At 61.7% G+C, this 57671-nt stretch carries 45 protein-coding genes, 3 tRNA genes and 1 pseudogene (2 of these 49 running past the window's edge); 22 read left to right on the plus strand and 27 right to left on the minus strand.

All coding sequences use genetic code 11. The features are described 5' to 3' along the window. On the minus strand, nucleotides 1-990 hold the 5' portion of the coding sequence (locus HMPREF2734_RS00300) for an ATP-binding protein (RefSeq protein ID WP_070421966.1). It extends 255 nt beyond the left edge of the window; the window shows 990 of its 1245 coding nt (coding positions 1-990); its start codon is at nucleotides 988-990; the stop codon falls past the left edge of the window. A gap of 48 nt (nucleotides 991-1038) precedes the next feature. Next, the gene (locus HMPREF2734_RS00305; protein WP_070568465.1) at nucleotides 1039-2700 is read right to left on the minus strand and encodes a glutaminase; all 1662 of its coding nucleotides are present in this window, start codon (nucleotides 2698-2700) and stop codon (nucleotides 1039-1041) included. 89 nt (nucleotides 2701-2789) lie between these two features. Between HMPREF2734_RS00305 and HMPREF2734_RS00310 the strand changes: the two genes are divergently transcribed. After that, nucleotides 2790-4040 carry a hypothetical protein gene (locus HMPREF2734_RS00310; RefSeq protein WP_070421965.1) on the plus strand — a complete coding sequence of 417 codons (1251 nt, stop codon included), beginning with the start codon at nucleotides 2790-2792 and terminating at the stop codon, nucleotides 4038-4040. Between the two features lie 48 nt (nucleotides 4041-4088). Continuing rightward, nucleotides 4089-5261: a globin domain-containing protein gene (locus HMPREF2734_RS00315; RefSeq protein WP_070568148.1), complete on the plus strand. Its 1173-nt coding sequence runs from the start codon at nucleotides 4089-4091 to the stop codon at nucleotides 5259-5261. Here HMPREF2734_RS00315 and HMPREF2734_RS00320 read toward each other — a convergent pair. After that, nucleotides 5258-5944, minus strand: a complete 687-nt coding sequence (locus HMPREF2734_RS00320) for a helix-turn-helix transcriptional regulator (protein ID WP_070421963.1) — start codon at nucleotides 5942-5944, stop codon at nucleotides 5258-5260. The two genes, HMPREF2734_RS00315 and HMPREF2734_RS00320, sit on opposite strands and share 4 nt — an antisense overlap. A gap of 126 nt (nucleotides 5945-6070) precedes the next feature. Here HMPREF2734_RS00320 and HMPREF2734_RS00325 point away from each other — a divergent pair, with 126 nt between their 5' ends. Further along, nucleotides 6071-6457: a cupredoxin domain-containing protein gene (locus HMPREF2734_RS00325; protein WP_070568151.1), complete on the plus strand. Its 387-nt coding sequence runs from the start codon at nucleotides 6071-6073 to the stop codon at nucleotides 6455-6457. Here the strand turns inward: HMPREF2734_RS00325 and HMPREF2734_RS00330 are convergent. The 6 genes and pseudogenes from HMPREF2734_RS00330 to HMPREF2734_RS00340 all read right to left on the minus strand — a co-directional run bounded on the left by HMPREF2734_RS00330 (nucleotide 6435) and on the right by HMPREF2734_RS00340 (nucleotide 11031). Beyond that, nucleotides 6435-7631 (minus strand): copper oxidase, encoded by a 1197-nt coding sequence (locus tag HMPREF2734_RS00330; RefSeq protein ID WP_141750377.1) that lies wholly within the window; start codon nucleotides 7629-7631, stop codon nucleotides 6435-6437. The two genes, HMPREF2734_RS00325 and HMPREF2734_RS00330, sit on opposite strands and share 23 nt — an antisense overlap. Then, the gene (locus HMPREF2734_RS00335) at nucleotides 7624-9015 is read right to left on the minus strand and encodes an MFS transporter (protein ID WP_070568157.1); all 1392 of its coding nucleotides are present in this window, start codon (nucleotides 9013-9015) and stop codon (nucleotides 7624-7626) included. Before HMPREF2734_RS00335 ends, HMPREF2734_RS00330 begins: the two co-directional genes overlap by 8 nt. Before the next feature lie 45 nt (nucleotides 9016-9060). Beyond that, nucleotides 9061-9363, minus strand: coding sequence for a hypothetical protein (locus HMPREF2734_RS11680; RefSeq protein WP_141750378.1), 303 nt, complete (start codon nucleotides 9361-9363; stop codon nucleotides 9061-9063). A gap of 3 nt (nucleotides 9364-9366) precedes the next feature. Continuing rightward, nucleotides 9367-10206, minus strand: a complete 840-nt coding sequence (locus HMPREF2734_RS11685; RefSeq protein WP_141750379.1) for a hypothetical protein — start codon at nucleotides 10204-10206, stop codon at nucleotides 9367-9369. 201 nt (nucleotides 10207-10407) lie between these two features. After that, nucleotides 10408-10596 (minus strand): annotated as a pseudogene (locus HMPREF2734_RS11690) (IS256 family transposase); the annotation flags it as partial. 123 nt (nucleotides 10597-10719) lie between these two features. Then, a complete protein-coding gene (locus HMPREF2734_RS00340; RefSeq protein WP_007000757.1) occupies nucleotides 10720-11031 on the minus strand; it encodes a transposase family protein in 312 nt (103 codons plus the stop codon). Nucleotides 11032-11158: 127 nt separating this feature from the next. Between HMPREF2734_RS00340 and HMPREF2734_RS00345 the strand changes: the two genes are divergently transcribed. After that, the gene (locus tag HMPREF2734_RS00345; RefSeq protein WP_246816748.1) at nucleotides 11159-11662 is read left to right on the plus strand and encodes an SHOCT domain-containing protein; all 504 of its coding nucleotides are present in this window, start codon (nucleotides 11159-11161) and stop codon (nucleotides 11660-11662) included. A 177-nt stretch (nucleotides 11663-11839) separates the two neighbouring features. Here HMPREF2734_RS00345 and HMPREF2734_RS00350 read toward each other — a convergent pair whose 3' ends face one another. Both HMPREF2734_RS00350 and HMPREF2734_RS00355 read right to left on the minus strand, forming a co-directional pair. Next, nucleotides 11840-13030 (minus strand): IS256-like element ISAmas1 family transposase, encoded by a 1191-nt coding sequence (locus HMPREF2734_RS00350; RefSeq protein ID WP_141750380.1) that lies wholly within the window; start codon nucleotides 13028-13030, stop codon nucleotides 11840-11842. A gap of 243 nt (nucleotides 13031-13273) precedes the next feature. Beyond that, a tRNA-Leu gene (locus HMPREF2734_RS00355) sits at nucleotides 13274-13357 on the minus strand. 166 nt (nucleotides 13358-13523) lie between these two features. On the opposite strand from HMPREF2734_RS00355, the gene HMPREF2734_RS00360 reads away from it, so the two are divergent. The 9 genes from HMPREF2734_RS00360 to HMPREF2734_RS00400 all read left to right on the plus strand — a co-directional run bounded on the left by HMPREF2734_RS00360 (nucleotide 13524) and on the right by HMPREF2734_RS00400 (nucleotide 24505). Next, nucleotides 13524-14417 (plus strand): DUF3662 and FHA domain-containing protein, encoded by an 894-nt coding sequence (locus tag HMPREF2734_RS00360; RefSeq protein ID WP_070421957.1) that lies wholly within the window; start codon nucleotides 13524-13526, stop codon nucleotides 14415-14417. Between the two features lie 18 nt (nucleotides 14418-14435). Next, nucleotides 14436-14885: an FHA domain-containing protein FhaB/FipA gene (locus tag HMPREF2734_RS00365; protein WP_070421956.1), complete on the plus strand. Its 450-nt coding sequence runs from the start codon at nucleotides 14436-14438 to the stop codon at nucleotides 14883-14885. Next, complete coding sequence (locus tag HMPREF2734_RS00370; RefSeq protein ID WP_070568162.1) at nucleotides 14882-16252, plus strand: PP2C family protein-serine/threonine phosphatase; 1371 nt, start codon at nucleotides 14882-14884, stop codon at nucleotides 16250-16252. Before HMPREF2734_RS00365 ends, HMPREF2734_RS00370 begins: the two co-directional genes overlap by 4 nt. Further along, nucleotides 16249-17592 carry an FtsW/RodA/SpoVE family cell cycle protein gene (locus HMPREF2734_RS00375; protein ID WP_070421954.1) on the plus strand — a complete coding sequence of 448 codons (1344 nt, stop codon included), beginning with the start codon at nucleotides 16249-16251 and terminating at the stop codon, nucleotides 17590-17592. The genes HMPREF2734_RS00370 and HMPREF2734_RS00375 overlap by 4 nt, the downstream gene beginning before the upstream one ends. After that, nucleotides 17589-19043, plus strand: a complete 1455-nt coding sequence (locus tag HMPREF2734_RS00380; RefSeq protein ID WP_070421953.1) for a penicillin-binding transpeptidase domain-containing protein — start codon at nucleotides 17589-17591, stop codon at nucleotides 19041-19043. The genes HMPREF2734_RS00375 and HMPREF2734_RS00380 overlap by 4 nt, the downstream gene beginning before the upstream one ends. Beyond that, a complete protein-coding gene (locus tag HMPREF2734_RS00385; RefSeq protein WP_070568165.1) occupies nucleotides 19044-20540 on the plus strand; it encodes a serine/threonine-protein kinase in 1497 nt (498 codons plus the stop codon). After that, complete coding sequence (gene pknB / locus HMPREF2734_RS00390; RefSeq protein WP_070568168.1) at nucleotides 20541-22619, plus strand: Stk1 family PASTA domain-containing Ser/Thr kinase; 2079 nt, start codon at nucleotides 20541-20543, stop codon at nucleotides 22617-22619. Between the two features lie 24 nt (nucleotides 22620-22643). Further along, nucleotides 22644-22919 (plus strand): cell division protein CrgA, encoded by a 276-nt coding sequence (crgA, locus tag HMPREF2734_RS00395; RefSeq protein ID WP_070449902.1) that lies wholly within the window; start codon nucleotides 22644-22646, stop codon nucleotides 22917-22919. A gap of 194 nt (nucleotides 22920-23113) precedes the next feature. After that, a complete protein-coding gene (locus tag HMPREF2734_RS00400; protein WP_070421949.1) occupies nucleotides 23114-24505 on the plus strand; it encodes a hypothetical protein in 1392 nt (463 codons plus the stop codon). Between the two features lie 67 nt (nucleotides 24506-24572). Here HMPREF2734_RS00400 and HMPREF2734_RS00405 read toward each other — a convergent pair whose 3' ends face one another. From HMPREF2734_RS00405 to HMPREF2734_RS00425, 5 genes are all read right to left on the minus strand, one after another. Then, nucleotides 24573-26138, minus strand: coding sequence for a catalase (locus HMPREF2734_RS00405; protein WP_070568171.1), 1566 nt, complete (start codon nucleotides 26136-26138; stop codon nucleotides 24573-24575). Between the two features lie 101 nt (nucleotides 26139-26239). Beyond that, a complete protein-coding gene (locus HMPREF2734_RS00410) occupies nucleotides 26240-26956 on the minus strand; it encodes a hypothetical protein (protein ID WP_070568173.1) in 717 nt (238 codons plus the stop codon). A 2-nt stretch (nucleotides 26957-26958) separates the two neighbouring features. After that, entirely contained in the window at nucleotides 26959-27165 is a 207-nt protein-coding gene (locus tag HMPREF2734_RS00415) for a hypothetical protein (RefSeq protein WP_070449894.1), read from the minus strand. Nucleotides 27166-27417: 252 nt separating this feature from the next. Beyond that, nucleotides 27418-28092, minus strand: a complete 675-nt coding sequence (locus HMPREF2734_RS00420; protein ID WP_141750381.1) for a rhomboid family intramembrane serine protease — start codon at nucleotides 28090-28092, stop codon at nucleotides 27418-27420. Between the two features lie 69 nt (nucleotides 28093-28161). Continuing rightward, nucleotides 28162-28683 (minus strand): peptidylprolyl isomerase, encoded by a 522-nt coding sequence (locus tag HMPREF2734_RS00425; RefSeq protein WP_070421945.1) that lies wholly within the window; start codon nucleotides 28681-28683, stop codon nucleotides 28162-28164. A 286-nt stretch (nucleotides 28684-28969) separates the two neighbouring features. On the opposite strand from HMPREF2734_RS00425, the gene HMPREF2734_RS00430 reads away from it, so the two are divergent. After that, complete coding sequence (locus tag HMPREF2734_RS00430) at nucleotides 28970-29917, plus strand: endonuclease domain-containing protein (protein WP_168163584.1); 948 nt, start codon at nucleotides 28970-28972, stop codon at nucleotides 29915-29917. Between the two features lie 179 nt (nucleotides 29918-30096). On the opposite strand, the gene metE is transcribed toward HMPREF2734_RS00430, so the two are convergent. Both metE and HMPREF2734_RS00440 read right to left on the minus strand, forming a co-directional pair. Then, a complete protein-coding gene (metE, locus tag HMPREF2734_RS00435) occupies nucleotides 30097-32346 on the minus strand; it encodes a 5-methyltetrahydropteroyltriglutamate--homocysteine S-methyltransferase (protein ID WP_070568179.1) in 2250 nt (749 codons plus the stop codon). Between the two features lie 14 nt (nucleotides 32347-32360). Then, on the minus strand, nucleotides 32361-33299 hold the full coding sequence (locus HMPREF2734_RS00440; protein WP_070568182.1) for a methylenetetrahydrofolate reductase: 939 nt from the start codon (nucleotides 33297-33299) through the stop codon (nucleotides 32361-32363). A 283-nt stretch (nucleotides 33300-33582) separates the two neighbouring features. Between HMPREF2734_RS00440 and HMPREF2734_RS00445 the strand changes: the two genes are divergently transcribed. Next, a complete protein-coding gene (locus HMPREF2734_RS00445) occupies nucleotides 33583-34215 on the plus strand; it encodes a hypothetical protein (RefSeq protein WP_070568186.1) in 633 nt (210 codons plus the stop codon). A 39-nt stretch (nucleotides 34216-34254) separates the two neighbouring features. Here the strand turns inward: HMPREF2734_RS00445 and HMPREF2734_RS00450 are convergent, their stop codons facing one another. Next, nucleotides 34255-34818 carry a TetR/AcrR family transcriptional regulator gene (locus HMPREF2734_RS00450; protein WP_070568188.1) on the minus strand — a complete coding sequence of 188 codons (564 nt, stop codon included), beginning with the start codon at nucleotides 34816-34818 and terminating at the stop codon, nucleotides 34255-34257. A 91-nt stretch (nucleotides 34819-34909) separates the two neighbouring features. Between HMPREF2734_RS00450 and HMPREF2734_RS00455 the strand changes: the two genes are divergently transcribed. The 3 genes from HMPREF2734_RS00455 to HMPREF2734_RS00465 are packed head-to-tail and all read left to right on the plus strand — an operon-like array spanning nucleotide 34910 to nucleotide 39125. Continuing rightward, complete coding sequence (locus HMPREF2734_RS00455; protein WP_070568191.1) at nucleotides 34910-35524, plus strand: hypothetical protein; 615 nt, start codon at nucleotides 34910-34912, stop codon at nucleotides 35522-35524. Then, complete coding sequence (locus tag HMPREF2734_RS00460; RefSeq protein WP_070421938.1) at nucleotides 35521-37614, plus strand: YhgE/Pip domain-containing protein; 2094 nt, start codon at nucleotides 35521-35523, stop codon at nucleotides 37612-37614. Before HMPREF2734_RS00455 ends, HMPREF2734_RS00460 begins: the two co-directional genes overlap by 4 nt. Further along, nucleotides 37611-39125, plus strand: a complete 1515-nt coding sequence (locus HMPREF2734_RS00465; protein WP_070568194.1) for a cutinase family protein — start codon at nucleotides 37611-37613, stop codon at nucleotides 39123-39125. The genes HMPREF2734_RS00460 and HMPREF2734_RS00465 overlap by 4 nt, the downstream gene beginning before the upstream one ends. Nucleotides 39126-39180: 55 nt before the next feature. Here HMPREF2734_RS00465 and HMPREF2734_RS00470 read toward each other — a convergent pair whose 3' ends face one another. The 6 genes from HMPREF2734_RS00470 to HMPREF2734_RS00495 form a co-directional block, all read right to left on the minus strand. Beyond that, the gene (locus tag HMPREF2734_RS00470; protein ID WP_070568197.1) at nucleotides 39181-43782 is read right to left on the minus strand and encodes a hypothetical protein; all 4602 of its coding nucleotides are present in this window, start codon (nucleotides 43780-43782) and stop codon (nucleotides 39181-39183) included. 313 nt (nucleotides 43783-44095) lie between these two features. Further along, the gene (locus tag HMPREF2734_RS00475; protein ID WP_070568200.1) at nucleotides 44096-48496 is read right to left on the minus strand and encodes a hypothetical protein; all 4401 of its coding nucleotides are present in this window, start codon (nucleotides 48494-48496) and stop codon (nucleotides 44096-44098) included. Nucleotides 48497-48753: 257 nt separating this feature from the next. Continuing rightward, nucleotides 48754-50286, minus strand: coding sequence for a phytoene desaturase family protein (gene crtI / locus HMPREF2734_RS00480; protein ID WP_070568203.1), 1533 nt, complete (start codon nucleotides 50284-50286; stop codon nucleotides 48754-48756). Then, nucleotides 50283-51089 (minus strand): phytoene/squalene synthase family protein, encoded by an 807-nt coding sequence (locus HMPREF2734_RS00485; protein ID WP_070568475.1) that lies wholly within the window; start codon nucleotides 51087-51089, stop codon nucleotides 50283-50285. The genes crtI and HMPREF2734_RS00485 overlap by 4 nt, the downstream gene beginning before the upstream one ends. Before the next feature lie 153 nt (nucleotides 51090-51242). Further along, nucleotides 51243-51315: transfer RNA gene (locus HMPREF2734_RS00490), tRNA-Ala, on the minus strand. A gap of 16 nt (nucleotides 51316-51331) precedes the next feature. Next, a tRNA-Ile gene (locus HMPREF2734_RS00495) sits at nucleotides 51332-51405 on the minus strand. A 725-nt stretch (nucleotides 51406-52130) separates the two neighbouring features. On the opposite strand from HMPREF2734_RS00495, the gene HMPREF2734_RS12130 reads away from it, so the two are divergent. After that, the gene (locus tag HMPREF2734_RS12130) at nucleotides 52131-53375 is read left to right on the plus strand and encodes a hypothetical protein (RefSeq protein ID WP_070568206.1); all 1245 of its coding nucleotides are present in this window, start codon (nucleotides 52131-52133) and stop codon (nucleotides 53373-53375) included. 106 nt (nucleotides 53376-53481) lie between these two features. Here the strand turns inward: HMPREF2734_RS12130 and HMPREF2734_RS00505 are convergent, their stop codons facing one another. Both HMPREF2734_RS00505 and gyrA read right to left on the minus strand, forming a co-directional pair. After that, complete coding sequence (locus HMPREF2734_RS00505) at nucleotides 53482-53826, minus strand: DUF3566 domain-containing protein (protein WP_070421925.1); 345 nt, start codon at nucleotides 53824-53826, stop codon at nucleotides 53482-53484. Between the two features lie 3 nt (nucleotides 53827-53829). Further along, nucleotides 53830-56346 carry a DNA gyrase subunit A gene (gene gyrA, locus HMPREF2734_RS00510; RefSeq protein WP_070568209.1) on the minus strand — a complete coding sequence of 839 codons (2517 nt, stop codon included), beginning with the start codon at nucleotides 56344-56346 and terminating at the stop codon, nucleotides 53830-53832. Between the two features lie 61 nt (nucleotides 56347-56407). Between gyrA and HMPREF2734_RS00515 the strand changes: the two genes are divergently transcribed. From HMPREF2734_RS00515 to HMPREF2734_RS00525, 3 genes are all read left to right on the plus strand, one after another. Beyond that, a complete protein-coding gene (locus tag HMPREF2734_RS00515) occupies nucleotides 56408-56620 on the plus strand; it encodes a CopG family transcriptional regulator (RefSeq protein WP_070568478.1) in 213 nt (70 codons plus the stop codon). Further along, the gene (locus tag HMPREF2734_RS00520; protein WP_070568212.1) at nucleotides 56617-56880 is read left to right on the plus strand and encodes a TetR family transcriptional regulator; all 264 of its coding nucleotides are present in this window, start codon (nucleotides 56617-56619) and stop codon (nucleotides 56878-56880) included. Before HMPREF2734_RS00515 ends, HMPREF2734_RS00520 begins: the two co-directional genes overlap by 4 nt. Before the next feature lie 207 nt (nucleotides 56881-57087). Further along, nucleotides 57088-57671, plus strand: the 5' end (the start) of a protein-coding gene (locus HMPREF2734_RS00525) for a YPDG domain-containing protein (protein ID WP_070568215.1). The gene runs 1297 nt beyond the window's last position; 584 of the gene's 1881 nt are visible here — the first part of the coding sequence; it begins with the start codon at nucleotides 57088-57090; the stop codon falls past the right edge of the window.

The following is a 57671-nucleotide window of genomic DNA, read 5'->3' on the forward strand; positions in this document are numbered from 1 at the left end:
ACCGAAGGATGCTTGCGCCGCTACCCGCACGGTGAGGGTGGCGAGCGACTCGAACAGTGGTCCGAGCAGATAGTTAAACCGCCCCGTGAGTTTCGCAGCTGGAATCTCCAGCAGACGCAGGACAAACGCTGGGTCCGCAAGCTGGTGTTTCGGTGCTTTCGCGAGGCCAGCGAACGGGGAGCGTCGCATATCCCAAGCTGGCACGGGGTCCAGCATCCACAACTCGGCGAGTTTTTCTCTGTACACCATCGTCGTGGATTTAGCGGGTTTGTTGGTTTGTCCGGGCGTGGCTGCGTCGAGAATCTCCTGGTAGCTCGTCGTCGTGGAGCTGGCTGCTGCGTACGCCGCTAGCCAGTTCATCAACGCTGTTGGGTTGCGCGCGGTGTAGCCCTGCTCAGGGAGGTCGCGATCCACCACACGGGTGAGATAGGAGTCCAGCTGCTGGTTGCGGAGTACCGGTGGCGCTTCATAGAACCCCGGGAAGCCGCCGGACGCTATCGCGTCAATGTAGTCTTTCAGGGTTTTGTCGGTCTCGCCTGCGATGGTTGCGTCGCCTTGAAAAAGTTCGCGCATGCTTATCGACGACTCCCAGCCACGCCGTTCAAACAACGCCAACGGTCTCATCCGCATTGACAAGATGCGCCCTGCTCCGCTGTGAGTATCAGTCCCGGCTACGGGAGTGGCTGAGCCGGTCAGGAGAAAACGCCCGGCGGGAGCACCATTATCCACCGCCCGCCTGACGTAATCCCAGGACTCGGGGTGGCGCTGCCATTCATCGATCAAGATCGTGCCATCAGGGCTTGCGGTGAACGCCGGATCCGAGGCGAGAACTCCGGCACCCTCATCCGTGTCGAGCTTGAGCACCGTCGACGCTCGCCGGCGCGCAGTTTCGGTTTTGCCGACACCTTTCGGCCCCTCAACCGCAATAGCAGACGCATACGGAAGGAGCTGGTCAAGTTGGGTGTCTACGGCCCGTTGCAGGTATCCCATAGACACGAACCATACCAATTTTCCGTCGTGAATCGGTCGTTTTTTCCGTCATGAATCGGTCGAATTTTCCTCCCCGCGCCCGATGAGCGGCTGCAGGCCCTTGGCGATGCGCTCGCGCCACTCCTTGGCAATTTCTTCGTAGCCGCTGTCGTGGGGGCGCATGCCGCGGTGGGTGAAGTTGACCTTGGTTTTGCCGGATTCGTCCTCTTCGATGTCAAAGATGAGGGAGGTGTCGTCCCACTCGTGGTCCTCTTTGGGGTTGTCGGTGGGTTCGACATCCCAGACGATGCGCTTGCCGTCGTCGGCTTCCTTGACGGAGAAGCCAACGTAGCGGTCGTCGTCAGAGTAGTGGAACTCGGAGCCTTGTTCGGCGGCGTCGCCTTCGACGCGTTCGTCCCACCAGGTTTTGGGTTTGGTGATCGCCTCGTAGACCTCTTCGCGGGTGGCCGGGACGGAGAAGGAGGCGGTGAAGTCGCGGATGGCTTGGGCGGTGGTGCCGTCGGCGAACTCGTAGTCCGACAGCGTGTGGTCCGGGTCGTAGATGGAGATGTTGTAGCCCTCGTCCCGGTACTGCATCAGACCGTCTTTGATCAGGTCGCGGCCAGCCTTGTTAAACGCGGTCACGCCGGAGACGTCAAGGATGAGGTTTGTGCTGGTCAGACGGCGCTCGGAAAGACCACGCAGGATCCTTTCGGCGGAGGTGAACGTGATCATGCCTTGCAGTTCGACGATTTCGGCGTCGTCGCGGCGTTCAATGCGACGGATGCCCGGCGCGAAGTAGAAGTTCGACGACAGCAGGTTCAGCCCCATGGAGCTGGACAGTTCTCGGAAGATTTTCACGCCGCGCACGGAGTTGCCCTGTTTATCCAGGCGCGGGCTTAGCGACGCAATACCTAACTGGCCTGGCAACGTCCCGATCAAACCGCCGGCCACGCCTGACTTCGCAGGGATGCCGACGTTGACCATCCAGCGCCCGGAGGCGTCGTACATGCCTGCGGAGACCATGACTGCCTGGGCGAGGCGAGCTGCTTCCGCCGAGACGATGCGCTCACCGGTGACCGGCTGGATGCCAGCGTTGGCAAGGGTGGCAGCCATGACGGCGAGGTCTTTCACGGTGGCCAGAATGGCGCATTGGGCGATATAAGAGGCGACGGCCTCGTGGGCATCGTCGCTAATCGTGCCCGCTTCGCGCAGCATGTGGGCGAACGCCTTGTTGCGGTCGGCGGTTGCCTTCTCGGATTCGAATACCCGCTGATCAATGCTCAGTTCGCGGCCGGCAAGGCGGGAGAAGTAGGCGCGGAGTTTCTCGCTGCGCTGCTCCACGGGGATGTCGGGGCCGCCGATAAGTTGGTTGACGGTGATGGCGCCGGCGTTGATAAGTGGGTTGGCGGGGCGGCCTTCGTCGTCAAGCGAAAGTGCGTTGAAGGCCTCGCCGGAGGGCTCGACGCCGACGTGGGTGTGGACCTCGTCGGGCCCGTACATGTCCAGCGCGAGCGCGTAGACGAACGGTTTGGAGATGGACTGGATGGAAAACTCGTAGTCGCAGTCCCCGACCGCGTAAAGCTGTCCGTCTGCGGTGCACAACGCAAGCCCGAGCTTGTCGGGGTCGGCGTGTTTGAGCACGTCGATGTAGTCGGCGCGGTGGCCGGAGTCGTGGTCACGCACCGATTCGACGATGTCGTGCAGGTATTCAGTCACTGGCGAAGGCATGGTGGCAAGTGTAGGCCCGAGCACGACACATTCGAACATGTTCGAACACCTGTTCGCCTCGTGTCGTGCGCGGTGGTTAGATTCACCTCATGAGCGATTACAGTGGCACCGCCCGCCCACACGGCCTTGAAGTTACGTGGAAGATCTGGGGCGATCTGAACGACCGCGATCTGCACAACGTGCAGGCTTTTATGGACGACTTCTTCGCGGTCTGGAAACCACGCCCGACCCGTGGTTTTAAAACTCCCATGGACTACGCGACGCTCGCGTATGCGCGGCAGTGCTTTGACCTGGCGGGAGACGCAGCCGACATGCACGTCTCCGATCAGTTTTTCTACCTCGACGCGCTGCGGCAGGCGATGGAGCAGTTGGAACGGGTCGAACCCCGGTTTGTCTACGCCCACTCTCTCGCCCGGTACGCAACGCAGCTTGCGGGTGAGTTCGATATCGAAGACGCGATGGACGGCGCCTGGGACGAGCTCCGCGCGGTGATGCCTCAGCCGTTGACGCGGCCGATCCCAGGAGTGACCGAGTACGCGATTGTCGACGACACCCAGTCCCCCGCCGACTTCGACATCATGCGCCTGCCCGACCCCGACACGTTTAGCGTGCGTATCGGCTCACTCACCGCAGACGAATTCGTCCGCGAAGGACGCCAGGTGTTTTCACTGGACATGGTCCCGGAGGAGACCGTCCCACTGGTCTTTATCGACCGCGCATTTCCCCTCGGAAGAGTATCTCTGCGGGTGGACGTGGACGACGACGGCACGGAGCTGCCACACGAGATCCTGCGCGATGTGCGCGTCGGCATCGACGACTACCTGGACAGCCTGGTGGGCTGCGGCACGAGCGCGGTCGAGTACTACTTGTCGTGCGCCCGCGCCCAGGAGTGTACGGGCCTACTGGTCGAATCCCCCGCTGCGGGCCCGCTCGTTGCTGCGGTCGGCGAATCGCTACATCACGTTGTGGCCCGTAACCCTTCCGCGGCACCCGCGCGTTTGCTTTACGACGAACTCACGTCCACCACCGATCCCGACCTGATTTTCGAGTACGCAAATGCCATCTACCACTGGATCCCGCGTGACTTTCGTGTCTGTTTCCCCACCAGCAACACACCGGAGGCGGACGCGTTGAAAGACGCGCTATTCGAGTCGTTTAGGGAGCAAGACATCGGATTTGCCCGGGTGGTGCTACGCGGGCGGCAACAACAGAACCAGGCTCCGCTGTTGAACCACTTCGCTGTGGACTTTTTAGACACGTTCGGGGAGGCGGAGGACCTGCCGTATTCAAACTGTTTCCTCATCCAAGACATCGACTCCGCAACACGCGACCTGTTTTAAAACGGCTATAATCGTGTTTATTCGATCCGCGACTTCAAGGAGGCCCTGATGTACGTTGACACGTTCCCCGACTCGAAACGCAAGTATCTCTCGGATGCGCACGCTGAGACTGTGAAGGCCACGCTCGCACCGGTCGCCGACAACATGCAGACCATCGCGACCACCTTCTACTCCAAGATGTTCGCGGCGCACCCGGAGCTCATCTCCGACCTGTTCAACCGCGGCAACCAGAAGCAGAACGCACAGCAGAAGGCGCTGGCCGCGTCGGTGGTGAAGTTCGCGGCGCATCTTGTCGACGACTCCCAGCCCGACCCCGTGATGATGCTCGACCGCCTCGCGCACAAGCACGTCTCCCTCGGCATCACGGAGGACCAGTACCAGATCGTGCACGACAACTTGATGGCCGCGATCGCCGAAACGCTCGGTGAGGCCGTCACACCCGAGGTGGCCGAGGCCTGGGACGCGGTCTACTGGCTGATGGCGGACGTACTGATCAAGCACGAAAAGGAGCTCTACGCCTCTGACGGTGTGGCGGATGGCGATGTGTTCCGCCGCGGCACGGTGACCGCCAAGGAGGCCCTGAGCGAAACGGTCACTGCGTTCACCGTTGAGGGGGATTTCTCCGTGCCGAAGCCTGGGCAGTACACGTCGATCGGCGTGAAGCTCGACGACGGCGCCCGCCAGCTGCGTCAGTACTCGATCATCGATGGCGACGCATCGCACTACCGCATCGCGGTGCAGAAAGACGGCGAAGTGTCGTCGTACCTGCAGGAGCGCGTCGCAGTCGGCGACACCGTCGATGCCACTCTCGCCGCCGGCGATCTCGTGCTGCGCCCGGGCGAGAACCCGATTGTGCTCATCTCCTCCGGCATTGGTTCGACGCCGCTGACTGGTATCCTCACGCACCTGGTCAAGCACGACGATCCGCGTCGGGTGACCTACGTGCACTCAGACTCGTCGGAAGCCACTTGGGCGCAAGCGCAGGAAAGCCGCGACCTGGTGGCCGCGCTCAACGACGGCTCGATCCACCCGTTCTTCCGCGACAGCGGTGAGCGCATCGACATCCACAACATCGATGTCGCAGGCGCCGACGTCTACCTCTGTGGCGGGACCGGCTTCTTGCAGTCGCTACGCGACGACCTTGCCGCCCTCCCGGAAGACAAGGCGCCAGCGAACGTCTTCTACGAGCTGTTCAGTCCGAATGACTGGCTCGTGTCCTAAGCACGCTTGGTCAGCCGGGCACCGCACTCCCCCGGCCTGTCGTGGGGGCGCAGTTGCACCTTGACGCCGCCAAGCCTCCCGTCCAGAAACCCCTCGTGCAGCGCACAAATTACCGGAGCCGGACGTTTGTTGCTCTCGGTGACAAACGGGCAGGCATTGAGGCTAAGTTCGCGCACTTTCCGGGTGGTCGCATCTGGACGCTGCAGCGGGTCAAAGCCCAGCTCGCGCAGCAGTTCCGCGATTTGTCGTTCAGCCGTGGCCAGGTCCACCTCATCTGCGCCGTTGTCGCGACCTTCGTTCACACGGTCTGCCCACTCGCGGCCAAGTGCCTTGGCGGCATCGGTGTCGTCGGCAGACAGTTGGCTGGCCAGCACCTCCACGAGCGACACAATCGCACCCGATGCCCGGCTCGTAGGCGCAACGCGTGCGGTGTAAATATGCGACGGGCGCCCCCTGCCAGAACCAGTGGCAACCCTGCGACTGATCACCCCGGCGGCCATGAGCTCGTCGAGGTGCCCGCGCACAGTGTTGGGATGCATGCCCAGTGCTTCGCCAATTTCAGCAACCTGGATGCCTTCGGCGTGGGACTGCACCTCTTGGAAAACCTCGACTTGTTTCGCGCTCAGGCGGTGGACGGCGGTTATCAGCTCACCAGCTGGCCGCGGAGCATACCTACGTTCCATGCGCGTTCTCCTGAGGGGTGTATCAAGTCCGCCAAAATTATATGTGTTGCTGAGTTGTAGTCCAACTTGGTTTTTCTCGGATTATACAATCTCAACGTCATCAACGAACACCAAAGGAGCCGATCCGTGGCACGCACAACGCACTTCGCCGCCTGGTCCGCAGTGACTGCGCTCGTCGCTGGTACCGCAACGGCAGCGACATTGCTCGCACCTGCGCAAGGTGAGATCCCCACCGGCGACGACGTCATCACCGTTGACGTTGATATTGAGCGGATGCGGTTCATCCCCGACCGGGTGGAGGTGCCCCGCGGCACGAAACTCGTGGTCAACCTGACCAACTCCGGCGAGAAAGAGCACGACCTGAAGGTCGGCGAGGGCTACTCAGGCCGGCTCAGCCCTGGCGAGAGCGCTACCTCCTATTACGGCGAGTTCAACGTTGACACGCTCGGGTGGTGCACCATCGCCGGGCACAAAACAATGGGGATGCTCTTTAGGGTCGACGTGACGCCTTAATCAACGCCACCTGCGCCTTCACGGCCCGTGCGAGCAGCGGAATGAACGCCACGAGCACGCCAAATACGACGAAGGACAGCACAATCCGCGCGTAGGAATTGTTCACCGCCAGCCATGCCAACAGCGCCACATTGAACAGGCCGACGCGCACGTAGGCAGCCCGGTTGAGTTCACGGAGCCCGGCCTTCACCGCTGCCGGCCCACCGCCCATCATGGTTGGCATGAGGTAGCTCATCGCGCCGATGAGCAGTTGTGCTGCAAACCCGAGCAGCAGCGGCAACGTCGGAATGTCAGCGGACCCACCGAACAGGCGCACCGCGTACCAGGTCAGCCCGCCGATGAGCCACGCAACTGCACACAAGGCAGAGAGGGCTGGGTAGGTGATGCGGCCGCGAGGGTCGGCAAACACCGTCAGTGCGTTGACCACAAACCCCTGGTAGAGCCACACCCAGCCTGCCACGATCACCACAGCACCAATGCCAGTGACCACGGACATTCGCAGCAGCGCACCCGCGACTGCGAGCACAACACCCGCCCCGGCGAGCACCAGTGCGACACCGACCCGGTCGACAGCGCGCGTGCGCCACATCGCCGGGAACAGGATGCTCAGCGCGCTCATCGCCGCAAAACCGACGAAGCCGCCAACGTTGATAAACATGTGGGCCTGACGCACCGCAGCATGCCACTGCCCCGGCAGCCCCGCCGCCAGCGCCGCGCCGAACAGCGCACCGACCGGCAGACAGCACGCCGAGGCCACGAAGCCGTACACACTCGCATTGCTTCGTTGCGACGCCCTCACCTGCCCCGCCAACACCACCGCATGCCACGCCACCACAATGCCGACGACCAGCGCGCCGACCCAGGTCAGCCAGTACCACAGCAGCATCTGACCAACGAGCGTGGCAACGACGCCGGCGTTGAGCAGATAGGTGCGGGTGAGCTGGGCGGGGCGGGTGGTGTCGTCAAGCTTGTGCCCGAGGAAACGCTCAGTGAGCGTCTGCGACCACAACAGGATCGAGTTTGTCAGAATGCCCAGCGTAAAAATGTGGATGAGCAGCCACGATCCCTCAGGGATGAACGGGTGGACAAGCCCCACGATGATGAACACGCCCATCCAAATGCTCACCGGCTTGGAGGCTTTGCGGTGCCACGCCCGCGGATTCATATCAGGCATTGACCGACCCCGACTTCGGGTTGTCGCGGAAGCACCACCACGTGGCCGCCGCGAACACAACCGCAGATACGGCCAGCACGAACAGCACATTCTCGTACGACTCGGTGTACGTCGCGCCACCATCCAGACCCCGCTGGAGCAGCGAACCGGTCAGCGCGACGGTGGTCAGGGTGCCGAACTCGTAGGACACCTCCTCCACACCCGCCGCCATGCCGGAACGGTTCATCGGAGCCGCGCCAATGATCGCAATCGACGACACACTCATCACCGAGCCCACCGCAAAGCCCAACACCGCAAGCGACACAACCTCGAACAGCACGCTATGCGACGACGCGCCCACCACCAGCAGACCAGCCCCCACCACCGATAACGCGAAACCACCAGCGATCAACGGCATGAAGCCAACCTTGTGCAAAAACGCACCACCGAGCGTCGACGCGGGAATGGCGGCCACGGCCATGGCGACGACGGTGGTGCCGGCCTTCAGGGGCGTAAATTCGTCGACAAGCTGCAGCTTCTGCGTCGTCATCAATTCCGCGCCCGCCATGACGAACATGCCACCCGCCGCGGCAACAACGCCGCCGGTGAACATGCGGGACCGGAAGATGTCGAAGGTGAGCAGCGGGTCATCGAGGCGCGCCTGACGCCGCACAAACAGCCACGAGCCCAACACGCACGCCACGATCGAGCCGACCAGCAGCGCGACGCTTTGGGTGTTCGCAGCCTGCTTGATCGCCATCGTCAGGCCCGACAGCGCAACCAGCGAATACAGCGAAGATATGACGTCCCACGCCTTGTTCGGATTCGGCAGATTCGGCGGCGCCAGCCACACCGTAAGCACGAGCGCAAGCAACACAATCGGCACGTTGATGAGGAACACCGAACCGACCCAGAAGAACTCCAGAAGCAGACCACCAACCACCGGTCCGAGCGCGCCGCCAACCACGGCAACCGCGCCCCAAATACCGATGGCAAGGTTGCGCTCGCGCTCGTCGGAAAACGTCAGACGGATCAACGCCAACGTCGCCGGCATCATCACAGCCGCACCAACACCCAACATGGCGCGCGCCGCGATCATCTCAGCCGTGCCCGGCGCGAACGCCGCACCCAGCGACGCCACACCGAAAATCCCGAGACCGATCAGGAACATCTTGCGGTGGCCCACCCGGTCCCCCAGCGTGCCTGTGCCAAGCAAAAGGCCCGCAAGTGCAAGCGGGTAGGCGTTAATGATCCACAGGCCCTCGCTGGGACCTGCGCCGAGACTACGTTCAAGCGCGGGCAACGCCGTGTACAAAATTGAATTATCCAGCCCGATCATGAGCAGGCCGAGAGATACAACAGCAAAGAAGCCCCAGCGCTGCGCGGGTGTGCTGGTGGATTCCATGCGGGGAATACTACCGCGCGGTTCTTTTTCACCTTGTCGCAGGATCTACGCCAGGTAGGCCGCACCTTGCTGCATAAGTCGCTCTAAGTACAAATAGCGCTGCTTAGTCACCCAACCACTGCCTTTACCGGACGCAGTATTTTCAATTTCACTTGGCAAAGTCCGATGCGTTCCAAGTGGTTGCGTTTCGTCCTTTGAGGTCAACACAAACGCTTGATACCGACCTTCAACCCCACTGCCATCACACCATCCATTTTGAGATAGCTCTTCAATGGCTTGCGCGATTTTCCGCAGTTCAGGCCTGTTGCGGTCTTTTGCCTCTTTCCTTAAGAGCCGCGCCTCGTTCAAATTTCAGGTGATATTGTCCTGCCGATACTTGACCGCAGGAATCTCAGTTTGAATCTTTCTGTCAACATAAAACGCAAGATGACGCACAGGACGAAACGTTCGTCCTGATTTACAGACATACACAGACGTCTTTTTATAAAGCTCCCATTCCTTCTTTCCAGGAACTAACAAAGTATCTGCTGGTTCGGTCGGGCGCCGGTTGTACAGGGACTCAACGCGGTCTACTGCCTTAAGAAAATGCTCGAACGCAGGATCAACATAGTTCGCCACCGCAAATATTCGATCGCATTCAAACGGGACATCGGTATCAAGAATCGAATCGTGGTGAGCCACGCGATTACGAAAGTTCCTAATCCCTTCCACTGCGGCGCCAACTTCGCTACGACTTCGGGCATAAGGGAACGCGCGTTGCAAACAGAGGCGCCAGAGCTCGTCGTTGCCTTTTCCGAGCATTCGAGTCCAAAATCCGAAATGCAAGTTCGCGGTTATCTGCTCCCGCGAATCTCGGTGGTGGGGACTTAATCCCTCCCTTGTGTCTTCAACCCTTTCCCGGACTCCTTCTCCAATTAAAGGATTTCGAGAGAATATCCACGGCACGGAGCCAGCATCGTGTTCGAAATGCTCCCTGAGAGCCTTATCGATGACGTTTCTCAGCCCAACTTCAAAATGGGCAAGTAACTCCAGACCTGCAGAGGCAACCTCCCCAGCCCAAAGATAAAGCTCTCTGGCTTTCTGCACATCGTTGTTTGCTTCCTGCAGATACGGCGCAAAGCGCGAGTCACTGACGAGCTTTGAGAAGAAAAACTCGGAAGCAGGACCTTCAACCCCATCTAAGGACCCCAAAGTGTCAACCCCCTTGACCTTTTATGAATGTGCGCACAAATCCAGCACCTATGCTTGGACGTAGCGCCCTTTAAGTGTAATCTCTTTCTCGTACGCCCCGGTGTCGCCTCTGCTCAAGCAAGCGCCCGGGGCTTAAAATTTCCGGGTTAAGTAGCAAAATGTGTGTCCGGTCGGCGTGTCGTCGGTCGGACACTTTTTGTGCTATTCCATGGGGCCTTTTCTGATTCGTATCGAGTGGTTGTATTCGGTTGGGATAGCGTTGTCGTAGAAGGCTGGTCGTCCTGTTTCTTGGTCGGCTTTGTTGTGGTCTTCTTCGGCAAGATCGTTGACTTTGGCGAGTTGGTCTTGTCCGAAATTGCACCGCCTGGCGATCGTGAGTGGATCGTCAGGTCCGTCTAAGAGTCTCACGCGGGTGCAACGGTGAGGGGTGTAGAGAACGCACGGTGGGCGGTTGCGAATAAGTGACCACGCTGGCAGCCGAGAGGTACGAGCGATGAAAGATCAGCTCGAGCATTAGCGAACGTACTGACGTCGCTTTATTAGGTGTACTGACCGGGTACGTTGCGGGCACGCCGGTTCGGCGCACCGCCACAGCCGCTTGCGCCACACCAGCAGCACCGGCCGCCCCGCCGAGGGGATGTCACGCACCAGATGCTCACGCCGGCCGCGGGCCACCGCGACCACCCCGCACCGCGGGCACCCGGTCACCGACTCGGAGGTCTCCACCAACAGCTCCAGCTCACCGCCGTACTCACCGGCGGCAAGCACCACCAACCCCGAGATGCCGAGCATCGCAGCGGGCAGGACGGTAGCCTCAACACTCACCTGGGACTCCTCTCGATCCGTTGCTTGGTCGCTACGAATCGTGGAGTCCCAGGTCCGTCTTCACCAGCCCAACCCGGTCAGCGCGTCGCAACCCGGCTACCACGCTTGGTGAGGAAGATCTGCTAACGTGGTTCGGCGACGGCCCGGGCACGTCCTTGTTCCTAACCGTCGTGCGCTGGGGTCCGCGTGGACCGCTCGGCCAGCGTCCATCCAGTCAGGAGGCAGTCAGCAGATGTTCGACGACAACGGCTCATTCCTACTCGCCATGTTCGAGTTCTTCATCTTCTTCGCATGGTTCATGTCCCTGTGGTGGATCTTCGGAGATCTCTTCCGCAGCAAGGACCTCGGCGGCTTCGCGAAGGCGCTGTGGGTGGTGTTCATCGTCGCGCTGCCGTTCATCGGAATGCTCGCGTACCTGCTTGTTCGAGGTCGGGGGATGACCGACCGCGCGGCCGAGGCGCACCAGGAGCTCCAGCAGCGGCAGGAGGAGTACATCAAGTCCGTCGCCGGCGGCTCCGCCGGATCGAGCCCGACCGATGAGATCGCCTCGGCGAAGGCCCTTCTCGACTCGGGAGCGATTACCCAGCAGGAGTTCGACCAGATCAAGGCAAGGGCGCTCTCCTCGGTCTGACCCTGGTCCGCTCACTCGCCAGCCGCAGCGTCGCGGTCCGAGGGCGAAGAAGTACCGTTCTAATGACAACACCCCGCAGGGAAACCTGCGGGGTTATTTTTGGGTTAAGGGTCAAAAAGGGGTTAAGTAGCAAAAAGTGTGTCCGGTCGGCGTGTCGTCGGTCGGACACTTTTTGTGCTATTCCATGGGGCCTTTTCTGATTCGTATCGAGTGGTTGTATTCGGTTGGGATAGCGTTGTCGTAGAAGGCTGGTCGTCCTGTTTCTTGGTCGGCTTTGTTGTGGTCTTCTTCGGCAAGATCGTTGACTTTGGCGAGTTGGTCTTGTCCGAAATTGCACCGCCTGGCGATCGTGAGTGGATCGTCAGGCAGTTGCGTTTTTGCATACAGGCACCACTCGAGCATTTTTCGTTGGCGTTCTCCTGACCTGCCGCGGTGTGCATCGGCGATGCGTTTGAGCTGGGCGTTGATGCCGCCTTCGAGGCTGTTGGTTGTTGAGACCCACCGGTTTGGCTCGAGTGCGTTTTTGGGCGGCTGCAGGTAGGTAAACAGCCATCCTTTCCGTGAGAGGTGCAGCAGGGAGTTGTATGCCTTGCGAACTCGCAGGTGGGTCCATTCCCACTGGTGATTCAGCGTGCGCCGTTCTTTTGGCACGGGGGTCTTTTCGTCGAGGAATGCTTTATAGACCTGTCCGAAGTCGTGGAGACGCAGTGTCCATTCGCGTGCCTGGTCAAGTGTGGTGATGCGGGTCAGTTTCAACGCCAGTGCGTAGATCGCCTTGCCCGCGTCGGTGCGTGGTTGGGTCGACGTGTAGCGACGGATCGCGCGTTGGGCATGGACTAGGCAGCGCTGAATGAGCGTGTTTGGCCAGCACGCTTTAATGGCGGTGAGTGCTCCTTGTCCGCCGTCGAGGACCACACATAGTGGCTCGGCGATCTTTTTGAGCAATTGGGTGTAGGCGTGGGCGGTTTCGCTTTTCGCCCAGTGCCATGCGATGACGTGGTCATAGCTGGCCGCGACGAGGAGGCAGCCAGCGGCGGTGTAGGTACCGTCGATGAAGATCTGGTCATAGACGCGGTGAGGTTCACCATCGTTGGGCACATCGATGAGCCAAAACGGCGCGAATCGGCGATCTAGGGTCCACCGGCTGATGTTTCGCAGGCGAGCGACCTCGGCCAATGAGGCGGTGCAAGTCGCATAAGAGATGAACGCTTGAAAGTCGCGAGTTTGGGTGTGATCGGTGCGGCGGCGTGTCGTCGAGCTGCCGCAATCTGGGTTTTTGCACCGCCACCTGGTTGTGCCTTTGGAAGTGGTGCCATTTTTCTTCATTTCCCCAGCGCATACTGGGCAACGTGGTCTGTTTCTACTCACCCAGAAAGCACACCAATCCCCGACTAGCACATGAGGATGCCATTCCGGTGGATTGAACGAGAATCGAGCATATATAAGGTGCGAAACCTTATATACGGCCGATTTATGCCGTCTGAGCAGTGAGGACTGCGAAAATCAGACACACATTTTGCTACTTAACCCAAATTTCCTACCACCTTCAGGGGTCAAAACAGCAAAAGCCCCGACCCACACTCCGGAGAGTATGTGTCGGGACTTAGTTTGTGCCCGGGGGGGGACTTGAACCCCCACGTTCTTGCGAACACTGGCACCTGAAGCCAGCGCGTCTGCCAATTCCGCCACCCGGGCGGGCGACTTGATAAATATAGAACGACCCGCGTGAAAAGTACAAACCGCCAGTCCACACCAGGTTTTAGACACGCGCGCCGCGTTTTCGGATAGGTCGTGTCGGGGTGGGCACCTATACTGTCCGAGTTACTTAAATTCGCATGTGAAGAAAGGAGGTGCGTGGGAAGTGGCGGTAATGGACAAGCTGGCAAAGCTCGATAGTTCTCTGCAGCGTGGCTTGGATAACTCTATGGCTGCGCTGTTTGGCGGCAAGGTTGTGCCGGAGGAGATTGAGGTGCTGGTCAAGCAGGAGGCACAGGATTCGCTGGTGGTCACGGATCGGGACGAGTATGTCGCTCCGAATGTGTACGCAGTGGGTGTGTCTTCGAAGGACTTGGAAAACTTGTCTAGGAATCGTGATCTTCCTGCGGACCTCGCCGATCAGCTCATGCGGTACGTGCGTAATAAGCAGTGGTTCTTGGATGGGCCGGTTGTTGTGCGTATCGCTGAGGAGTCGGGTTTGAGGACGGGTCAGCTCCGTGTGTCGTCGTATATCGACACGATGCCGGATGTGGTGAGTGGATTCGACGCCATTGTGGCGGAGCCGAAAAAGCGTGCTCGTGCCTTGAGCTCGGAGAGTAAGGAGGATGCAATGTCCGAACCGAATGCCGCCAATCCTGCAAACGGTGGCGAGTCGAATGGGCAGAATGCCACGGTGAGCCTGCTGCTGCAGGATGGCTCTTCGCGTACGTACTTGGTGCACGAGGGGTCCAACATTTTGGGCCGTTCGAATGATTCTGATTTCCGTCTGCCGGATACGGGTGTGTCGCGTCAGCACGCTGAGATCACCTGGGATGGCCAGGTTGCGGTGTTGGTGGATTTGCAGTCCACGAACGGCACGACGGTCAATGATGAGCCGGTGGATAACTGGATGCTGGCGGATGGCGACGTGATTACGCTGGGCCATTCCAACATCGAGGTTCGTATTGTTGGCGGCCAGGATGAGGTGCCGATGAATGCGAATGAGCCGGACTTCACGGATTCGGTGTCGCACCCGAGTACTGAATATTTCCAGCCGTAAAGCACCGGAAGGTTTGAGATGGATTCCACAATTATCCTCAGCGCGCGTTTTGGTTTGTTGGCGCTGTTGTGGGTCTTCATCCTGCTGGTGATGTGGACGCAGCGTAAGGATGTTGTCTCGGCGGGTGGGGCGGTTCGTCGCCAAGCGGTGGCTTCTTCGCCTGCGCCGAGGGAAAAGGCGCGCACTCTTGCGGTTGTTGCGGGCCCGTTGCAAGGCTCCCACATGGAGATTGCCAGCTTGGAGGAGTTCACTGTTGGTAGGGCTGGAGACAATGACTTCCAGCTGGGTGACGATTATGCGTCGTCACGCCATGCGCGCCTGTTCCGGCGTGGCAGTGACTGGTTTGTGGAGGACTTGGATTCGCGCAACGGCACCTTTGTCAATGGGGTGCGAATTGATCAGCCTGAGCGGGTGACCGTGGGCATGGATATGAAGATGGGACGCACGATTGTGAGGCTAATGCCGTGAAGCTCGCGCTAGATTTCGTCGCCGCGTCCGATCGCGGCTTGGTCAGGACCAATAACGAGGATTCGGCGTATGCGGGTCCGCACTTGTTGGTGCTTGCGGATGGCATGGGCGGCCACGCTGCTGGTGAGGTTGCTTCCCAGTTGATGGTGGAGCACATGGAGCACCTCGACCGCGACCCGAAGGATGCCGACATGTTGGCGTTGCTGGGTGCGGCTGCGGAGGATGCGAATGCGTCCATCGCGGAGTCTGTGGATGCGCATCCTGAGCAGGCTGGCATGGGTACAACGCTGACGGCGCTGATGTTCAATGGCCAGCAGTTCGGTCTGATTCACGTGGGTGATTCGCGCGGCTATTTGCTGCGCGACGGAAAACTTACGCAGCTCACGGTGGACGACACATTCGTGCAGTCGCTTGTCGACGAAGGCAAGCTCGCCGCCGAGGACGTGTCCAGCCACCCGCAGAAATCCCTGATTCTCAAGGCGTACACGGGCCGCGAGGTCGAGCCCCACCTGGAGCTCGTCAAGGTCAAGCCGGGCGATCGTGTGTTGTTGTGCTCCGACGGGTTGTCGGATCCGGTGACGCGCGAGACGATCGAGATCGCGCTCGGCGACGGCACGCCTGAGATGGCAGCGCAGCGCCTGATTGAGTTGGCGTTGCGTTCCGGTGGCCCGGACAACGTCACCGTAGTGGTGGCCGAGGTCGTCGAGGTTGACGACGACGCGGACGTCCCCGAAACACCCGCCGCAGTGAAGGCCGGCGCGTTGGTGCCGGCTGTGGAACAGACACACCCGGACTCCTCCGCGAGCCGGGCCGCGGCGCTGCTGCGCAAGTCGGAGACGATCGCCCCGGACCACAACCGGGCGAAGACGCAGGAGTCGGATTCCGCCGACTCCGACGAGGAGTCCCACTCAGCAACCGCGAAGGCTAAGCAGCCGAGCTCGGTGTGGCCGTGGGTCGTCGCCACGCTTGTGCTGCTGTTGACGCTGGTTGTTGGCGGTGCGGTGTGGTCGAAGTCCCGCATTGTGGACGAGTACGCGCTGACAGTAAACGACGACAGGCAGTTCGTCGTGGAACATACCTCGCGCAGCAACCCATTCGCCGCAGAGAAGGTCGAGCGCATCCAGCACGCCTGCCTGAGCAAGGACGGCGATCTGCGTGTGATTTCGGCGAACTCTACGCCGGAGGACTGCCACCTGTTTAGCGTCGATGACCTGCCGCAGGAAGAGCGCGAAGCAATTGTCGACGAGGGCTTTACCGGCACGTACGACGAAGTGCTTGGCCGGTTGAAGGACTTGGCGGATGATGCCTTGCCGGGTTGTGTGGATAAGCAAAAGCCCGAGGACAACAAGTGCCGGGAGGTTCAATGAGCAGGCTGACTGCACGTAGCCGCGAACTGCTGCTGCTCCTGTTCGCCACCGGCCTGCTGCTGCTCATGCTGTTCGGGCTGGAGACCAGCCAGGGGCGCACCCTGTCCACCGAAATGCTGTACCTCGTGGGCGGGTTCATCGGCGTGTACGCGATCGCGCACCTGTCGCTGGCGTTTCTTGCGCCACACGCGGATCAGGTATTGCTGCCGATGGTGGCGCTGCTCAATGCGATCGGACTGGTGGTGATTTACCGGCTTGACCTCGCCGAACGCCCTGGATACGGGCCTTTGGCAGAGCGGCAGATGATGTGGTCGCTCGTCGGCGTGGGGCTGATGGTGCTCACCCTGCTCGTCGTGCGCGAGCACCAAGCGCTGTCGCGGTACTCGTACCTGCTAGGCCTGGTTGGCCTGATTTTCCTGGCGCTGCCACTGGTGTGGCCGCAGCCGGAAGGCCACGCGGATGCCCGCATCTGGCTATGGCTTGGTCCGTTTTCTATCCAGCCGGGTGAGTTTTCCAAGATCCTGCTGCTGATCTTCTTTGCCCAACTGTTGGCGCAGAAACGCGCCCTGTTTACGGTGGCGGGTCGCAGGTTCCTGGGGTTGACGTTGCCGCGTGTGCGCGACCTTGCGCCGATTCTGATGGTGTGGGCGATTGCCATTTTGATCATGGCGGCATCCAACGACTTCGGCCCGGCGCTGCTCTTGTTCGCCACCGTGCTGGGCATGGTGTACTTCGCCACCGACCGCATCTCCTGGCTGGCCATCGGCTTGGCCCTCGTGGCCGTCGGTGGCTACGCGGTGTACCAGGTGAGCGGGAAGATTCAGGAGCGCGTGGCCAACTTCATCGACCCGTTCGCAGACTTTGAGGGCATTGGCAACCAGCCCGCCAACGCCCTGATCGGCCTGAGCTGGGGCGGTATGACCGGCACCGGTTTGGGCTATGGCCACCCGGAACTCGTGCCGGTGGCGCACTCCGACTACATCCTCGCCGCGATCGGCGAAGAGCTCGGCTTGGTCGGTATCGCTGCCGTGCTGTGTCTGTTCGCCATCTTCATCACCCGCGGATTCCGCACGGCGATGCAGGTGCGCGACTCCTACGGCAAACTGCTGGCTGCGGGCCTTGCGCTGACGACTGCGATCCAGATCTTCGTCGTCGCCGGTGGCGTGTCTTCCATGATGCCGATGACAGGCCTGACCACGCCGTTTATGTCTGCCGGTGGTTCGTCGGTGATGGCGAACTACATCCTGCTCGGCCTGCTGCTGCGCATCTCTAGCAGCGCGAACCGCCCGGCGGAGTACGACGAAAGCACACAGCGACGCCAGGTGGTGGGTGCCCGATGAACAAGTCGATCCGTTACGGCGCCGTCGTCTCCCTGCTGCTGATTACCGCGCTGCTTGTGAACTTCACCATCATCCAAACCATGCGTGAAGACGAATATGCCCAGGACCCGCGCAATTCCCGCACGGTGATGGAGCTCAAGCAGATCAACCGCGGCAACATCAAGGCCGGAGATCTGACGCTTGCAGAGTCGTTCAAGAACGAACAGACCGGCTACTTCCAGCGCACCTACCCGAACATGCCGTGGTCCTTCGCCCCGGTGGTCGGCTACGTGTCCGACCAGTACGGCACCGCCCAGCTTGAGGCGGGGCTCAATGGGGAGCTCACGGGTGAGGGTGGGTCGTCGTCACGCTTCCTGCGCACCGGGCTCGAGGATTCGAAGAAGGGCGACGATGTCGAGTTAACCATCGACCCGAACCTGCAGGCGCTCGCATTCGACCAGCTTGCGCAGCCTGGTTACAATGGTGCTGTGGTGGCGCTGCGGCCGTCGACGGGCGAGGTGCTCGCTATGGCTTCGACACCGAGCTACGACCCGAACGAGATCGCCAACCCTGCTACTGCCGGCGACACGTGGGCGCGCGTGAACAACGACCCGGGCCGCCCGCTGCTCAACCACGCAACGCAGGAGCAGCTGCCTCCGGGATCGATCTTCAAGATCATCACGACTGCCGCTGGCCTGCGCAACGGTTACACGCCAGAGTCGCCGCTGACCGGCGACACGCAAATCATCCTGCCGGGCACGGACAACATCCCGCTGACCAACGACGGCGGCCAGCCCTGCGCCGGCGGCGGGCAGGTGCCGCTGCGCACCGCGTTCGCCCTGTCCTGCAACACCGCGTTCGTGCAGATGGGCCTCGCCATGGGCCCGGATGCGCTGCGCGACGCCGCCGCCCGCTTCGGCGTGGGCGAGCGCTACAACCTGGGCCTGCCGAATGCCGCCGGCTCGCTGGGCGATCTGCCCGGCGGCGCCGAGCTGGCGCAGTCCACCATCGGTCAGCGCGACGTGACCATGACCGCGCTGCAGGCGGCGATGATGTCTGCGACCATCGCAAATAAGGGCAAGCGCATGGAACCGCACGTGGTGCGGCAAGTGCGCAACGCCGACGGCAAGGTCCTGCACGAAACCGAGCCGGTGGAACTCAACGAGGCCGTAACGGAAGAGGAAGCCGCGACGATCACGGACTTGATGTTCGCGTCCGAGCGGTGGACCTTCGGCTACGACGGCAACGGATTCGCCTCCAAGACCGGCACGGCCGAGCACGCCGAAGGCGCCGCCCCGCACGTGTGGTACGTCGCCTTCGACCCGGCCAAGGACGTCGCCGTTGCCGTGGTGGTGAAAAACGGTGGCAACATGGGCGAGGCAGCCTACGGCGGCCAAGTCGCCGGGCCGATCGGACGCGCCGTGCTGCGCGCAGCACCCGCCGCCCCCGCACCCGTGGAAGGAGCACAGTAGATGAACACCGAAAACCGCGAGGACCTGCAACAGCTCGTCGGCGACGGCTACCAGCTGCAGTGGATCATCGGCCACGGCGGCATGTCCACCGTGTGGCTGGCAGACGACCTGGCCAACGAGCGCGAGGTGGCCATCAAGGTGCTGCGCCCCGAGTTCAGCTCCAACGCGGAGTTCCTCGCCCGCTTCCGCAACGAGGCGTTGAGCGCCCAGGGCATCAACTCCGACAACGTGGTGGCCACCTACGACTACCGCGAGGCAGACACCGACGCGGGCTTCACCGTCTGCTTCATCATCATGGAGTACATCCGCGGCGAGTCGCTGGCGGACCTCATCGCCCGCGAGGGCCAGTTGGATGAGGCGGTCGCGCTGGATGTGCTTGAGCAGGCCGCGCACGGTTTGGCGGTGATTCACCGCATGGGTCTGGTGCACCGCGACATTAAGCCGGGCAACCTGATGATCACCCAGAACGGGCAGATCAAGATCACGGACTTCGGCATTGCCAAGGCGGCAGCCGCGGTGCCGCTGACGCGTACCGGCATGGTGGTGGGTACTGCCCAGTACGTCTCCCCGGAGCAGGCTCAGGGCATGAAGGTGACGTCTGCCTCCGACGTGTATTCGCTGGGTGTGGTGGGCTACGAGATGCTCTCCGGCAAGCGCCCGTTCACCGGCGATTCTTCGGTGTCGGTGGCGCTCGCCCACGTCTCCGCCGAGCCGCCTGCGCTGCCGATTTCGGTGTCTGCCCCGGCGCGTGAACTCATCGAGATCGCCCTGCGCAAGACCCCCGGTCAGCGCTTCCGTGACGGCAACGAGTTCCAGCTCGCCATCGCCCAGGTCCGCCAAGGCCTGCGTCCCGCCCAGCCTGGTGGGAACACGCAGGTGGTGGCCATGGAGCCGTCCGCCACCGCGTCGACTCAGATGTTGGCCAACGTTGCCAGCGAACGCACTGCCCGTCCCGCCGGCGCGTACCCGCCGTCCGCAGCGCGAGCCGTTGCTTCTCGACGACCCGCCGACCCGGCACCACAACCCACCCCGGCTGCGCCGGCGCCGCAGAAGAAATCGGCGGCTGGTCCGGTCGTCGCTACGCTGCTCGGGCTCGCGCTTGTCGGTGTGATCGCAGCTTGGGCGTACACCGCAGGCGTGTTCGACCGTTTCACCGGCGGCTCCACCCCGACCACGACTCCGACCGTGGCCACCCAAACCGCAGTGGAGGAAGAGGAGCCCGAGACGGAAACCGTGGCTACCACCACGCACCACGAGCGCACCACGGTCACCGAGACGCACGCGCCCGGCACCGTGAGCTTCGTCGAGCCACCTGAGCAACACGAACCGACGCGGGACGACGAGGCACCCGAAACAACCGCGCCGACCTCGGCAGAGCAAGCCCCCACGTCGGCACCGGCAACCAGCGTGGCACCAGCCCCGACGCAGGAGACGAATGCGCCGGCGCCTGGGATAGAATTGCCAGACCTTGAAAACTTGTTCGGAGGTGGCAGGTAAATGCTGATCGCGGACCGATATGAACTCGGCAACATCATCGGCACCGGCGGCATGTCAGACGTATATGCCGCCACTGACGTCGCGCTTGGGCGTGACGTCGCCGTGAAGATGCTGAAGATCGACATGGCGCGCGACGAGAACTTCCGCGAGCGCTTCCGCCGCGAAGCCCAAAACTCGGCGCGGCTGAACCACGAGAACATCGTGGCGGTCTACGACACCGGGTCGGTGGAAACCTCCGGTGTGGACGTGCCCTACATCGTCATGGAGCGCGTCAACGGCATGAACCTGCGCGACATCGTGCGCAACGAAGGTCCGCTTACGCCCGAGCGTGCGGCGAAGCTGCTGCTGCCGGTCACCCGCGCGCTGCAGGCCAGCCACGACGCTGGCATCATCCACCGCGACATCAAACCCGCCAACATCATGGTCACCAACACCGGTTCGGTGAAGGTGATGGATTTCGGCATCGCGCGCGCGTTGGACGATTCCACCTCCGCCATGACGCAAACCTCCGCGGTGATCGGCACCGCTCAGTACCTCTCCCCCGAGCAAGCCCGCGGCAAACCTGCCGACGCACGCAGTGACATCTACGCGCTCAGCTGCGTCATGTACGAAACCGTCACCGGTGTGCCGCCCTTTGAGGGCGAATCTCCCTTCGCCGTCGCCTACCAGCACGTGCAGGAAGACCCGGTGCCGCCGTCCGAGCGGATCCCGAACCCGCTGACGGACAACGAGGCCGTCAACGTGGATTCCGTTATCCTCACCGCGATGGCGAAGCACCCGGCGGACCGGTACCAGACCGCCACCGAAATGGGCGAAGACCTGCAGCTCCTTGAGCACGGCAACGTCACCACCGCTGCGCGTAACCACCTGTCCGCCGCCGAGCACGACGCGGGCGCGCACGCTGTGGACAACACGGTTGTGGTTGGGGATGCGGTGAGTGGGCCGGCTCCGCGTCGCAGAGAAGCAATGGCTCCAGAGGCCGCACAGCACACCCGCTACGCCGACCACCGCGCCGCCAACGAGAAGACCTCCTCGAACACACTGAAGTGGATCGCCGCGCTGCTGAGCCTGGTGCTCGTCGGCGCAGTGTCCTGGTTTGCCTACGACTACTTCTCCGAAGGCAACAAACCCGCCATCACGCAGGAAAAGATGGTGCAGATCCCCGATCTGACCGGCAAGCCGCGCAACGAAGCCGTCCAGGAACTCGAACGCCTCGGCTTCCAGGTCTCCGTCATGGACGAGCCGAGCCCGGACATCAAACGTGGCGACGTCATCGCAACCAACCCGGCCGCCGGCTCCGAACTGAAGCAGGGCACGGTGGTGAAACTGACCGTCTCCTCCGGCAAGGAGATGACGGACGTGCCGGACGTGACCAACCTGACCACGGACGAAGCGATCGAGGAGCTGGAGAAGGCGGGCCTCGAGCTCAACCCGAACGTGCGCCGCGAATCCAGCGACAACATCGAAGAAGGCATCATCCTGGGCCAGCAACCCGCTGGCGGTACCCAGATTGCCAAGGGCTCGCGCATCGCGATCACCGTCTCCTCCGGCCCCGACATGGTCCAGGTGCCGTCGCTGGTGGGGCTGAACGTGGAGCAAGCCACCGCGACCCTGTCGTCGCTGCAACTGCGCGCCACTGTGACCAAGGTGGACTCCGAGCGTCCCGAGGGTGAAGTGCTCGCCGTCGCCGGTGAAAACACCGACGTGCCCACCGGCACCACCATTGAGCTGCGCATTTCCAACGGCATGCTGATGAAGATGCCGAAGATCACGCACCTCGAGCCGTCGGACGCTGAGCGCGTGCTGCGCGACGCCGGCTGGAGCGGCCGCATGGTCGCCGGGCCCACCGTGCCCACCGGCGCGCTTGTCGACGCCGGGCAGATCGGCCACCAAGAAATCCCCGCCGGCGACCTGATCCGCAAAGACCAGGCCATCAACTACAACCTGTGGAAGTTCGACGCCGGCGCCTTGCTGCCGCAAAATAACGCAGCTGCAGGTGAGGCTGATACAGTTTCACCCCAGAACGCTGTAAACGCGGCAAACGCGGTACGCAACATGGAACGCAGGCTCGGCCTGTAACCCCAGAAAGCAACGGAGACAACGATGCCTAAAGCGAAAGTAACCAAGGACCCGGTCCGCCCGGTCAGCAGCACCTCCACCGGCGTGTCCCGTACCCCTGTCAAGGTCAACACCGGTGGCACCCCAGTGTGGTACAAGGTCATCATGTTCGGCCTCATGATTCTCGGTCTGGCGTGGCTGATCCTGTACTACCTCGCCGGTGACCAAATTCAGTTCCTCGCCGAACTCGGCCCGTGGAACTACGCCATCGGCTTTACCGGCATGATCCTCGGTCTGCTGATGACCATGGGTTGGCGCTAAACCGGTTTTCCCTGCTTAAACGGGGCGTCGCGGAGTGTTTCCGCGGCGCCCCGTTTGTTTCGTTTACCCCCGGATTCGGTGAATTCTACAACAGTTTTCTGCACAAACCTGTGCACTCGATTATCACTTTATCAGTGAGAGTTAAATCTCACCTCAACGTTTTCAAAGGAAAAGTCACCGAGAAAGGACCGCCCGTGCGCGCAATCCGTTCCGCCGTTGCAGCACTCGCAGCCGTCGCCATCGCCGGCTCCGCAGTCACCGCAACCGCTCAAACCCTTGAAGAGTCCTATCCGGAGACTCCGGCAACCAACGATGCTCTGCCGATCATCCACACCTACCGTGGTTCTGACCACCTGAAGGCCAACGTCCTCAACCCACGTCCGGTCTGCAACTCCACCGAGGACTACCGCACCGTCGTGTACAAGGTGAAGGACAACTTCCTGCCGGTGGGCACCATCTCCACCACCAACCTGTCCGACAAGGCCATCCCGCTGTCCCAGGACCTGTCCCGTACCCAGTCCATCTCCGCGTCCGTCAACGGTTCTAAGACCGAGACGATCACGCTCGGTGGCTCTGGCTCCAAGGACGGCCTGCAGGGCAACATCGGCTACTCCCTGGCCAAGTCCCTCGGCTGGGACGTCTCCGGCTCCCTGAGCTGGTCCGTCGGCCAGCAGATCGGCCCGTACGAGGTGCCGGCAGGCAACACCGGCGAGGCCACCTACGGCTTCCGCACCGTCACCATGACCGGTACCCAGCAGCGCTGCCGCCCGAACGGCACCTGGGCCACCCCGACCGCCTGGATCGCCAATATGCCGGTCAAGAACGAGGTGCGTGTCAAGAACTACGCCACCCCGGCCGGCTCCTGGGCACCGAACAAGGGCGCACAGGTGACCACCCCGGTGGACAACCCGAACCCGGCGTACAACGAGGACGTCAAGAAGATCGAGACCGGCGCGAACCTCGATGACGTTGACAAGGTTGAGGACGACAAGGCAGCAGACGTCACCAACAACGACATCACCGACGAGGGCACCAACATCATCGACGAGGTCGAAGAGACCAACACCGGTGAGGTTGAAGAGGTCATCGAAGCAGAAGAGAACGCTGTGCGCGAGCTCGACCTGCAGCCGCACTTCACCACCTCCACCTGGAAGGCTTCCGGCTTCGCAGGCTCCGTCGCGCTGCGCGTGAAGAACGTTGGCGACAAGCGCTACTGGGGCGAGTTCCCGGCCGTCACCTTCCGCGTTGAGGTCGGCACCTTCGCCGGCCCGGAGGGCGTCGACCGTCTCATCACCACCACCCGCTACAACGGCTCCCACGTCCGTGACCTTGGCTACGACTTCGACCGCAACGTCCGCGTCTTCGAGGTCACCCTGTCCAACCCGGTCAACGCTGGCGACGACATGCTGCTCGCCGGCTTCTCCTTCGGCGACGGCAACACCAAGGAAGGCCGTCTCCACAACACCCTGACCGTCACCCAGACCGGCCGCCTCGCAGGCGACACCTCCCTGTACAACGACCAGAAGGTGTCCTCCCTCGACGCAACCACCTCTGACTTCGGTCGCCAGGTCCGCGGTACCTTCTAAACCCTTCTAAAACCGCGAAGCTGAAAAAGACCGTTGAGTCTGCTGACTCAACGGTCTTTATCTTGCGCTAGTTGTTCTGTGCCGCGCGCTTCTTCGCCAGCGACTCACGAACCCTGGTCTCAAGGTCCGCGTCGACCTTGCCCCAGTACTCGTAAACGCGCTCCTCGACGTCCTTGTTCTTAATCGCCATCATCTTGTTGGTGATGTTGTGAACGAAGCGCTCCTTCTCCCCGTCGTCGAACACGTCGCGGTAGAGCGTGCCAGCCTGGCCGAAGTCGTCGTCCTCCGCGTGCTTGACGTACGCAGCACGCACAAGGTCAGTACCCTCCGGATCCGGGTTGACGTAGAGGTTCTCCGCCTGGCCGTAATCGGTGAAGTTGGAGGAGGAATCCTCGCCGTTGTCCAAGTAGCCGGCGCCCTTGTCGGTGCGGTTCGGCGAGTAGTTCGGCTCGTTCTCCTCGTTGAAGAAGTACGCCATGGAACCACGCTCAGCGTAGGTGTTCACCTCGTTGATCGGGCGGTTGACCGGCAGGTCCTTGTAGTTCGTACCGATGCGGTAACGCTGCTGATCCGAGTAGGCAAACACACGCGCCTGCAGCATACGGTCCGGCGACAGACCCACACCCGGCACCAAGTTCGCCGGATCAAGCGCAAGCTGCTCGATCTGCGCGTGGTAGTTCTTCGGGTTGCGGTTCAGCACAAAGTAGCCAACCGGGATCAGCGGGTAATCCTTCTGCGACCAGGTCTTAGTCAGGTCGAAGGGGTTGAAGCGGTAATCCTTCGCCTCCTCGAACGGCATGATCTGCACCTTGACGTCCCAGATCGGGTAGTCGCCCTCTGCAATCGCGTTGAACAGGTCCGCACGCTGGAAATCCGGATCGGTACCGGCCTTCTCCGTGGCCTCCTCGTCGGTGAAGCACTCCCAACCCTGACGAGTCTTGAAGTGGTACTTCACCCACACCGGCGTGCCTTCCTCGTTGATCCACTGGAAGGTGTGGGAGCCGAAACCATCCTGGTGGCGCGACGTCTTCGGGGTGCCGCGGTCGCCCAGGAGGTAGGTCACCTGGTGTGCGGACTCCGGGGTGCGGGTCCAGAAGTCCCACTGCATCTCGTCGTCACGCAAGCCCGAGTTCGGCTGACGCTTCTGCGAGTGAATAAAATCCGGGAACTTCATGCCGTCGCGCAGGAAGAACGTCGGGGTGTTGTTGCCCACGATGTCGTAGTTGCCGTCCTCCGTGTAAAAACGCAGCGCGAAACCGTGCACGTCACGCCAGGTATCCGGCGAGCCAGCCTCACCCGCGACCGTGGAAAAACGCGCCGCCATCGGCGTAACGGTGCCAGGCTGGAACAGCTTCGCCTTCGTGTACTGCGACACATCCTCCGTGATGTGCAGCTCGCCAAACGCGCCGTGGCCCTTCGCGTGCGGGATACGCTCCGGAACGTTTTCCCTGTTGAAGTGGGCTAACTTCTCGATCAGGTGGACGTCGTTAAGCACATTCGCCCCCTGACGACCCTGCGTCACCGAAATGTTCTCCGACGCAACCGGCTGACCACTCAACTCAGTGGTACGGCCCTTGCCCGCAGGACGCTCGCCCTTAGCGACGATCTCCTCCGCCTTACTCTTCTCAGCCATGCTCACTCCTCAGTTCGCTGTTGTTGTCGTGTACCCCGCCCAGCGTAGGTACTTCCGTACGAACGGGTTGGCGAAACATTCGTATGCAGCGTCGACGGTGGCTACCAAGTACGTTTTCTACGCTTCTCCACGTCGCCACCAGAAGGCGGCTCCACGTTGTAGCCGAGGTCTCGAAGCGCCTCCGCTGCCTCCGCAGGATGATCCCGAACCGCAGCGCGGAGCTGCTTGTCCAGCCACCCCTCTCGCGACTGCAGCAATTTGCTCTCCCACCCAGGTTTTCCTCGGAAGCCACATTCGCGGACAACGAAATATAAGAAGTCCTCCAGTGAAGGACGGAACCGTCGCCCTCCTACGGGAAAATGCAGGGCTTGTAGGTCGCCTTTGCGCCTGTCCTTGGCCTTTGTTCCCTCGAAGTTCGCCATAAGGGCAACACTTAACAACCCGGAGATCCCCGAAGAGTGAATATGCGCCGTAGGGGCAGAGGTATATCCGCGTTCATACTCGAACCTGATACCAGGTGAAGTGCGGACGCGGATCTCGAACTTGCTTCGATCGACGGCCAAATACTGTTCGCCTGAACCGATCGCGAGCTCATATTCGATAAAAACCTGATAGATCGCACTGTAATCAGATTTCGAAACCCCCTGGTCAGACTGTCCAGATCCGTAAACAAGTGGCAGTTGAAAACTACCGACAACGCGATCTTCATCCGTATTGGATTCGGCGTTGCACCGAACGTCGCGAATGGACGCGACTGGCAATACATCAAGCGCCAAGTCGAGTGCCTGCTGCAGGAACTCTACAGCCTCTTTCTCCACGCTTAACGCTCCCCGAGAAGTGACTCCACCCTGCGCAACTCGTCGTAGATGTCTCGCTGCTCGTAGGTGAACCCGCCTGACCAGGCAAGCTCCTTCAGCACGTCATCAGATGGCAACGCAACCCCCAAGGATTCAGTCAACTTCGCACGCAAATCGCGTTGGCGTGCTCGCAGCTCTGCATTGGTAAAGCGGCGCACTTTCAGCTTCATGAGAATCACCTTCTTTCTTTTGGCTCTGATCCTAGCCAACAGCAGCGACACTGCTCTCCAGCTATTCGAACACAACTATCCACACCTGTGGATAACTCTGTGCACAACTCCACAGGCACCGTGGATGTGCTGGGGATTATTCGAAAACACCAGGTAATTTCGGCGTGTCGTTTTCGCTGTTCGACGTGTCGTTCGAGAAAACACACGCGTGTAGTTCTCCACATTGTGGATAACGCTTGTGGATAACTCCGGTTAGTACACAGGGATCGTCGACGGCACCGTGAGCAGCCACACCACCGGCACCGCAGCCACCAACGCCGAACACGCCGCCACCCACCGCGTGCGCACATTCGGCGAGGTCAGCCACCACCCCATCACCGCACCCGCGACCAGCCCACCCAGGTGCCCCCACAGCGACACCGTCGGCGACATCAGCGAATACGCCACGTTCACCGCTACCAGGGTGAGCGGGGCGCGCAGGTCGGTTGATCGTCGATAAGCAACTGCGATGAGCACCGCCATCAGCATGTACAACGCCCCCGACGCGCCCGCCGTCGGCGTTGTGAAATTAAACGCAAGCACGCTAATCGACGACCACAGCACCCCCGCGCAATACGCCACCGCAAACGGACCCGACCCCACAAAGCGCTCCACCTCCGCGCCAATGAACACCAACATGAACATGTTCAACGCAAGATGCGTAATGTCCAGGTGCAGAAAGCCCGCGCTCAACGTGCGCAAATAACCCCAGTCGTACACCAACGGGCCGAACAGAATCATCTGCTCCCCCACCGGCGAATCCCAAATCACGTCCATCACACTTCTCGACTGCACCGCCGTCACCACAAACACCAACGTGCACAACGCAGCAATAACGGAGGTGGCCGGAGCATTCTTCAACGTGTTCTTCATGGCATTGGGGAACATGGCCCTCAGCGTACTTTGGGCACGAAAAAGCCCCCGCCAACTGGCGAGGGCTGATCGAGGCGTGTCTTCTTACTTGACCTCGACCGAGTTGATCACAACGTCCTCAACCGGACGGTCCATGCGACCGGTCTGAACGTTCGCGATCTCGTCGACAACCTTCTTCGACGCCTCATCCGTGACCTCGCCGAAAATGGTGTGGCGGTTGTTCAGCCACGGGGTGGCGTCCACGGTGATGAAGAACTGGGAACCGTTCGTACCTGGGCCCGCATTCGCCATAGCCAGCAGATACGGACGATCAAACTGCAGCTCCGGATGGAACTCATCCGCGAACTGGAAACCCGGGCCGCCCGTGCCGGTGCCGGTCGGGTCGCCGCCCTGGATCATGAAACCCGGGATGATGCGGTGGAAAATCGCACCGTCGTAGAACGGGCCCTCGGTCGTACCCTGGGCGTTCTTGGTGGCGTACTCCTGCTCGCCCGTCGCCAGGCCAGTGATTACCTCAACCGTCTTCGGCGCGTGGTTGCCAAACAGGTCAATCACGATATCGCCGTGGTTCGTGTGCAACGTCATCGTTTGTGTCTTCTGAGTCATGCCGACCAGACTACGCGGAATCGTCCGAGGGCGTTCGCCGGGTCGGCGGTTGAGCGTCCTGGGCTGTCCTGGGCTGTCCTGGGCTGTCCTGGGCGGTCCAGGACTTTGATCGCAAACCCAGCGAACCAGTCCCAGCGAATCGTCGAAAATTGCCGATTCGCTGGGACTGGTTCGCTGGAAACTCGATCGGAGGCCTCGGCTAGCACGTTGCTCTTGTGCATCGGCTCCCCAGCGGATACTTTTAATCCAGCATCATAAACCGGGGGGTCATATGGTTGGGGAAAAGTTGACGCAATTGCTCGTCGGCCAGGCGGTCGCCGAGGCGGAAGCATGCGTAAAAGTTGCATCGCGTCGATACGTGCGCCTCGAAGCGTGGAACGCGCTGCGGCCGTACGAGCGCGAGTACTTACGCTGCTACGCAGCAGGTTCATCGGCCCATCGCTCGGTGTTGGTGAGTCGCTCGGCCGCCCGCCTACTGAACATGTGGACCATCCCGGACGGCAAGGAAGTCATCGAGCTCGCACAAACGCACGGTACGCCACCATCCACGAAAGACTGGCCCGACGGTCTGCGTTACCGTCACATGCGGATCCCTGAATCGGACGTCTACTGCATCCACCGGACCGACTGCATCGGTGCGGACCGAAAAATACAGGTGACAAGCCCAGAGCGCACCGCGATCGACATCGCGCGGTTTCACGGCGTGCGTCAGGGCGCGGTCGCGATGGACTGGCTTCTAAGCTTCGGCACCCTCCAAGAAAAGCGGAGACGATGGGAGACCATCCAAGCCAAAATTGCCCGTCTCAAGGGAAAACGAGGGATTGCGAACGCACGGCGGGCACTCGAACTTGCGTCTCCTTGGTCAGAGTCACCGTACGAGACCCTCCTGCGTGTGATCCTCCACGAAAACGGTATTGAGGTGGAGATGCAACTGTGGATCGGACCAGATTTCCGAGTCGACCTGATCTGGGGAAACCTCGTTATTGAGATCGATGGCCTCGATAAGTTCGAGAACAAGCCTCACGATGCCGTCCTCTCTCAACTCAAGCGCGAAACTTGGATTCGTGAGCAGGGATACGAGGTCATCCGATTTTTCACACGGGAGATACTCCGGAATCCGGAGGAATGCGTCCGCCGGATACGGGAGGCGAAAGCACGGGCAGACAAGCGTGGCGAGCCGCAAGTCGCCGCGACCCAGCAACGTCCAAGGCAACGCCAATCCCGATTCCCCTAGAGCGCGCCGCGCCGCACCCCTGAAACGAAAGAAACCAGCGAACTACACCCAGCGAATCGCGGTTTTCGGGCGGTTCGCTACAACTAGTTCGCTGGAAACTCGAAGCGGGGGCGGGGGCACCGGCGCACCGGGGCACCGGCGCACCGGCGCGGCAGAGCACGCCCCGGCGCGACCGGAACCTACAGGCCGGCGACGACCTCGTCGCGGGCGGCGACCAGGTTACGCAGGGACGGGTCGACTTCGGCGTAGCCGCGGGTCTTCAGGCCGCAGTCCGGGTTGACCCAGAGGCGCTCGGTCGGCACGTGTTCGAGCGCGGCACGCAGCAGGCCTGCGATTTCCTCGGTGGACGGCACGCGCGGGGAGTGGATGTCCCACACGCCGGGGCCGATTTCGGAGTGGAAGGTCTCGTCGATGTCTTCCAGCAGTTCCATCTTGGAGCGGGCTGCCTCGATGGAGGTGACGTCGGCGTCGAGGCCGGCGACGGCGTCGATGATCTGGCCGAACTCCGAGTAGCAGAGGTGGGTGTGGATCTGGGTCGACGGCTTCGCGTTCAAGGACACGAGGCGGAAGGCGCGGACGGCCCAGTCGAGGTAGGAGGCGCGGTCGTCGGCACGAAGTGGCAGCAGTTCGCGCAGGGCCGGCTCGTCGATCTGGATGACGTTGATGCCGGCTTCCTCGAGGTCGGCGACTTCGTCGGCAAGGGCGACGCCGATCTGGTCAGCGGAGACGGACAGCGGCACGTCGTCGCGCTTGAAGGACCAGGCCAGGATGGTCACCGGGCCGGTGAGCATGCCCTTGACCGGCTTGTCGGACAGGGACTGGGCGTATGCGGACCAGTCGACGGACAGGGCCTTCGGGCGGGAGACGTCGCCGACGACGATTGGCGGACGGGTGCAGCGGGAGCCGTAGGACTGGACCCAGCCGTTCTCCGTGACGACGAAGCCGTCGAGGAGTTCGGCGAAGTACTGGACCATGTCGTTGCGCTCGGCTTCGCCGTGGACGAGGACGTCGAGACCGATCTCTTCTTGCAGTTCGATGACCTGCTTGATTTCGGCCTTGAGGGCTTCCTTGTAGTCGGCGTCGGAAAGGGAGCCTTCGCGGTGGTCGGCGCGGGCCTTGCGGATTTCCTGGGTCTGCGGGAAGGAGCCGATCGTGGTGATTGGCAGGGTGGGCAGCTTCAGCTCTTCGCGCTGGATCTTGATGCGCTCTTCGAAGGCCGGCTCGCGCTTGACTTCGCCCTCCGGCAGCTTTGCGACGCGGTCCACAACCGCCTGGTTGTGAATCGTCGTCGATTCTGCACGGGTGCGCACAGCGCGGTCGGACTGGGCGAACGCCTCGGCTGCGGCGTCCGGGCCGGCGACAAGTGCCTGGATCTCGGCGAGCTTCTCGTCAGCAAACGACAGCCACGGTGCGACCTCAACCGGCAGGTTGCGCTCGGCCTTGAGGGTGTGCGGCACGTGCTGCAGCGAGGTGGAGGTGGAGACGGATACCGGGCGGCCGAGGGACTCGAGGACCTCGGTGCGTTCGCGCAGGTTAGCGGCCCAGACGTTGCGGCCGTCGATGATGCCGGCGACGAGGTGGGTGGTCTCCGGGATGGTGGTGCGGATGCGCTCCGGGTAGTCGGCGTCGGCGTCGAGGGTCCACGGGGCAAGGTCGACGTGCAGTGCTTCCACGCCGAGTTCGCCGAGGACCGGCAGGGCCTCGCGGGCGGAGCCGTACGGGGTGGTCAGGTAGACGTTCGGGCGACCCTCGCGGCCGAGCAGATCAGACCAGGCCGAACGCAGGTACTTGGCAATCTCGGCGTCCGGGGTGGACAGGTCGGCGACCACGGCCGGCTCGGCAATCTGGATCCACTCCACGCCGGCGTCCTTGAGGGCCTTAAATACCTCGGCGTAGGCGTCGACAAGCGCTGGCAGCAGCGACCACTCGGCAGGCTTGGACAGCGCAATGAGGGTGACCGGGCCGACGAGGAACGGGCGAACCTTGTGGCCGGCCTCGGCGGCTTCCTCGACGATGTGCAGGATGCGCTCCGGCACGGCCTTAATCTCCTGACCAGCCTCGATCTCCGGCACGAGGTAGTGGTAGTTGGTGTCGAACCACTTGGTCATCTCCAGCGGCACGCGGGTGGCGTTGCCGCGGGCGAGCGCGAACTCCTCGTCCAGATCCACCCCGCCCGGCACGAGGCCCACGGTCAGCGCGGTCTCGAGCACCTGGTCGTAGAGGGCGACGTCGGCGGGGATGGCGTAATCCTCGGTGAGGCCGAGGTCGCGCAGATGGTTGTAGTTGTTCACGCGGAGGGCGCGGGCGGTGGAGCGGAACGTGTCGGCGTCGATACGCCCTGCCCAGTAGCTCTCAAGCGCGTGCTTCAGCTCGCGGTTCGCGCCGATGCGCGGGTAACCCTCGATGGTTGCCTTGGGGAAGGTGGTCATGGTTTGTCCTTTATCTATTGGATGCCGATGCGGTCCAAGAAGTCCCGCGTGACGGCCAGGTTGTTGTGGGTGTACACGTGGAGTCCGCCGGTGCCGGCGTCCAAAATCTCCCGCGCAAGCTTGGCGGTGAGTTGCATGCCGGTTTCGTATTCGTCGTCAGCTTCGAGCAATTGCTTCTCGACGACCTCAGGCACCTCCAACCCCGACAACTCACCCATCCGGCGCACACGCTTCAGGGAAGTCATCGGCATAATCCCCGGAATCAACGGAATACGCACACCAGCCAGGCGTGCCACCTCGACAAAGTCCAGGTAATCCTGCGCCTCGAAGAAAAGCTGCGTAATCGCAAAATCGGCACCCAGGCGCTGCTTAGTCAGCAGCACATCCAGGTCATGGTCGAAATTTCGCGACTCCTCATGCCCCTTCGGGTAGCACGCAACCGACAGCGCGAGCTTGCCGGCGGCGAGGCGAAACGCCTCCTCTTCCTGCACCTCCTCAATGAGGTTGAGCAGGTCGGTGGCGTACTGCAGGTGGTGCTCCGGCATGCCCGTTTCGGGCAGGTCGCCGCGGAGTGCGAGGAAGCCGCGCACGCCGGCGTCGATAAGCGTGCGGATCCACTCGGTGAGCTCCTCGCGCGTACCCGCCGTGCAGGCAAGGTGAGCGATCGGACGCAGGTCGGTGGTTTCCGCGATTCGGGAGATCACCGCGGCAGTGCCTTCGAGCCACTCGCTGCGACGCGAGCTGGTCACGGAGACGTAATCCGGGTTGTAGGCGGCCAGGCCCGCAATGAGTTCGTCCATCTTGGCCACGCTGTCGGAGGGGCGCGGCGGAATGATCTCAAAACTCAACGCAGTGCGCTGGCGCTTCGGGCGGGGGCGGCGGATCACCGGAGCGCCCTCGCGGTCGATGGGTGCCGAGGCGGAAAGCCGGGTCGAAGGGGAGGCTTCGAACATGGCGGACCTTTCTCTCGGCTGGCTGTCATCGGGACTTGTTGCACCGTGGTTAAACGGTGACTTGAAACTTATGTTGCCCGTTTCCGCGCCACAATCAAGGTTGTCTATTTTGCTCGTTTACGCAGGTCATGCGGCTGGTTTTCGTGAATGTAAATACCGCACACTGAACCGCTTGGTTCATTTTTGCGTAACGCTTGGTACGGAGCCGTTCTGCGGGGGCTTCGCTACGCTAGACACCGAACCAATCGAACAAAACTTGAACCCGCTAAACAAAGGAGCCCACATGAACCTCAGGACCATCGGCATGGCCTACGCCCTCGCAAACCAAGGCCTGAAGTACTTCCGCGACCAAAACGACAAACGCGAGCGCGACATTTACCAGTCCCTCATCGACACGCTTAAAGACGGCGACCTCTCCGACCTCACCGACAAATTCGACCGCGACCAACTCCAGGAGCTCTACGGCGCCGCCCGCGCCGAAGCCGGTGAAATCACCCGCAAGGCCCACGAGCGCCTCGACCGCCGCCGCGCCGCCTTCGACGCCGACGCTCCCCTGCGCGCCGCCCAACTCGCCTTCCTTAAAGACCACGCCAAGGAGAAGAAGGACGAAGGCCGCAGCGTGCTCGGCACCATCGGCTCCGTGATCAAGTGGTCGACGCTCAGCGCCGTCGCCGCAGGCAGCGCATGGGCTGCGTGGGAGTTCTTCCTCAAGGAAAAAATCGCTGAACTTCGCGACGACTCCCCCGCCGACCTCGACCTCGTCTCGGTCGCCGAGGGCGGCGCTGGTCGTGCTGGCGGTGCTGGCGCTGGTGGGACCTCCACGCTGGTCTACTCCACCACTACCGAGGACGACCGCGAAGCACGTTCGGCCGACGATTCTGACGATTCCGCAGGTCGCCACCGCCTGGAGGACTAGCGCCACGTCCCTTCCGGGCCCAGCCCCGTTCCCGAACGCCTATACGTTCGCGCGCCAGCCGGCCATGAGGTGGCGGACGAGGCGATCGCGCACGTCGGGGAGCAGATCGGCCAGGGGTGAGGCAAGCGGTCGGGTGGCCACGATCAGTTCGGTGGCGAGCTGCAGCGCGGTTTGGCCGGGGGCGACGATGTTGTGGGGCACGGCTTCGTCGATAAGCAATTGCACGTTGTGCATGAAGGTCTCGCGGCGTTCGACGATGATGCGGGGGCCGTCAGCGGAGGGTTCGGCGGCAAGGGCGGTGGCGAGCATGCCGACGCCGGAGTCGACGATGGCCCAGACGAAGCGTTCGAAGCTGCCTTGGGGGTCGCGGTGGAAGTCGGCGAGGGTGTCGTCGAGGAGGGTTTGGAGGTCATCGATGTAGACGATGGCGCAGGCGTCGTAAAGCGATGCGCGCGATGGGAAGTGGCGGTAGAGGGTGGCGATGCCTACTCCGGCGTCGGCGGCGATGCCTTCGAGTGTGATTTCGGAGCTGGGGCGGGTTTGGATCTGTTGGAGTGTGGCCGTGATGATTTGGTCGCGTTTTTTGCGGGCGTCTGCGCGCATGGCACTCCCCACTCTGGGTTTGACAGTGATTGAATTGGGAAGCACCATATCACGGGTTAAGTGATAGTCCACCCTACGGTTAGGGGACCGAATGTCTGCAATCCTGTCGGTACAGGGCCTTGTGCTGCGCAGTGGTGACGAGCCGGAGTCGTTCGACGCCGGCCGCGGTTTGACGCTGCTCAACACGGCGCGCGAGTCTGATTCGACGCTGCTCAGCCTTGCGCTGGCGGGTCGCTTCCGCCCTGCAGAGGGCACCATTCTGCTTGATAGCGAACCCACCACCCACCACGACCGCTTCCGCGATGTCGCCTTGGCGGGCGTACCGGAGATCGACTCGATCGATCGCCTGGTGCGCGTGCGGGATGCGGTGCGGGAGCAGATTGCGTGGTCGCAGAGTTTCTTCAAGCGCACCCCGCGCAGCCCGGAGGCGATTAAGGCGCATCCGTACGTGGAGAAGTGGTTGGAGCCGCTGCAGTTGGAGGAGCTGGATCTGCTGGCCAAGGTCGGCGACATTACTCCGCTGGAGCGCTTCCGTCTGCGCGTGTTGCTTGCGTTGATTTCGCGTCCGGAGGCGAAGTTGCTCATTGTCGACGACATCGATCAGGTCCGTGACATGAAGTTGCGCAAGTTGCTTCTTAGCGACCTCCGCGGCGTCGCGGTCCACCTTCCCGTGATGGTGAATACGGTCAATGAGGAGGGGCTATGAGCGGCCTGCATATCGGAACCGATTTCCGGAAGTTTTTGAACGGCAAGCTCCCACCGCTTGCCCTTGTTGCCATCATGTTGCTGCCGTTGCTGTTCGGCGGTTTGTTTGTGTGGTCGTATTGGGATCCACTGGGCAATTTGTACAAGTTGCCGGTTGCGTTGGTGAACTCGGATGAGGGTGAGAACGGCGACCAGGTGGTTGACGAGCTGTTGGAGCAGCGTCCGTTGGATTTCCAGTTGGTCAGTGCCGAGGAGGCCAAGGAGGGCATTGCTAACGGCACGTATTACCTGGGTATGGAGATTCCGACGAACTTCTCTGAGGCTGTGACCAGCGTGAAGTCAGAGGATCCACATTCGGCGAAGATCAACATCACCTTGAATGAGACGAACGGTTTCATCCCGACGGTGTTGGGTGATAAAGCCGGTGAGGCGGTCGCGGTTGCGGTGTCGAACTCGGTTGGTGAGAAAGTGGTGGACCAGCTGTTCGTCGGCATTAATACGTTGTCGCAGGGCGTGCAGGACGCCGCGGATGGCGCGGGCAAGCTCGACGACGGTGCGAATAAGGCCAAGGACGGCTCGCAGAAACTCAACGACGGCGGCACGAAGCTCAACGACGGTATCCAGCAGCTCAATGACAAGGTGCAGCAGATGCCGGGTGCGGTGGGCAAGCTCGACGGCGGTGTGGCCAAGTTGCAGGACGGTGCGGCGCAGCTTAATGACGGCATCACCACCGCATCCGGCGGCGCCTCCAAGCTCTCTAACGGCCTGGATCAGTTGCAGGCGGGTACCCAGCAGTTGGGTGCCGGTGCGACGAAGATCGCAGGTGGCGTGGATAAGCTCACCGGCTTTGCTGGCACGTTGAACCAGGCGCAGGCGGCGTTGGCTGACGTCAATGCGAACCTGGACCGCGTGATCGCGGATCTGGACCGCTCCCCTATCCCGGGCTCGAACGAGTTGGCCGCGCAAGCTCGTGGCGTGAAGGCACAGTTGAACGCTGGTCCGCTGCAGGCGGTGCCGGGCAACGACCTGGTTGGCCAGTTGATGCAGTTGCAGGCCGGTGCGCACGAGTTGGCCACGCAGTTGTCTGATCCGACCGCGCAGTACCGCGGCGGCGTGGATAGCGCCGTAGCGGGTGCCCGCACTCTTGCGGAGGGTCTGGCCCGCCTGCAGGACGGTTCGGGCACGCTGCTGGCCGGCATTACGACGCTGAAGGACGGTACGTCGAAGTTGGTCGTCGCTGCGAATACGGCGACGGATGCGACCTCGAAGTTGGCGGCCGGCTCGAACCAGTTGGTGGTGGGCCTGAGCGATTTGAACGACGGCCTGGTGAAACTTTCTGACGGCACCGGCGAGCTCTCCATGAAACTTGCGGACGGCGCCAAGGAAGCCCCGAAGTGGGAAGGCGAACGCCTGGACAAGGCGATCCACGCCGCCGCGGATCCGGTGACCCCGCAGCACACGGGCGACAGCGTGACTTACTTTGGCAAGGGCTTAAGCCCGTTCTTCCTGGCCCTGTCGCAATGGTTCGGTGTGCTGATCACCTACATGATCATGAAGCCGTTTAGCCGCCGCGCCATCGACTCGGGCGTGAGCGCGTTCCGCGTGATGCTGTACACGATGATCCCTTCCGTGATCATTGGCTTTGCGCAGTCTGTGGCGCTGTGGGTGGTGCAGGTTGGTGTGCTGAAGGTGGAGCCGCAGCACCCGGTGGCGCTGTTCGGCGTGTTGGTGTTCGTGTCGTGGGTGTTTATCTCGGCGATTATGGCGTTGAACACCACGTTGGGCCCGGCGCCTGGCCGTTTGGCCACGATGGCGTTGATGTCGCTGCAGTTGGTGGCGTCGAACGGCCTGTATCCGCCGGAGGTGCAGCCTGGGTTTATCCAGTGGGTGCACACGTGGGATCCGATGCGCTATTCGGTGGATTTGGTGCGCTACGCCCTGTTCGGTGCGCCGTCGTATGACCCGCGTCTGTGGACTGCGCTTACGGTCCTGTTGTTCGTCGCGGCCCTGTCCATCGCCATTACGTGTTTCGCGCTGCGGAAGCGTCGCACGATGGCGTTCAAGGACCTGCACCCTGAGTTGACGGTGTGAGACGCCCCCTAGCCATCCTGCTGGCCGCCGCGCTTGTGCCGCTCGCGGCGCCGCAGACGCAGGCGTTGCAGTTGCGGTGCCACCCCGTGCATGTGATTCAGGCGGCGGGGTCCGGTTTTTCGCATTCGTGGCATCCGTCCGCGCGCGAGTCGCTTTTCGACGACACCTCCTCCCCCGCCGACGACCTCCAAACCCGCTTCGGCGCCCGGACGGTGTCCACGTTTCAGGTGAAGTACCCGGCCTCGCTGGGCCGCTTCAGCGTGTTCGGTACCTCGGGCAACGTCCCGGAGGGCACCGAGGCGGCCACGTATGGGGAGTCGGTGCGCTACGGCCGGGACGTGGCCACCTTGGAGATGGAGACCGTGGCCCGGCATTGCCCCGGCACCCGGTTCATTTTGATCGGCTACTCCCAGGGCGCCCACCTGGTCGGTGATGCAGCAGCGGAGGTTGCCGCCGGTCGCGTGCGGGGTGTGGGTGCGGATGACATCGCCGCCGTCCTTCTCTTCGCCGACCCCGCCCGCGCGCCGCTGGGTGACCCGGCGCCGCAGCAACCTTCGCGCCTCTACGCCGAACCACCTGCGGGCGTGCGCGGCCGCAACGGGGAGACGGTGCAGACCGGTGGCACGACGCTCAACCCCGCGTTCGAGGGCCTCGCCGGCACCCGCACCACGCCGTTTACCGGCCTGGAGGGCAAGGTGCTCTCCCTGTGCAACGGCGCGGACATGGCGTGCGCGACCGATCCCACGAGCCCGCTGCGCACGCTTGCGGATGTGGCCATGCGCGATGTCACACCCGGCCCCTTCAACGCCATCACCGGCATCCGCGTCGCCCGCTTCCGCGACTTACGCGCGCAGGGGCTGCCGGTGCGCGAGGCGTTTGAGCAATCGGGCCTCTCACTTATCGACGCCACCCTCATCCCCCAAATCATCATCGAAGCCACCACCGCCGCCACCGCCCTCGGGCAGCACGCAGCGCGCACCAGCACCACTCCCCCAGCCGAACAAGCCGCCATCGCGCTGCTCGCCGCACTGCCGGAGTTGGCCAAGGAGGGCGTGACCTGGCCGTGGTTGTTCCAGGCGCTTGAGCCTCTGCGCGATCAGGCGGCGCAATTGCTTGACGACGACACCACCGCCTGGCTCGATCTCACCCTCGAAGTGTTTCGCACCATCCATGCTGTGGAGCAGTTCAGTTGGCAGCTGCATCGCCTCGGCGTGATCCCCCGCACCCCAACCGGCACCGAGGGCCGCCAGGCCTGGGCGCATAGCACCGTGGCGGCGTTGTGCGGGCAGGTGCTGGATGTGACCGGCCTACGCGCCGCTTACGAGGATCCCCAGAACGCAGTGCTGGTGTCGTCGGCGCAGCGTGCTGGCGATTTCGGGCCGCGGCACATGTCGTATTACAAGTTGGGCTTCACTGACATCCCCGGTGGGTTCAAGGTGGGTGGCCAGACGGGGTATGACTATGCGTTGGGGTGGCTTGACCGGGTGGTGCGTGGGGTCGTCGCAAAGTAAATGCGCAAGAGAAAACCCGCCGGGCTTTCGCCTAGCGGGTTAGCTCACTGCAGGTTTACTTGTCCTCAGCGGGCTTGTTCTCTTCGGTGCCCTTGTCCTTGGACTCCGGCATCTTGTCGGAGGAGCCCTTCATCAGGGTCTCGTTGCCGGTCGCCTTGCCCACCATGTAGGAGGAGGTGTACTCACCTGCACCACATGCGCGCATGACGCCGTCGACTGCCAGGAGGCCGAGGGTGATCGCACCCAGAGCGCCGGCTGCGAGGCCGATCATCTGCGGGTTCTCGATAGCGAACGCACCCTGGATGCCAGCCGCACGCTGTGCACGGTTCTCGTCGTGGATGCCCAAACCGCGTTGGATCTGGTCGTTCGCCTGACGGATTGCCGCGTTGACCTGGGCGGAGACCTGCTCTAGGCCCGGGATCTGAACCTGCGACAGGATACCCAGCGGGATAGCCAGCAGCAGCGGCGCGGTCATGCCGACGATGCCGGCGATGCACGTGCCGTCGAGCTCAGAGGAGCCCTTGGTGGTCTGGTTTCCGGTCTCACCGGTCACCTTGACATTGAGCTTCAGGGTACGGACGTAGGACTGGTTGCCATTCTTGTCAACCAGGACGTACTTCAGGCTGTCGCCAGGTGCGCCCTGATCGGTCTCGACAACGACCTTGCCGTCCTTTTCCTTGACGCTCTTGACCTTGCCGCCGTTCTCAACCGGAACGAAGCTCTTCACACCATCCGGCAGGGTGATGGTGATCGTGCCGGTGGTCGGGTTGTTCGTGTATTTGATCTCCGGCAGATCCTTGTTCGTACCAGTGGACTTGCCGTTGGAGACCAGCACACCAGAGTCTGCAGTGTCCACCGGAACAATGTCCAGCAGGATCGTGCGCAGAACGGTGCCTTCGCCGTCACGCTCTTCAACGCGGATGACCTGGCCGACGGTGTCCGGCTTCGCCGTGACTCGGAAGTTGCCTTCCACCGTGCTGGTGGTCACGTACTCGCTGCCCGAGGTGATGAAGAACTTACCGCCATTCTTCATCGGCGGGATGTCGGTGTAGCCGGTAACCGGGATCACCGAACGCTGCTGACGGTTGGTAGAGACGCGGCCCTGTACGACGTTCACCGTGTAGCGGTTCAGCACAGAACCGTTGGAGTCGCGCTCTTCAACGACGCCGGACTTGCCTGCGGCGTCAGCCTTTGGCTTGAGGATCCACTCGCCATCGGTGGTCTTCGGCTCCTGGAAGAACTCGCCGCCCTCAACGAGCAGGAAGCTGTTCTTGCCGTTGACAACGGTCGCACGGAACTCGGAGTTCGTGGAGACGGTGTAGGTGGACTCGCCCGACTTCGGAGCGACCATGTTCAGGTGGTACTCGGCCCAAACGCCACGGGCGTCCTTGACCTGGATCTTGACCAGACCAGTCTTGTCCGGCAGACCCGTGATGATGAACTGATCGTTCTTCTCATCACGCTCGATCTTGACAAGGTCCTCGCCCTCGGTGACGACATAATCGTCGTCCTTCGCGCCCGGAATGCGTGCGGTTGCGTTCCAAGCCATCTCGCGCTCAAGCGGCTTGACCTCAGCGTCGCGGCCCGGGGTGACGTTAATGGTGTAGCGCTCGAAGACGAAGCCCTCGTCCGTGAGGTTCTCCAGAACGATCTTGCCGTCGGCGTTGCGGTTGAACTCGATCTTCACCGACTTGGTATCACCGGTCGGCAGCGAGTTCTCGTCAACAACGAGCTTCTTGGCCTCGTCCTTGTTCTCATCGACAACACGAAGGTTCGTGCCTTCCAGCTCGAGCACGTTGTCGGAAGTGACATCGTATTCGAGGTTGCGGACCGGAGCCGGGGTGACGTTGTAGGTGAACTTGGTGATCTTCTCGTACTTGCCGTTGGCGTCGTCCTTGAAGTTGAGCGCGGTCTCGAGAACCTGGACCTGGCCCTTTGCACCCGGCTTGAACACGAGCTTCCAGTCGCCGTCCTCCGCAATCTTCGACTTCTCGAAGTCGATGATGCCGTCGTATTCCTTCTTGTAGTGCTCGAGCATCTTGTCGAAGGAGTCGAACTTCTGGTCAACGTCGAAGGTGAAGCGGTTCGAAACCCGCCCATCGCTGTTTACTTCGTTGTAGCCCAGGGTGAGATCCACAACCGCGCGGTCGACGATGTTGCGGGGTTCATTCTCCTTGAAGTCGAAGCCATCAACATCCTGAGCAGGGTTGACCTGGATGTTCCAGACACCGATCAGGGTTCCGGTCTTCTTGTCGATGATGTGGATGATCGCCTCACCCGTGAAGCCATTGCGCGGCTTAACGGTCCAGATGTCCTGGTCAGCACCTTCTCCACCAAGCTTGCCACGGCCTTCGGTGACCTCGACATCGCCGGAGATGACCTTGATGTCCCACTCGCTGCGACGCTCGATGTTGACCGAGCCGTTGCTCTGAATCTCGTAGTTACGGATGACCGGGCCAGAGTTGACATCCTTCTTGATGTCAATCGTGTACTTGTATTCGACACCGTTCTTGTCGGTGAAGACAACGACGACCTTGCCCTCGCGGTCCTTATCCTTCGGCGTGATGACCCAGGTGTCGTTGTCACCCTCGGTGATGTCCACCAAATCGTTGCCTTCGACGATCTTGAAGGTGCCGCCGCGACGCTCCACGATCGCCGTGGAGGTGCTCAGGATCTCGCGAACAACCTCGAACTTCGAGGTGGTGTTCTCGATGGTGACGATGTTCTCGCGCTCGTTGCCGCTCTCGTCGACCGTGGTGACGACAACCTGGCCGCGCAGGTTGGTGTCGGTGACCTCAACCTTCACGCCCTGCTCGTCCGGATCAACCTTGATGCTGCCTGGCACAACCTTGTGCTCCACGCCGTTTTCATCGATGTAGACGCGATTCTTAATCTTGTCACCCGGGTTCAGCGGGATGATCTTGACGCGGTTCTCGCCGTTCGGGTTGAGGGTGTAGAAGAAGTTGTTGACCGTGACGTTGGTCTGGGTCTTCACCGTGATGGTGTCGGACACCTTCACGCGGTAGATGTACTGGTTGCCGCGCTCATCGGTGATGAGGATCTCGACGTCGCCCTCGCCCTCGAAGCCCGGCTTCGGGGTGATGATCAGCTTGCCGTCCTCGGTGCGCTCCACGATGACAATGTCGCGGCCCTTGGTGACCTCGAAGGTCCAGGAGCCCTTAATGCCACCCGGCAGCTCGATCTCCTTGGACTTGTCCTTCTTGGTAAAGCCAGCGAAGTAGTAGTACTCGTGGATTTCCTTAACGGACTCGTACACCTTCTCGGTGTAGTAGTTCTCCGTGAGAGTGACCGTGTTGGTGGTCGTGACCGGCTTCGGAGTCTCGGTCTTCGTGGTGGTAACCGTCGTACCCGGAACGTCCACAACGGTGGTACGCGTCGGGGTGGACCAGTGGGTTGCGGTAACCGTGGTAGCCGGCTTGGTCACGACGACCGGGGTGTCGCTGATCGTCTCAGTGACAGTGGTCGGCTCGCCCTCAACGGTGGAGGTAACAGTCTTCGGAGCCGGGGTCTCGGTAACCGTCTTCGTGACGGTCTCGCCGCCCACGACCTCGGTCGTCGTCGTGACAACCGGGGTGGCCTTAACAGTTTCGGTTACCGTCTGACGCGGGCGGGTCGTGCGAACCGTCGTGTACGCGGTCGGGAGTTCCTTGCGCTCCGTCACCGTCACCTCAGGGTGGGTGTAGGTGGCGGTTACCGTACGCGGGCTCTCCGTGACCATCGTGGTGGTCTTGTGCGCCGGAAGCGTCTCGGTGGTGGTTACGGTCGACGGATCCTGCGGGATCGTCGTCGTCTCCTCGATGGTTTCCTTCTGCGGTGGCGGCTTCGGGCCCGGCAGGCCCGGCTGCACGATCGTGATGATGCGCTGGAAGGTCCAGTGCTTCTTCGGGTTCAGGTTGAGGTTGTAGTTCTTCGGAACCAGAACGGTGACGTACTCGCCCTCGGTGTAGTTCTCCTTCACCGTCTGGAAGTTCGCGTTCTTCACCAGAACGTAGTTCGGGGTGCCGTCGCCCTGAACGTCCTGACGCTTCCAGATGATGTCGAAGCCGGTCAGGGAGGAGAAGAGGTACTTGTTCAGGCGGTTCTCGTGGAAGTAGCCACGGATCTCATTCAGCGAGCCGAGGTTGTTGGAGAGCAGTGCCTGGAGGATGCGGTTCTTCGTCTGAATCTGGTACACGAGGTTCGAAGACGGGTTCTTCTGGTACTGCTCGTAGTCCTTGATCAAGGACTTGGTGACGTTGATCGCTGCGAGACGCACGTCGTCGTTAATACCCAGGCCATCGCCGAAACGGCCGGAGGCACCGGTGAGCTTACGGACCTCGTAGCCACCGATCTCATTGTTCCAAGGGTTGTCGATACCCCAGTCGATGCACCAACCCGACGCAACCTCGTTCGGCAGAACGAACGTGTTGACGTCGAACGGCTGGTTACGGAGGTCTTTGTAACCATCAGAGTAGAACTGGCGCAGTTCCTGCTCGCTGAGCGACTGGTAAGCACCGACGATCTGCGCGCTGGAACCGGTGTAGGTAAGTGCCAACGCGTCAGGCGCAACACTCACTGCGGTACCGGCAATCAGGGTGCTCGAAATGAGCGCAGCCATGGCGCGCTTCTTCAAATGTGCGTTCTTCAACGGCTTCATTCCTTACAACTCGGAGGAGATATTCGAAGCAGCCTTGAGATCACCTGAACACGGATCTCCAAACTGATAACTACATATTTAAGCGCAATATCGGCTTGGAGAATAGTCCGAAACCCCCTACAGAAAGCCAAAACGCCAGATCAACACCAAAAACTTAGAAACCTGACCCTCTGAACTGGACGTTTAGACAGTACTCAGGAAGAAAACCGCAAGGTGATTTTCACCACAATCCGAGCAATTGTTCAACAAATCCTCAAAGAACGCCGAAAGCCCGAAGCCAAGTCGGCTTCGGGCTTTCAGGGATCAGAACGATTTACTTCTTGGATTCGTCCTTCTTGTCCTTTGCGCCAGCTTCCTCGGACGGCTTTTCAGCCTGGTCCTTGGAGCTCTTGCCGGAGGAACCGTACATCATCCATTCCTGACCGGTGGCCTCACCGATCTTGTAGGACGAGGTCATCTCCTCCTGGCCGCAGGCACGCAGCACACCGTCGATCAGGAACAGACCGAGCGTGATTGCGCCGAGGGAACCAGCGGCGAGGCTCAGCATCTCCGGGTTGGCGACGTTGAACGCACCCTGGAAGCCAGCTGCGCGGCGAGAACGGTCCTCGTTGTAGATACCCAGACCGCGCTGGATCTGGTCATTCGCCTGACGGATGGCGTCGTTCACCTGAGCGGACAGACCCTCCAGACCCGGGATGCGAACCTGGGAGAGGATACCCAGCGGGATGGCCAGCAGCAGCGGCGCAGACAGGCCGACGATGGAGGCAATGCACTTGCCGTCGAGCTCAGAGGAGCCCTTCTCGGTCTTGTTGCCCTGGAGGTCAACGCCAAGGTCGATCTCGACGTAGTCTTCCCGCTTATCGCTGCGGACGCCGTTCTCAATCGGAACGACGACGAGCTTGCTGCCGTCGGGAACCTTGCCCGGATCGACCTCAAGGTGGCTGCCCTTGTCCACAACCTTGTTGTTCGGGACGATGGTGCAGCTGCCGTCGCCGGTGCAGATGTTGATCTCAACGTTGTTCGAGCCACCCTCGAAGTCAACGATGTAGCTGCCGTCCTTGCCCGGGTTGGGCTTGATCGACGGACGTGGCTTCGGAAGCTCGCCTTCCGAGGTGTCCGGGATGACAGCATCGACGACGCGGACGAGGTTGCCTTCCGGATCGCGGATCTCGATCTGTGCCAGACCACGCTTGCCAGGCTGTGCCTCGATGGCGAGCTTGCCCGGCTCCGGTTCGGTGACCGTCACCAGGTCCTTGCCGTGAACAACCTTGTAGGTGTACTTCTCGCCGAAGTCGACGGAGTCCTTGATGTTCTTGTACAGAACAGTGCGGAACTCTTCGAAGTTCAGCTGCTTGCCCTCTGGGAGGACCTCGATGTTGTAGCGGCGGACCACAACATCACCGCGGCGCTCGATGACCTTCACGGTCTTGCCGATGGACTCCGGGCCCTTCGGCACGAGGATCCACTTGCCGTCTTCCTCGACAGGCTGCTCGACCCACTCTGCACCCTCGATGATCTCGATCGGGTTGTTGTTGATGCGGGTGATGGTGAAGCGGCCGTCAACGCTGAGCTTGTAGTCGTCGGAAGACGCGGTGTTGCCACCGTTCTTGCCCGGAACAACCGTGTAGGTGTAGCGCTCAACGACAGTGTCGCCGGACTTGATCTCAACGGTGGCGGTGCCGGTCTTGCCGTCCTTCGGCGTGACCAGCAGGGTGTCGCCCTCGCGCTTGACGTCGATGACGTCCTCGCCCTTGACCTCGTAGGTGAACTCCGAGGAGTTCATGGTGATCGAGGACTCGGACTTCGGCGTGAGCTCGAACTTCTCCTCACGTGCACCCTGCGGGGTCACGACGAAGATGTAGCGCTGGTACGCGATACCGCGGGAGTTAAGGACCTCAACAACCACTTCGCCGTTGGCGCCGTCGACGAACTTCAGGGAGTTGTTCTTGATGTCGCCGCCATCGAGCAGATCCTTGCCCTTGGTGACCTTGAGGTTGTCGCCCGTGATACCGACGGTTGCGCCGGACTTGACGTTCTTGCGCACCTCCTTGATCTCGCTCGGAGTGACGTTGATGGTGTACTCGACGAGCTCGTCATCACCGAACTTCTCGACGATGACGATCTTGCCGTCCGTGCCAACCTTCGGCAGGACCTTCCAGTTGCCGTTCTCGTCGACTTCCTTGTCGAAGAGATCCTTGCCTTCCTTGACCTCGAACTTGTTAACCGGGGTGCCGAGATTCAGGGTGACGGTGTTGCGGTCCAGAACATCCTGGCTGACCTTGGCGGTCGGGTACTTGGTGTCACTCTTCACCTTGGCGACGATGGTGTAGGTACCAATCAGGACGCGACCGTTGTCGGTCTCCTTGTACACGTTGAAGACCAGAGTGCCGTTGGTGACGTTCGTGACCTTCCACGGGTTCTGCTCGTCCCACTCCCAGGTACCGGACTTGGAGACGATCTCCTTGGTCAGATCGGAGGTGTCGTCCTTGTAGTCGATCGTGACAGTGTCGCCCTCGTCCATCAGCTTGGTGACGTTGTCCACGGAAACGTTCGTACCGTGCTCGATCTTCAGGTTGAAGGTGTGGGTCTTGCCGTCCTTGTCAACGGCCTTGATCACTACATCGCCGGTTGCGTCCTTCTTCGGGGTGACAACCCAGGAGTCGCCGCGCTTCTCGATCTTCTCAATCTTGTCAGCGCCCTCAACGATCTCCGGCTTCTCCTCAACACCCTCGATTTCGAGGATGTAGGAGTTGAGGTTGCCGATGACGCGGGTGTAGGTGGAACCATCAGTGGTGGTGTCGATCATGAAGATGTAGTTGTTCTCGGCACCGGTCGGCTTACCGTTGACCTTCTCAAAGACGGTGACCTTGATCTGGCCCTTGGTCACCCCATCGTCAACCTTCAGCTTGTACTGGTTGGAGGAACCCTCAACCTTCACCAGTTCGCCTGGGCCATCAACCTTGTAGTCCCAGCCAGCCGGGACGGTGATGGTCTGGTCGATGTTGGAGACACCCACGTTGAAGAAGTGGTTGTTCACGGTGACGTCGTTGACGGTGACCTTTTCGGTCTTCTCGTTGACGATGTTGACCGTGTACTCGTGGCGATTGCCCTCGCCGTCAGTAATGACGAAACGAACGGTGCCCTTGCCCTCACGCTTCGGCACGATCTCGATGACGTACTTGCCGTCGCGCTCAACCTTGCGGATATCAACGAGACCGTTGGAGTCGTCGATAATCTCGAGCTTCCAGTCACCGAGCTTGTCAACGTCGATGATCTGCGACTTCTCGTTGCCCTCGAAGGCGAAAGCGTAGGTGAAGTGGCGGGTGTAGCGCTCAACAGTGGAGGTGCGCTCAACCGTCTTGTAGTTCTTGTTCACCACGGTGGTCTCAACAACCTTGGTGGACGGCTCAGCGGTCACCGTCTGAGTCTCGGTGCGCGGGGCACCGCTCCGCTTCACGGTCTCGACGACGGTAGTGGCCGGCTTGGTGACGGTCACCGTCTCGGTTGCACCCTCGACGGTGTCAGTTGCGCGGGCCGTGGTGGTCTCGGTGACAGTCACCGGCTCAACCTGCTCAACGGTGACGGTCTTCTGCGGAGCGGTCACCGTCTCGGTTTCGACCTTGGTCGGCAGCGTGGTCTTCGCGGTTGCGGTGACCACATCCGGACGACGGGTGGAGGTAACCGTGAGCTCCTCCGGCGTCTCAGTCACGGTCTTCTCGACGATCGGCTGGATGTACTGCGTCTCCGTCGCGGTACCGCCCACCGTCTTGGTCACGGTTGCGTTACCCGGACGCACAGTCTCCGTCTCGGTGACGGTCGACTGCACCGTCGAGGTCACGGTCTTGGTCTCCTGCGGAGAAACGGTCTTGGTGACCGTCTCGCGGATCACGTCCGGCTGGTAGTTGTCCAGACCCGGCTGCGCGATGATGAGGATGCGCTGCTTCGTCGGGTCGCGGAGAACATCCTGGTAGATGTTGTAGTTCAGCGGAACAAGGACGGTGACGTACTCGCCCGGGTTCACCTTCAGCGCGTTGAACTTCGCGGAGTTCTTCACCAGGTAGAAATCCGACTGACCAACCGTTGCGGTGGCGGTGCGGCGGATGCTGAAGCCGGTCCAGCTCTCAAACTCTGCGGCGGTCAGCTTCGGCGGGTTGTTGGACCAGCCGAAACCATAAGCAGCCCAACGCGGCTTAATGTCGCCAGTAATGTAACCACGGATCTGGTCGAGAACTTCCTGGTTGTTGGACACCAGTGCCTGCATGGCCAGGGCCTTCTTACGGACCTCTTCGTGGCGGCCAGCGTAGTAATCATCCAGCATCAACTTGGTCAGGCTGATCGAAGCCTTCTCAATGTCCGGGTGGATATCAAAGCTGCCGCCCGAAACAAGGTTGAAGCCGTAAAGACCGGAAACACCGTCGAGCTTGCGGACCTCGTACTGGGTATCCAGGCTCGGACCCGGCAGCGCAGCGTCGATGCACCAGCCCGGACCGTACTGGGTCTGGAGCATGTCCATACGGCCCTTGAGCTTGGCACCCTTGTTGTACTGCAGTGCAGCCTTGTTAGCGTCGCTCGGCAGCGCGGAATATTCGCTAGTTACTCGCTCGTCAGCGTCAGCGGTCGGAGCTACGACCGTTACGCCACCAAAAGCCACCGTGGCGGAAACCAGGGTGGCCATGACGCGCTTCTTCAGATGTGCGTTCTTCAACGGCTTCATTCCTTACAACTCGGAGGAGATATTCGAAGCAGCCTTGAGATCACCTGAACACGGATCTCCAAACTGATAACTACATATTTAAGCGCAATATCGGCTTGGAGAATAGTCCGAAACCCCCTACAGAAAGCCAAAACGCCAGATCAACACCAAAAACTTAGAAACCTGACCCTCTGAACTGGACGTTTAGACAGTACTCAGGAAGAAAACCACAAGGTGATTTTCACCACAATCAGAGCAATTGTTCAACAAAGCCCATTTCAGGCACGGAGAGGGCCTGGGCTTTTGTCGCCGCGCAGGCGCTTCAGCACATTTTCAGCGGAAATCAAGCACATCGGCACGCCCACCCCAGGAACGGTCGTGGCTCCGGCGTAGTACAGCGCTCCCAGCTTCTTCGAAGCATTCGCGCCCCGCAGAAACGCCGACTGCTTCAGCGTGTGCGCCGGCCCGATCGCCCCACCCGACCACGCGTGGTAGCGGTCGCGGAAGTCTGCAGGACCGAGCGTTTGCTTAACGACGACCCTCTCGCCCAGGCCCTCAACCCCACACCACTTCTCGATCTGTGCAATGGCGGCGTTGGCAATCAGGTCCACCTGCGGGGAGGCCTCATCGCGGTACATGTTGCCGTGGCCGATCGTCTCCTCGGCGGCGACGGGCACGAGTACGAACAGGTTCTCGTCGCCTTCGGGCGCCACGCCGGGGTCGGTCGCGCTCGGCTTGGACACGTAGATCGACTGCGACGCCCCCAACGGCCGCGCAGCCGGTTTGCCCTCGAAGACGGTGGCGAAGTCATCGTCCCAGTCCTCGCTGAACAACAGGTTATGGTGGGCCAACTCGGGGATCTCACCCTTCACGCCCAGCATGACCAGCACGGTGCCCAGGCCCGGATCGCGGCGGGAGAACCACGACTCGTCGTACGTGCGCAGCTTCGGCGGCAGCAGCCGGGTTTCGGTGTGGTGCAGGTCGGCACACGAGATGGTGAGGTCGGCGGGGATGAGGGTGTCGTCGATAAGCGAAATGCCCGTGGCCCGCCCACCGCTGTACGTGATGGAAGCGACGTCCGCGTTGAAGCGGAACTTCACGCCCTGCTCGAGCGCCAGCTCGTAGAGCGCATCCATCACCGCCGCGAACCCACCCTGCGGATACAGCACGCCCTGGGTGAGGTCCGTGTGGCTCATCAGGTGATACATCGACGGCGTGCGCGCGGGATGCGACGACAAAAACACCGCAGGGTACGTCAGCATCTGGCGCAGGCGCGTGTCCTTGAACTGGCCTGCGACGAAGCGATCCAGCGGCTCCACCAGGTAACGCAGCAACTTGCCGTACTGGCCGCGGATCTTGGCAAAGGGCTTCAGCGTGGAAAAGGTGGTGTAGAGGAAGTAGCGCAGCGCCAGGTCGTAAGTTTCGGCGGCGCGGTCGAGGTAACTGGCCAGTTGGTCGCCGGCGCCGGGCTCGATGGTGTTGAAAAGCCGGATCGCGTTGTCGCGGCCCGACTCCACATCGATCGGGTCGTGGTTCTCGGGGAAGAGCCGGTATGCGGGCGTGAGCGGCTTGAGATCCAGCACGTCCTCGGTGCGCTTGCCAAACAGTGCGAAGAAGTGGTCGAAGGCATCCGGCATGAGGTACCAGCTCGGGCCGGTGTCGAAGCGGAAACCTTGGACGGTTTCGTTGCCGGCGCGGCCGCCATGCGAGCCGAGGCGCTCGACCACCGTGACCTCGTAACCCTCCCGCGCCAGCAGCGCCGAGGTAGCCAAACCGGCCGCACCTGCGCCGATCACCACCGCAGTTGTCATAGCCCAACCCTCGCAATCGCCTTCGCCGTCAGCGCAACCTTGCGACGCTGCGGCACGCTGATGCGCTGCTGCGTCAACTGCGCGGCCGGGGTGCGCTCCGCGATCTCCGTGAGTTCACGAAACAGCGCCTCCGCGGCCGCCACTCCCCCACGCACCCCGCGGGGCAGCAACGGGATCGCCTCCAAGGCCTGATCAAGTTCGGTGTGGATGGTGGTGGTGATGGCGTGCTTGGTGTCGTCGTCAAGCATGCGCCCAAAGTACGCCCGCCCGAGACTGCCCTGATCCTCCCCGAAATCGCGCAGGAAGTTGATGCGCTGGAACGCCGCACCAAGCGCGCGGGCGCCACGCTGAAGTTTCTCGGGATGGGGTGCCTGGCGCTCTGGGAAGAAAATGTCCAAACACATCAAGCCAATCACCTCGGCCGACCCATATATATAGGTCTCCAACTCCGCCGGGGAAAAAGCGTGCGGGTTGAGGTCCGCGCGCATCGACGCGAAAAACGCCTCGAGGTGCTCCGCGTTGAGGCGACAACGCCGATACGTATTCGCCCACGCGTGCAGCACCGGATCCGTGTGAAAGCGCTGGTTAGCGGCCTGGAGGACCTGCTCCTCGTAGGCGTTAAGCAGGGTCTCGGGGTCTGCGTAGGCCTGATGCGCGGCACCGTCGACGATCTCGTCCGCGATACGCACCACCGCGTAGAAATTACGAATATCGCGGCGCACCCCCGGCGCCAACACCTTCGTAGCCAACGAAAAACTCGTCGAATACTGCGCAATCACCTGAGCAGCCGCACGATCCGCCATCGTGTCGTAACGGGAAAGGTAAGAGTTCACGCAGGCGCTTTCTATTTGCAGACTTTTCCGGGAGCTTACCGCGCAGCAACCGCTGCCTGGGCCCCTGGTGACCACCAACGCCAAAGGCCAGGTCCCCGGGAGGACCTGGCCTTTGTGTTCCTGTGGAGCATAGGAGAATCGAACTCCTGACATCCTGCTTGCAAAGCAGGTGCTCTACCAACTGAGCTAATGCCCCGTGCCCTTTCGGGCTGTGGGCCTAGCAAGAATCGAACTTGCGACCTCATCGTTATCAGCGATGCGCTCTAACCGACTGAGCTATAGGCCCTGGGAACGAATAGGAATATTACAGAGCACTGCTATAACCGCCAAATCGCCAGGTTGTTGCGTGTTTTTATGCTTATCGTCTAGCTGCTTGTGCATTGCTACTAGACGACCCGCCTGCACCCTCCACATATCCCCAGGTGATGTTGGCGATGGTTTTCAGTATCAGCGTGATCGTCTGGTTCGCCGGAAAGGGAGCTAGACGATCGGGGCACAACAACCGCACTCCAACGACACCTCAACGACACCCTCGCGGAACGGGGGTAATTTGCGGGGGTAGGAGGCCTGCACAAATTGGTGAACAATCCGCCCAACCTGGCCTTTTCGCCACTCAGCAGCGCCCCAAGACGGCGCCAAAACCTGTTTTTATACGAGCGTGACAGGCAAAACTCCTGGTGAGGGCCAGATCCCAAGTTGTATACCCATCCGTATGCAAATCAATGCATAGTATGCTGCTTCTCCGGATTGTTGAACGAACCGAACCGGAGCGCAAAAGATCGTTCAACAACCCAACGCGACAGCCCTAAAATCAGCTCGGATTGATGAACAATCCGCACGATAAACGGGGTGAAAACGTTGAACAATCCAAAATAAACGTTGAACAATCCGGCCTCGAAAGGGCCGAAAATTCGGCGGGTTTACCAGCGCATACTTGGTGCATAAACTCGAGGGCAGCAAAGGAAATGCGGTGTTTACCGCAAACACCGCAGATAAGTAAGGAGCAGGAAAATGCGCGCAGCACTTCGTACCGGTCTCGCAGCAGCCCTCGCCGCCACCGTCGCCTTCGGTGGAGTTGTTCCGGCTAAGGCTGCAGAGCCTGCTGACGTTGTCGTCGATAATCAAGCGATCTCCGCGGAGCTCATCGACTCCGACGGCGACGGCATCCCCGACCTCTGGGAGCGCAACGGCGTTGTCCTCGAGGACGGCACCGTGCTTAACCTGCCTGCTTACGGTGCGGACCCGAGCCGCCCGGACCTGTTCCTCCAGCTCAACTGGATGGAGTCCGAGTACAAGACCCTCGGCTGCGACGTCGAGCCCTCCGAGGCTTGTGCCAACGCCAACACCAGGGAATACGGCGTGAAGGCCGAGTCCCTGCAGGAGATGGTTGATCTTTTCGACGACCACGGCATCAACCTCCACGTCGACGCCGGCGAAACCTTCAACAACATCCCCGGCTACGAGGCTCGCGGCGGTGAGACCCTGAAGTACGTCAAGAACTACTTCGAGAACGAAAGCCAGGGTTCGAAGCTGCTGAACAACATCGACGAGATGCTCGGCGAGCGCCAGAACATCTTCCGCATCGGTGTTATCGGCGACCAGATCGACGCCTACAACCTGTCGTCCGGCGCCTCGCTGGTCAACGACACCTCGTTCTTCGTGGCTAACCACCGCTTCATGAACTCGGAAGAGATGCTGCGCAACACCATCCTGCACGAGCTAGGCCACACCCTCGGCCTGCGCCACCAGGGTGCGCACGCGGTGGTCAAGGACATCCAGGGCATGCGTCTGGATACCTCGGCCTACAAGTCGGTGATGAACTACGACTACCAGTTCGACTACTTCAACTACTCGGAGAAGCCATACCTGCTCGACACCCCGTTCGGTGTGCGCGAGGTTCCGGCGGACTGGGAAGCACTGGCCATCAACGCTTGGCGCATCGGTGCCCGCGGTGTTGCCTCGGCTCCGTCGCAGGAAGGGGCGGTCAACGACCCGGCTCCGAAGGAGCAGCCTGAGGAGGAGGAGCCGGCAGAGCAGCCAGCACCTGAGGCCGAGAAGCCCGCTGAGAACCAGCCGGAGAAGCCCGCCGAGAAACCGGCCGAGCACGAGCAGCAGGCTGAGCCGAAGGACAAGCCGGCTCCGGTTGTTGAGAAGGACGTCAACGTCGCGGCGATCGTCGCCCCGATCGTGGCAATCCTGGCCTTGATCGGCATCGGCTTCGCGGTGATGAACATGATGCCGGGCCTGGGGTTCTAACCCAGCACAGGCCAGCACAGGCCAGCGCAGCACAGGCCAGCACAGAAAAGACTTAACGCGCCCCGGGAGGTACGACCCGGGGCGCGTTTGGTGTCGTCGATAAGCGCTATTTTGCCCTGTTAGACATGGTGTAGCGCACACCACCGACGAGGTCCGCGACGGCGTTGTACATGATCGCGGTCAGCGGCGCCATGATGGACATGAACACCACACCGGCCAGGCCGAACAGGGCCGCGGCCATCATGGCGAGTTTCATGTCCACCACTTGGTCGCCGCCCACGCCGCCGATGAGCGAGTTGATGGACTCGACCACCCCGGCGCGGTCCAGCGCGAGGTACACCAGCACTGCGGCGAGCATCCAGGCGATGAACCCGAACAAGGCAAGCAGCGTCGCAACCTTAAAGACGGATCCGGCGCTGACGTTCCGGATTGTCACTTTGCGCGCGGCCATGGGCTACTCCTTCGCATCGTCGAGGGTCTTCTGGCCGGTTGCCACGGCAGTGGCTTCCTCTTCGCCCTCGTCTTCGACGTTGCGGTCAATGGCGAGCAGTTCCACGCCGTCGTTGAGGTCCACCAGGCGCACGCCCATGGTCGCGCGTGACGACGGACGGATCTGGTTGACCTCAGTACGGATCACGCCACCCGCGGAGGTGATGGCGAAGATCTGGTCCTCCTCGGTCACGGCCAGGGCGCCGATGAGCTTGCCGCGCTTCGGGGTGTACTTGAAGGTCATCACACCCATGCCGCCGCGGCCCTGGGTGTTGTACTCCTTGATGGCGGTGCGCTTGCCGTAGCCGCCGGAGGTGGCCACGAGCAGGAACTGGCCGTCTTGGACGACGGTCATGGCGAGCAGTTGGTCGTCGCCACGGAAGCGCATGCCCTTCACGCCGGCGGTTGCGCGGCCCATCGGGCGCAGCTGCTCGTCGTCGGCGGAGAAGCGGATCGCCTGGCCCTGTTCGGAGACGAGCAGGATGTCGTCGTCCTCACCAACGAGGGACGCGCCGATGAGGGCGTCGCCTTCGTTGAGGTTCAGGGCGATCAGGCCGGAGGAACGTGCGGATTCGTAGTCGGTCAGGCGCGACTTCTTCACACGACCATCGCGGGTGGCCAGGACCAGGTACGGAGCGTCCTCGTAGGACTGGATCTGGATGACCTGGGCGATCTTCTCTTCCGGCTGGAACTCCAGCAGGTTAGCCACGTGCTGGCCGCGGGCCGTGCGGCCTGCTTCCGGCAGTTCGTAGGCCTTGAGCCGGTAGACGCGGCCGAAGTTGGTGAAGAACAGGATCCAGTCGTGGGTGGAGCAGATGAAGAAGTTCTTCACCACGTCGTCCTGCTTCAGCTCGGCGCCGCGCACGCCCTTGCCGCCGCGCTTCTGGGACTTGTAGGCATCCACCTTGGTGCGCTTGGCGTAGCCCGTGGAGGTGATCGTGACCACGACGTTTTCGCGGGCGATGAGGTCCTCTTCGGTCACATCGCCGGTTGCGGCAACGATCTGGGTGCGGCGCTCGTCGCCATACTTATCGACGATCTCACCCAGCTCCTCGCCAACAATCTGACGCTGACGCTCCGGCTTGGCCAAGATGTCCTTGTAGTCGGCGATTTGTTCCTCGATGGCTGCGAGGTCGTCGACAATCTTCTGGCGCTCCAGCGCTGCCAGGCGGCGCAGCTGCATGGCTAGGATTTCGTTGGCCTGGATCTCGTCGACATCGAGAAGTTTCATCAGGCCCTGGCGGGCGTCGTCGACAGTCGGCGAGTTGCGGATCAGGGCAATGACCTCATCCAACGCATCCAGCGCCTTGACCAAACCACGCAGGATGTGGGCGCGCTTCTCGGCCTCGTCCAGGCGGTACTGGGTGCGGCGGACGATGACTTCGATCTGGTGCTTGACGTAGTAACGCAGCATCTGATCCAGGCGCAGGGTGCGCGGCACACCGTCGACGATGGACAGCATGTTGGCGGAGAAGTTCGTCTCCAGCTGGGAGTGCTTGTACAGGTTGTTCAGCACCACGCGCGGCACAGCGTCGCGCTTGAGGGTGACCACGATGCGCATGCCCACACGGTCGGAGGACTCGTCCTCGATCTTGGAGATGCCCACCATCTTGCCGTTGGTGACCTGCTCGGCGATGTTGTGGATGAAGTTATCCGGGTTGACCTGGTACGGCAGCTCGGTGATCGTGATGACCTGGCGGTTGCCAATCTCCTCGATCTCCGTCACGCCGCGCATGCGGATGGAGCCGCGGCCGGTGGTGTAGGCGTCCTTAATACCCTGATCGCCCACGATGAGGCCGGCGGTTGGGAAGTCCGGGCCCTTCACGTGCTCCATGACGGCGTCGAGCGTGGTCTGCTCGTCCGCGTCGTGGTTGTCCAGGATCCACTGGATCGCGGCCGCCAGCTCGTTGAGGTTGTGCGGCGGGATGTTGGTGGCCATACCCACGGCGATGCCGTTGGAGCCGTTCATCAGAAGGTTCGGCACACGGGACGGCAGCACGGCTGGCTCTTGGGTCTTGCCGTCGTAGTTCGGGTTGAAGTCGACGGCGTTTTCGCGGATGTCGCGCACCATCTCCATGGCCAGCGGAGTCATCTTGCACTCCGTGTAACGCATAGCAGCTGGGCCGTCGTTGCCCGGCGAGCCGAAGTTACCCTGGCCATCCACCAGCGGGTAGCGCATCGCCCACGGCTGCGCCATACGCACGAGGGTGGCGTAGATAGCGATGTCACCGTGCGGGTGGAAGTTACCCATGGTGTCTGCCACCGGCTTTGCACTCTTCACGTAGGAGCGCTCGGGGCGGTAGCCGTTGTCATACATTGCGTAGATGATGCGGCGGTGGACCGGCTTCATGCCGTCGCGCACATCTGGGAGTGCACGACCGACGATCACGCTCATGGCGTAATCGATGTAGCTGGTCTGCATCTCCTCATTGATATCGATTGGTTGAATGCGGTCCAAGCCGCTCGAGGTCTCATCAGCCATAGTCATGCAGTTTAGCGGGCCTCTCGCCGTTTCACCGGCTGCCACCTGGTATCAAAGTGGTATGGCTATGACGTTGCGCCTCACCGACGACGAAGACAAGGCACTCGTTCTCCTGGCCTCCGCCTGGGGATGCTCGAAACAGGAGGCCGCTAGGAGAGCGGTGGTCTCCGCCGCGACGCGTTTGCTTGACGACGCCACCGTCACCGACCTCGCCCGCTCCCTCATCCCCACCTACGCCGGGATGGAGTCGCGCATCCGGCAGGCCCGCTCGTGAGGGCCCTTTCCGCCGAGCAGCTGCTGGCCATCGCCGACGAATACTGCTCCTTCCACGGCTGCCACATCCGTTCCTTTGGGTTCCTGGCCGCCGCTGCCGCCGTCCCCGGCGCGCGTTTGCACGGGGTGCCGGTTTTTGATTCGGTTTCCGCCGCCGCCACTGCCCTTTTTGAGGCCATCGTTGCCTTGGAGCCGCTGTCGGACTCCAACGCCGGATTCGCCGAGGTCGCCGGGGAGGTGTACCGGAGGTGGGCGGGGTGAGTGCCTCTCGGTGGCGCCTCTTCCAGTATTTCTGTGACAGATCGCACCTCCACCCGGCGCATCATTTGTCACTTTCCCTAGGTCGCCGCTTCCGCCGACGCACGATCTGTCACAACATCCGGCAGCTCCGCCAAATTCAAAACATGCGCTTGGACCTCTAAAAATATATAATCCAGGTGCTATCGATTGTTTTCCCGGAGGCCTCACATGAAGTTCAGCCGTGCCGTCGTCGCCATCGCCACCGCCGCAGCGGTGTTCACCGGCGGAGTCACCGTCCCCCAATCGCTCGCCGAAACCCGCACAACCCAAGAGGCCAACCTCCACTGGCCCACCGCGCGCGTCGTCCCTGGCGACACCGTCGAAGTGAAGCCCGAGGGCTCGTTCTCAAGCACCATGCGATTCTCCGGCGAGGAGGACTACCTGGGCTACCGCTTGACGACGAACCCCCTCACCGGCGTCGCCACCATCACCGTTTCCGAGGACGTCATCCCGGGGGAATCGATCCGGTTCAATATCACAACTACCGATGGTGTGCGCGAGCTGGATTACGACCTCGACGTGACTGTGGTTGACTCGCTCGGCACCATGGCACGGGAATCGGAGCTGGATTACCCAGAGGTACTCACTGCGCATGAGGCAGAGGGAGTTTCCCGTCCTTTCGGTGATGTCCCAGAAGGAACGACCTTCGACGTCGTGTCTCCCGAGCACTTTGAGGCGACTATTTCCGACGATGGCACACTTTCGGTCAAGCAGCTTGATGAGCTGCCAACCAGTTCCTCCTCCATTGTCGC

Source organism: Corynebacterium sp. HMSC055D05 (assembly GCF_001810365.1).
In the GTDB taxonomy this organism is placed as follows: domain Bacteria; phylum Actinomycetota; class Actinomycetes; order Mycobacteriales; family Mycobacteriaceae; genus Corynebacterium; species Corynebacterium coyleae.

Excerpts from the sequence above, each read along its gene's own strand:
- HMPREF2734_RS00305 (WP_070568465.1), bottom strand. The coding sequence starts at position 2,700 with ATGCCTTCGCCAGTGACTGAATACCTGCACGACATCGTCGAATCGGTG.
- HMPREF2734_RS00310 (WP_070421965.1), top strand. The coding sequence starts at position 2,790 with ATGAGCGATTACAGTGGCACCGCCCGCCCACACGGCCTTGAAGTTACG.
- HMPREF2734_RS00315 (WP_070568148.1), top strand. The coding sequence starts at position 4,089 with ATGTACGTTGACACGTTCCCCGACTCGAAACGCAAGTATCTCTCGGAT.
- HMPREF2734_RS00320 (WP_070421963.1), bottom strand. The coding sequence starts at position 5,944 with ATGGAACGTAGGTATGCTCCGCGGCCAGCTGGTGAGCTGATAACCGCC.
- HMPREF2734_RS00330 (WP_141750377.1), bottom strand. The coding sequence starts at position 7,631 with ATGCCTGATATGAATCCGCGGGCGTGGCACCGCAAAGCCTCCAAGCCG.
- HMPREF2734_RS00335 (WP_070568157.1), bottom strand. The coding sequence starts at position 9,015 with ATGGAATCCACCAGCACACCCGCGCAGCGCTGGGGCTTCTTTGCTGTT.
- HMPREF2734_RS00365 (WP_070421956.1), top strand. The coding sequence starts at position 14,436 with ATGGATTCCACAATTATCCTCAGCGCGCGTTTTGGTTTGTTGGCGCTG.
- HMPREF2734_RS00375 (WP_070421954.1), top strand. The coding sequence starts at position 16,249 with ATGAGCAGGCTGACTGCACGTAGCCGCGAACTGCTGCTGCTCCTGTTC.
- HMPREF2734_RS00380 (WP_070421953.1), top strand. The coding sequence starts at position 17,589 with ATGAACAAGTCGATCCGTTACGGCGCCGTCGTCTCCCTGCTGCTGATT.
- HMPREF2734_RS00385 (WP_070568165.1), top strand. The coding sequence starts at position 19,044 with ATGAACACCGAAAACCGCGAGGACCTGCAACAGCTCGTCGGCGACGGC.
- pknB (WP_070568168.1), top strand. The coding sequence starts at position 20,541 with ATGCTGATCGCGGACCGATATGAACTCGGCAACATCATCGGCACCGGC.
- crgA (WP_070449902.1), top strand. The coding sequence starts at position 22,644 with ATGCCTAAAGCGAAAGTAACCAAGGACCCGGTCCGCCCGGTCAGCAGC.
- HMPREF2734_RS00405 (WP_070568171.1), bottom strand. The coding sequence starts at position 26,138 with ATGGCTGAGAAGAGTAAGGCGGAGGAGATCGTCGCTAAGGGCGAGCGT.
- HMPREF2734_RS00415 (WP_070449894.1), bottom strand. The coding sequence starts at position 27,165 with ATGAAGCTGAAAGTGCGCCGCTTTACCAATGCAGAGCTGCGAGCACGC.
- HMPREF2734_RS00420 (WP_141750381.1), bottom strand. The coding sequence starts at position 28,092 with ATGTTCCCCAATGCCATGAAGAACACGTTGAAGAATGCTCCGGCCACC.
- HMPREF2734_RS00425 (WP_070421945.1), bottom strand. The coding sequence starts at position 28,683 with ATGACTCAGAAGACACAAACGATGACGTTGCACACGAACCACGGCGAT.
- metE (WP_070568179.1), bottom strand. The coding sequence starts at position 32,346 with ATGACCACCTTCCCCAAGGCAACCATCGAGGGTTACCCGCGCATCGGC.
- HMPREF2734_RS00440 (WP_070568182.1), bottom strand. The coding sequence starts at position 33,299 with ATGTTCGAAGCCTCCCCTTCGACCCGGCTTTCCGCCTCGGCACCCATC.
- HMPREF2734_RS00445 (WP_070568186.1), top strand. The coding sequence starts at position 33,583 with ATGAACCTCAGGACCATCGGCATGGCCTACGCCCTCGCAAACCAAGGC.
- HMPREF2734_RS00450 (WP_070568188.1), bottom strand. The coding sequence starts at position 34,818 with ATGCGCGCAGACGCCCGCAAAAAACGCGACCAAATCATCACGGCCACA.
- HMPREF2734_RS00455 (WP_070568191.1), top strand. The coding sequence starts at position 34,910 with ATGTCTGCAATCCTGTCGGTACAGGGCCTTGTGCTGCGCAGTGGTGAC.
- HMPREF2734_RS00460 (WP_070421938.1), top strand. The coding sequence starts at position 35,521 with ATGAGCGGCCTGCATATCGGAACCGATTTCCGGAAGTTTTTGAACGGC.
- HMPREF2734_RS00470 (WP_070568197.1), bottom strand. The coding sequence starts at position 43,782 with ATGAAGCCGTTGAAGAACGCACATTTGAAGAAGCGCGCCATGGCTGCG.
- HMPREF2734_RS00475 (WP_070568200.1), bottom strand. The coding sequence starts at position 48,496 with ATGAAGCCGTTGAAGAACGCACATCTGAAGAAGCGCGTCATGGCCACC.
- crtI (WP_070568203.1), bottom strand. The coding sequence starts at position 50,286 with ATGACAACTGCGGTGGTGATCGGCGCAGGTGCGGCCGGTTTGGCTACC.
- HMPREF2734_RS00485 (WP_070568475.1), bottom strand. The coding sequence starts at position 51,089 with ATGGCGGATCGTGCGGCTGCTCAGGTGATTGCGCAGTATTCGACGAGT.
- HMPREF2734_RS12130 (WP_070568206.1), top strand. The coding sequence starts at position 52,131 with ATGCGCGCAGCACTTCGTACCGGTCTCGCAGCAGCCCTCGCCGCCACC.
- HMPREF2734_RS00505 (WP_070421925.1), bottom strand. The coding sequence starts at position 53,826 with ATGGCCGCGCGCAAAGTGACAATCCGGAACGTCAGCGCCGGATCCGTC.
- gyrA (WP_070568209.1), bottom strand. The coding sequence starts at position 56,346 with ATGGCTGATGAGACCTCGAGCGGCTTGGACCGCATTCAACCAATCGAT.
- HMPREF2734_RS00515 (WP_070568478.1), top strand. The coding sequence starts at position 56,408 with ATGGCTATGACGTTGCGCCTCACCGACGACGAAGACAAGGCACTCGTT.